Origin of the sequence: Actinomadura syzygii (genome assembly GCF_008085905.1) — a bacterium.
Taxonomy (GTDB): domain Bacteria; phylum Actinomycetota; class Actinomycetes; order Streptosporangiales; family Streptosporangiaceae; genus Spirillospora; species Spirillospora syzygii.
The window spans coordinates 172,176-229,846 of the sequence record NZ_VSFF01000006.1; the positions used below are offsets into that span (position 1 = coordinate 172,176).

Genomic DNA, 57,671 nt, shown 5'->3' on the forward strand with positions numbered 1-57,671 from the left:
CCGAACACGCCGGTCGGCGACGACCGTGAATTGTCGGTATTGGTTGCGCTACTCGCCGGCCCAGTGCGAGCGGCAGCGCTCGTGCAGAATCGCGCGGTATTTCCTGGTGGTTTCGGGAAGGAGCTCTCCTGAGCCCCAGTCGACGATCACGCCGTACTGCCGGACGAGGTCATAGGCCGTGAGCTCCCCGTCCTTGTACCGCTGGGCGACGTGCTCGGGGTCGGTCTCCAGGAGGCCGGCACGGGTCGCGCGCAGTCTCCGGCGTTCGGCGGCGGTCGCGACGTCGTCGACCATGTAGAGGTCCGGGTCGCCCGCGTCGCGGACCACCACCACGCCGTAGTCCTTGCGGGCCCGGTCGATCGAGACGTAGCCGTCGACGACGTCCTCGCGGACCGAGCGCGGGGCCCGGCGGAGCGGATCGCCGTATCCGCCGCCGCCCGCCGACGGCCGCTCCAGCGAGTCGCCGGGGACGACCGGCACCCGGGACGCCAGGGCCCCGAGGTAGCGCTCGTCGGTGGAGGCCGGGTTGATCCACAGGCCGTGCGGGCAGCTGGACGATCCGCCGAGGCTGCCGACGATCACCGATTTGGCGCGGTCGGAGCAGTACGACAGGACCGCCCCCTCGCAGTCGGTGAGCATCACCTCCTTCACCATTCCGAGCCCGCCCCGGAATTCGCCCGGCCCGCCCGAGTCGGTCTTCAGTTCGCAGACGCGGGTCATGATGGGAGAGGTGAGTTCCTGCATCTCGGTCGACTGGAGGGCGTGCCCGACTCCGAATATCGAGGCCGTGGCGTTCGAGCCGTCCTTTCCGTTGCGCCCGCCCCAGCCCCCGGCCATCCAGTCGTAGTACATGAACTGCTCCTGGCCGTGCGGGCGCGCGTCCCGTCCGCCCAGCAGGACGTATTCGAGGTTGAACGACGTGGCGATCGCCCGCTCGGGCATGATCTGCGACCAGATCTGGAAGATGGCGTTCACGATCTTCTCGTACGGTCCCGCGTAGAACCCGGTGACGGCCCTGGGCCAGGACGCGTTCACCACCGTCCCGCGCGGGCCGAAGTCCACGGTGAGGGCCCGGTAGAAACCGGAGTTGAGCGGCACGTCGGGAAAGAACGTCTTGGTTCCGGCGATCACGGCCGAGTAGCTGCCGCCGAACGCCGAGTTGAGGAAGCTCCCGATGGCGGGATGCGACCCGCTGAGGTCGTAGTGAACGCCGTTCCCCGAAATGCGCATCCGCACTTTGATCGGGACGAGGCCCTCGCCGCCGCTCGGGTCGTTGTCGATGTAGTCCTCGGCCTCCCACGAGCCGTCGGGCAGCGCCGACACACGGCGGCGCACGACCCTTTCGACATAAGCCTGGGATTCGCCGAAGGCCGCGATGACCGTCCCCTGGCCGTAGCGTTCGATGAGCCGGTGGACTTCGCGTTCGCAGACCCGGGTCGCCTCGGCCTGGGCGCGCAGGTCCCCTTCCGCGTCCTCGGGCGAGCGCGTGTTCGACGCGATGAGCCGTCCGACGTCCGCCAGGTAGCGGCCGCGCGACCAGATACGCACCGGGGTGATGCGGAGGCCCTCGCCGAAATGTTCCGTTGCGCTGGGATCGAAGGAACCGGTCGCGGCTCCGCCGACATCGGCCCAGTGGCCGTTGCTTTGGGCGACGGCTATCAGCGCGCCGTCGCTGAATATCGGCCTCAGGACCCTGACGTCGTTGAAGTGCGTGCCGCCGGAGTACGGGTCGTTGAGGATGAACACGTCGCCCTCGCAGATGTCGCCGCGGAAGGCGTCCAGCACCGCCTTGGCCGAGAAGTGCAGCGTTCCCACCTGCACGGCGACGTCCGAGCTGCCCTGGGCGACGGTGTCGCCGTTGGCGTCGCACAGCCCGCCGGAGAAGTCCCGCGCGTGGATCACGAAGGAATGGCAGGTGCGCAGCAGCTGCTCGGCCATCAGGTCGACGGCCGTCATGAAGGCGTTCCGGAGGACTTCGGCGGTCACCGGGTCGAGGGCGTCCGCCTGCTCGTCCTCGATCATCCGGAGCGGTACACGCTGGGTGGTCATCGCGCCTGCCTCTCCACGTCCATGGAAATGCGGAGGTTGCCCATCTGGTCGACGGTCGCCGTCCAATCCGGCGGGATCAGCGTCGTCGAATCGGGTTGGGCGATGACCGCCGGACCCGTGACCTTCGCGTCTGGGCAGAGGTCCGACCGGCTGTACACCGGCGTCTCCAGCCAGCCCTTCGGCTCGATGAACCTGACCATTCGCCGCCCCACGGGTTCGATCGGCTTTCCGGTCCCGGAACTCAGCGCGCCGAACCGCGGCTTCTCGATGATTCCGAGAGCCGAGACCGACAGCTGGTAAAGGTCGACGTCGCCGTGCTCGTGGTTGAACCCGAATTCCTCGCGGTGCTGGACGTGGAACTTCTCGACCAAGCCGCCGATCGCCCGGACCGGCTGGTCCACGGCGATGGGCATCGAGCGCGACTGCCCGTGGTACCGCATCTCGATGAATCGCTGCATGCTGATGCGTTCGGGCTCGACTCCGTCCTCAAGGAGGCTCTTGCGTGCGTGCGACTCCAGCCGTAGGAAGGTCGACTCGATCTCGTACGGATCGGCCGCCTGCGCGTTCCGGATGAACATGGCGCTGAAGTCGTGCCTGATGTCGACGAGCAGGCAGCCGAATGCCGAAGTGACACCCGGATGCGGTGGAACGACAACGGCCGAGAGAGACAACTCGCGAGCCAAATGAACCGCGTGCATCGGACCGGCGCCGCCGAAGGCGACGAGCGCGAAATCGCGCGGATCCTGGCCGCGGCGAATCGACAGGATCTTCAAAGCGTCGGCCAGGTTCGCCGACGCGACGCGCAGTATGCCGACGGCGGCGTCCTCAAGGGAGCAGTTCAGCTCCCTGGCGATCTTGCTCACCGCCCGCTTGGCGAGCGCGACGTCGAGAAGCTGCGATCCCGCCGCCAATGACGTGTCGATCTGCCCCAGGACGAGTTGCGCGTCGGTGGTCGTCGCGGCCGTCCCGCCGAGCCCATAGCAGGCGGGGCCGGGCGCCGCGCCCGCCGACTGCGGGCCGACGCGCAGCGCGCCGCCGTCGTCCACCCACGCGATCGAGCCGCCACCGGCTCCGATCGTCAGGACCTCAAGGTTCGGGAAGCAGATCGGATGTCCGAAGTCCACCGACCAATTCCGCACGACCTTCAATTCCCCGCCGCACACGATGGAGATGTCGGCGCTCGTCCCGCCCACGTCCAGGGCGAGTGAGTTCTCATAGCCGCAGGCCAGCGCGATGTGCTTGCTCGCCACCGCGCCCGCCGCGAGGCCGGAGGACGCGAGCCGCGCGGCATGCTTCTGCGCGGCCTGCGTCGTCATCACGCCCCCGCCGCCGTGCATCAGATGAAGCCGGCCGTTGTATCCGGATTCCGCGAGCCGCTTTTCGAGGCTGCCGGCGTAATGGCCGATCAGCGGCGACAGAAGGGCGTTCGCGACGGTGGTCGAGAAGCGTTCGTGTTCGAGGATCTCGTCCAGGACGGCGCTGGAGATCGAGACCGCGACGTCGGGCAGTTCGGCGCGCAGGAACTCCAGCATCGCGATCTCATGCACGGGGTTCACGTAGGAGTTGACGAAGCAGACGGCGACCGTCCGCACCTGCCTGCGCCGGAGCGTGTCGACCAGTTCCTTGGCCTCGGCCATGTCCAGCGGCTCGATCACCCGGCCGGTCGCGTCGACCCGTTCGGTGACGACCAGCCGGTCGCGGCGCGCGATGTAGGGAGGGGCGACGTCCTTGTAGGCGTCCCAAAGGTCTTCCTTCGTCCCCCGCCTGATCTCGATCACGTCGCGGAACCCGCGGGTCGTGACGAGGGCCGCCCGCGGAAAGGCCCGGTTGAGCAGCGCGTTCGTGGCGACGGTGGTGCCGTGGCAGAAGAACCGGGTGTCGGCCAGGTCCGCACCCGCCTGGGCGATGCCGCGCATCACCCCGTCGATCGGGGACTCGGCCGTCGTCGGCACCTTGGCCACGCGGGGCGCCTCGCCGTTCTCCCCCAGCACGCAGACGTCGGTGAAGGTACCGCCGACATCGACCGCGACACGCAATGCCATCCGATCCCTCCTCGGCTCGCTGTGGGGGCGTTTGCCCTGGTCGTTGGACTAGATACTCGCCTGGGCTCTCAGGGCAAGCAATAGTGAAGAGTGAGAGAACGGAGCGACCGGATTGTTCAGGTCTCCCACCGACCGGCCGCTGATTCGCGATCGCCCGCTTGCGTAAGGGCTCGGACGCCGCGCGGGGCGGGCCGCCCGCCGGAGAGGCCGCGGCGACGGGAGGCGCCGGTCGGAGACACGCACAATCCGATCACCGCGTTCTCTCAATCCTCACTATTGCCCGCCCCAGGGGCCCGGACGAGTATCTAGTCCAGCGACCAGGGATTACGCCCCGATCGCGACCGTCACTGAGAGGCGTGTTGGCAGGAACCGCGGCCGCGGGAACGTGTCCAGCCGGCGATTCGAGGAACCCATCATGAGCCAATACAACGCCGCGGGCCGGCCCGCCGGGCAGACGTACACGAGCTGTGTCACCGGGGCACGGACCAGTCGACTCGACCTCACCGGGACGAACCGTCCGGTGGCCGCCGCCCGGCGGCACACCCGTGACACCCTGCTCCGCTGGGGCCTCGCCCCCGAACTGATCGACGACGCGCTTCACCTCGCGTCCGAGCTGGTCACCGCCGCCGAGGGGGACGCGGCGGAGGGCGCTCGGGAGTTCCAGCTCACTCTCCAGTCCGGTCACGTGAGCATCGCGGTCGAGGACGGGAACCGCCGGGCTTAACGACGAACACGATCCGCTCCCCGTTGGCGGAAGCCGCGAGGAATGCCTTTCCCATGCCGTCATTCGTGTTTCCGACGGCCTCGCGCCCGTTCCGCCGCCGCTGACTCACCAGTGGTGTGAACGACGAGGCGATCCCGCCTTGTCCCTACCCCCTGATCACATCCCCCCAAGGAGATGGCAATGAGCGAACGCCTGACACCGGGAAACAGACCGCTCCAGATCATCGACCACGACGACCCGGAGGTCGTGCGCAGCGCCGCGACCGAGGACTACGCGCTGCACGTCGCGCCCTTCACCTGGCGTTCCGGCCGGGTGTCGCTGCTGATGGCCTGGTACGCGTTCGCCAGCGCGATGTTCTGGCTCATCGTCGGCGCCACCGTCGCCCTCGTCGTGGGCACCCGGGACACCCTGGTCGGGCTCGGCCTCTCGGTGCTCGCCTACAGCGTCATCGGCGGGCTGATCAGCCGCTACGCGGCGCGGACCGGCGTTTCGAGCGCGCTGTTCTCGCGCTGCCTCTTCGGCTATCTCGGATCGGTGATCGCGCCGCTCGTCATCGGCGCGACCGCGCTCTACTACGGCGTGTTCGAGGGCTCGGTCATCGCGTCCGTCCTGCACCAGTACACCGGGACGGGATCCATCGAGCTGTGGTACTTCATCGTCGCCGCCTACAGCATCCCCCTCGTCGTCGGCGGGGTGCGGAAATGGCTCGACAAGATCAACGGCATTCTGCTGCCGTTCTACTACATCGGGCTCATCGTCGTCATCGTCTGGGCGATCGCCCGGCACGGCTACTCCAATGACTGGCTCACCGCCGGTCCGGTGGCCGACACGAACCTGCACGCGCCCGGCTGGTTCTTCGCCTTCACGACCTACATGGGCGTCTGGATCATGATCCCGTTCACCTGGGACTACGCGCGGCTGGCCAAGACCGGCGACGCCCGCTACCACCGGTGGCTGACCTTCGGACCGCTCTTCTACATCCTCACCCTGGTGGTCAACGCGGTCGTCGGGATCTTCCTGGCCAACACCCTCGTGACGAACGGCCCGCTCAGCGAACTCTCGGCGGTCGACGGCATCGTGAAACTCGCGGGCATTTTCGGGGTCGCGCTGGTGTGGATCAGCCAGACCAGAATCAACACGGCCAATTACTACCTCGCGAGCATCAACGCCGAGAGTTTCTTCGCCCGGCTGCTGAGGATCCACCTTTCGCGGCGCGTCTGGGTCGTCGTGATCGGCGTCGGCGCGTTCGGGCTCATGCTCACCAACCCGATCTCGTATCTGCTCAAGGCGCTGCAATGGCAGGGCGTCTTCGTGGTGGCGTGGATCGCGATCGCGCTGGTGTACCTGGCGTTCGCGCGGCGGGACGGACGCGCCGCCGAGGACTTCGAGTTCAGGCCCGGCCGCATTCCCGCCTTCAACGCCGTCGGGCTCGTGTCCTGGCTGGTCGCGTCGGCGGTGGGCGTCACGCTGGCCCAGGCGGGCGGCTCATTCGGGGCGACCTGGTCCGCGCCGATCACGTTCGTGCTGGCGGCGGCCATGTACGCGGCCGGACGCTTCGCCACCGGGGAGCGCCACGTCGTGCTGCGCCGCCCGTTCGACCCGCGCGCCGAGGTCGAGGACCCCTGGGAGGCCCGCGTCCTGTGCGCCTCGTGCGACCGGCACTACATCGCGCAGGAAATGGACCGGAATCCCGCGACGCACGACCACGCGCCCATCTGCGCCGAATGCGGCAGCGACGACCTCGCCTATCTGCGCGCCTCCTACGCCGAGGCCCGCTCCGGCGCGGTCGGCCGCCCCGACGCGGATCTGGTCGCCACCGACTGACCGGGCGTTCGCGGACGTGCGGAACCGCACGTCCGCGAACGGTCATCGATTTCCACACAGGGCTAGTGAAGGACGTCCGATGCAGCAGAGCACTATCGACACCGTCTATCCGCCGACCGGGACGCTGGTCGGCGGGGAATGGCGGAAGGCCCGCTCCGGCGCGACCTTCCCCGTCCACGACCCCGCGACCGGAGAGGTCATCGCGACCGTCGCCGACGCCGACCCCGAGGACGCGGCGGACGCCATGGACGCGGCGGCGGCGGCATTCCCCCGCTGGTCGGCGACACCGCCGAAACAGCGGGCCGCGCTGCTGCACAACGCCTTTCTGGCCCTCCAGGAAAGGGCCGAGGAATTCGCCCGGCTCATCACCCTGGAGATGGGCAAGCCGCTGGCCGAGTCGCGGGCCGAGGTCGCCTACGCCGCCGACTTCCTGCGGTGGTACGCGGAGGAGGCCGTCCGTATCACCGGGACGTTCCGCACCGCCCCGGACGGCACGGCCCGCCATCTCACCCTGCGGCAGCCGGTCGGGCCGTGCCTGCTGGTGACACCGTGGAACTTCCCCCTCGCGATGATCACCCGGAAGGTCGCACCCGCGCTCGCGGCGGGCTGCACGGTCATCCTCAAACCGGCTGAGGAGACGCCGCTCTCGGCACTCCAGTTCGCGCACATCCTCACCGACGTAGGGGTGCCCGCCGGGGTGGTCAACGTCCTGAACACGAGCCGTCCGGGCCCGCTCGTGGAGACGATTCTGCGTGACGGGCGGATTCGCAAGCTGTCCTTTACGGGTTCCACCGAAGTGGGGCGCAAACTGCTGGAACAGGCCGCGCCCGGCGTGCTCCGGACCTCCATGGAACTGGGCGGCAACGCGCCGTTCATCGTCTTCGACGACGCCGACGTCGACGCCGCCGTCGAGGGCGCGGTCGCGGCGAAACTCCGCAATGGCGGGCAGTCCTGCGTCGCGGCCAACCGCTTCGTCGTCGCCGACCCGGTCGCGTCGCGGTTCGTCGACGGGCTGGCCGAGCGGCTGCGCGGCCAGGTCGTCGGCCCGGGGACCGACCCCCGCTCGACGCTCGGCCCGATGATCAACGAGAAGCAGCGGAATCGCGCGGTCGGGCTGGTGGACGACGCCGTGTCGCATGGGGCCGTCCCCGCCGTCCACTACCGGACGGCGGGCCGCGGAGACGCCTTCCTCAACCCGGTCCTGCTCGACCGGGTCCCGTCCTCCGCGCGGATCGCGCGGGAGGAGATCTTCGGACCCGTCGCCACGGTCTACCGTTTCTCGACCGAGCAGGAGGGTCTCGCGCTGGCCAATGCCACCGAATCCGGATTGGTCGGCTACGTCTATACCCGGGATCTGAACCGCGCCCTCCGAGCCGTCGAGGCGATGGAATGCGGAATGGTCGGGGTGAACCGGGGATACGTCTCCGACGCCTCGGCGCCGTTCGGCGGTGTGAAGCAGTCCGGCCTGGGACGCGAGGGCAGCGAGGTCGGCATCCAGGAATACCTGGAGACCAAGTACGCGTCGATCGACGCCGGGGCTCTCGCATGACCGCGTCCGGGCGTCCGACCGCCGTGATCGTCGGCGCCTCGGTCGGCGGCGTCCGGACCGCCAGGGCGCTGCGCTCGGCCGGGTACGCGGGCGAGATCGTCCTCGTGGGCGCCGAGGACCACCTGCCCTACGACAGGCCGCCGCTGTCCAAGGGCTTCCTCGCCGGGACGGTCGCGCACGGGGACCTGACGCTGCTCGGCGAGGATGCGGCGGCCGCCGCCGGAATCCGTCTGGAGCTCGGAACCCCCGCGACCGGCGTGGACGTGGCGGGCCGCGCGGTCGAACTGGCCGACGGCCGCCGCCTGGGCTTCGACGAACTGGTCATCGCCACCGGCGCCCGGCCGCGTCCATCACCGTGGGGCGCCCCGCGCGGCCTGCACGTCCTGCGGACGCTGGACGACGCCCTCGCGCTGCGCGAAGACCTCGGACGGGGCGGGCCGCTGGTCGTCATCGGCGCCGGTTTCATCGGCGCCGAGGTCGCCGCCACTGCCGCCGGGATCGCGGACGTGACGCTCGTCGACCCGATGCGCGTCCCGCTCAGCCGCGTGCTGAACCCCGCCGTCGCCCAACGCTTCGGCGACCTGCACACCGCACGTGGCGTGACCACCCGGTTCGGAGTCGCCGTCACTGGCGTCGAGACCCGCAACAATGGCCTCGTCGTCCGGCTGGAGGACGAGACCGAACTCCCGGCGGCAACGGTGGTCGTGGGCATCGGAGCGGTGCCGAACGACGACTGGCTTAACGGCTCCGGCTTGACCGTCGCGGACGGCGTCGTCTGCGACCGCTACTGCCGGGCGCGCGGCACATCGAACATCCACGCCGTAGGCGACGTCGCCCGCTGGTGGGATCCCCGCCGCCGCGGACTCGTCCGCGCCGAGCACTGGACCAACGCCGTCGAGCAGGCCGAATGCGTCGCGCACAACATCACACATCCGGACGATCTCCGGGTACACGAACCGACCGAGTACATATGGACCGACCAGTACGACTGGCAGGTCCAACTGGTCGGACGCACCGGGGGGAGCCTCGATCACGTCACCCTTTCCGGCGCCGATCCGGACCACAGTTTCGCGGTCCTGTACGCCCATTCCACGGGTGATTTCGCCGGGGCGGTCACGGTCAACTGGCCCCGCGCCGCCATAGCCTGCAGAAAGGCGCTGCGCGCCCCAGTTCCGCTCGACACCGTCCGAAAGACCATCACGACCGCCCGCCGAAGAACTCGGGAACCGCGCGATCATGGCTGAAAGGCGGGTTTGCGGATAGCGTGGCCGACGCCTGGTGGCGATCAGGCGACCAGGTGTCGGACGAGACTCCGGCGTTCGACCCCACCCCGAAGGGATCGAGACCCCCGCATGACCGCCAAGCTCCCCCCACGCGACGGTCGCGCAACCGCGCCCGTCGGCGCCGCCGCCCGCGGCACCCCGCCATCCCGCCTAGTGCTCGCCGCGACACTCTTCGCCTTCGCCGTGCTGCTCACAGCGTGCGGCGGCTCATCGAAGGCCGGTGATCCGGCGGAGGGAAAGCCGAAGCAGACCGCGTCGGCCGATCACAACGCCGACGACGTCATGTACCTGCAGATGATGATCGCGCATCGTCGGCAGATGCTCGACATGGTCCGGCTGGTCCCCGACCGCGCCAAGCGCGGCGAAGTCAGGAAACTGGCCGCGACCCTCGAAAAGGACAGCACCGGCGAGGTGCAGAAGATGACCTCGTGGCTCACCGCGTGGCAGAAGCCGACCACGATGCAAGGTCCGGCGAACTCCCACGCCGCCCACGGCGGCATGCCCGCCATCGGCCCGGTGGAGATGGAGTCCCTGCAAGAAGGCAAGGGCCGCACTTTCGACAGCACGTTCCTCAACCTGCTCCTCGGCCATCAGGGGAACGCGACCGAGATGTCACAGGTGGAATTGAAGAAGGGAGTCAATCCCACCACGCGAGCGTTCGCCGATGACGTCGTGAAACGCACGAGCGACATGGTCAGTAAGCTGCTCGGCCTCCTGAACAGCTGACGCCTTCCCCGGCGGCCGTGAGCGCGGCGCCCGAAGACGCGCTCACGGCTCGGCGGGACCCTCGCAGGACACCGCGACCGCAGAACGCTTCCCGTTCCTCGCCGCCGGAGGGTTCTCCCCCCGGTAGAGGATCTTGGTCGTGACCTCCTGATATCCGAGGTCGGAGTAGAACCGCTGGGCATGGGTGTTGACGGTGTCGGTCGTCCATTCGACACGGCTGCACCCGTGCTCGGCCGCCTTCTCGAAAACGGCCTGCATGAGAATGACGCCGATGCCGGCCCCCCTGCGCGAGCCGGTCACGTACAGCTCTTTGAGATACAGGCTGCTGGTGAATCCGACGGCGGGCCAATGGAAGGACCAGGACGCGAGCCCCACCGCGTCGTCGCCGTCGAAGGCGAGGAGCACGCGGGCCGCGGGCGTTTCCCCGAACAGCGCCTGCCGCACCTGCTCGGTGCGTTCTTCGAGCGTCCCTTGGAGGGTGGCGCCGTAGAAGAGGTACATCTCCTCCAGCAGCGCGCGGACGGCGGGGACGTGCTCGGGGGTCGCGGCGGCCACGGTCACCGTCACTTGGAATGCCTCCTGATCTCGGGGGGTCGGGTTGGGGCCGGTCTTATCCGGGGACTTCGCTCGTCTCGGCGTCGGGACGGTCGACCTCAAGGGTGTCGGCCAGAAGCCCTCGGGTGTAGGCGTGCTCCGGCGCGCTGAGCACCGACTCGACCTCTCCCGACTCCACGACGCGCCCCTGGCTGAGGACGACGACGCGGTCGCCGATGCTGCGCACGACGGCGAGGTCGTGGGTGATGAACACCATGCTCAGCCCGTCGTTCTGCAGCGAGCGAAGCAGTTCGACGACGGACGCCTGAACGGAGACGTCGAGCCCCGACGTGACCTCGTCGCAGATCAGCAGCTTGGGGTCGCAGGCGAGCGCGCGGGCGATGGCCACCCGCTGGCGCTGGCCGCCGGACAGCTCGGCGGGGTAGCGGTCCGCGAGCCGCCACGGGATCTCCACGCGCTCAAGGGCCTCCTGGGCCTTGGCGCGGGCGGCCTTGCCGCGATCTCCGTAGAAGTGCTTCAGCGGCACCATCACCGAGGTCGCGACCGTCTCGCGGGGGTTCAGCGAGCCGTAGGGGTTCTGGAAGACGTACTGCATCTGCTGCTTGATGGCCTTGGACCGGTCCCGCAGCCGCAGCGGAAGCGGCTTCCCGTCCATCTCCATCACGCCGGTCTGGGATTCGTGCAGGCCGATCAGACAGCGGGACATGGTCGTCTTGCCGCTGCCCGACTCGCCCACGATCCCGACGCACTCGCCCGGAGCCACGTCGAAGGAGAGGTCGAACAGGACCTGCGTCCGGTCGTAGGAGGCGTTCAGGTTCCGCACGCTCAGCACGGACGCCCTGCCCTCCTCGCGGCTCTCGATCCGCCGCAGCGGCTCCTTGACCTGGCACGTCTGGTTCTGCCGGACGTGCTCGACGCGCACGCAGCGCGCCGCGCCGCCGGTGGGCGCGGTGACCAGCGCGGGCACGGCCTCCCGGCAGCGGTCCTCGGCGTACGCGCAGCGGTCCGCGAACACGCACCCCTCGAACTTGGCCCCCGCCGCCGGCGACCGGCCGGGGATCGGGACGAGCGGCAGCCGCTGCCGCGTCGACGGCACCGATTCGAGCAGCGCGATGGAGTAGGGGTGCGCGGCGGTGAGCAGGACCTCGTCGCGCGTCCCGGTCTCCAGCACCTGCCCCGCGTACATCACGGTCACCAGGTCGCCGACCGCGCCGACGACCGCGAGGTCGTGCGAGACGAAGACGGCGGCCATGCCGTTGTCCGAGCAGAGGCGGCCGACCATCTCCAGGACGCGCGCCTGGGTGGAGACGTCCAGCCCGGTCGTGGGCTCGTCGAAGACGATCAGCTTCGGGCCCTTCGACACGGCCATGGCGATCGCCACCCGCTGCTGCTGCCCGCCCGACAGCTCCTGCGGGTGGCGGCGCAGGAACGCGTCGTCCGAGGGCAGGCCGACGGCCTTGAGGACCTCGCGGATCCGCGGCAGGTTCTCCTTCCTGCCGCCGAGCATCCCCTCGGTGAGCTGGGTCCCGATCCGCATCGCCGGGTTGAGCGCCGTCGCGGGGTCCTGCGGGACGAAGCCGATGAGCTTCTTGCGCGCCTCGCGCAGCTCGTTCCGGCCGAGCGCGAGGAGGTCGACGCCGCCGACCACGACCTTGCCGCCGACGATGTTCGCGCCGCGCTTGGCGAAGCCGAGCAGGGCGAGCGCGACCGTGCTCTTCCCCGAGCCCGACTCGCCGACGAGGCCCATGACCTGCCCGCTCTCCAGGGCGAACGACACGTCGTCGACGATCACGCTGCCGTCGTCGAGCGCGACGGTGAGCCCGGTGACTTCGACCGCGTTCATGAACGAGTCCCTTCGGTGCGGCCGATCACCCGCGCGGCGCCTTCGGCGAAGAGGTTGCCGCCGATCGTGAACAGGGCGACGCAGACGGCGGGGATGAAGACGGCGAGCGGCTGGATCGCGAGGCCGTCCTTGTTCTCGCTGACCATGAGCCCCCAGTCGGAGGCGGGCGGCTGGACGCCGAAGCCGAGGAAGCTCAGCGAGGCGAGGCCGACGACCGACCACATGAGCCGCAGCCCGATCTCCACCATGAGCGGGGAGGTCACGCTCGGCAGCACCTCCCGCATGAGGATGTGCCGGGACGAGAGCCCGACCGTCCGCGCCCACATGACGTGCTCGCGCCGCATCACCGGACGCGCCGAGCCGCGCATCACGCGCGCCATCCCGGGTGTGAGGCCGATCGCCACGAGGACCACCAGGATCCACCGGCTCGGCCCGACCATCGAGATGAACAGGATCGCCATGATGATCGTCGGGAACGTCAGCAGCACGTCGACGACCCGCATGAGGAGCATGTCGACGATCCCGCCCGCGAAGGCCGCGACCAGCCCGATCGTGGTGCCGAGCGCGACGCCGAGGGCCGTGGCGGCGATGGCCATCCAGGTCAGGTTGGCTCCGCCGCTGAGGATGCGCGAGACGATGTCCCGGCCCAGCGAGTCCGCGCCGAGCAGCAGCCCGTCGCCGGGCGGCGCGTACGGCTTCGCCATCACGGCGGTCGGCGAGTGCGGCGCGAGGAAGGGGCCGACGATCGCGAAGACGATCATCGTCAGCAGCATGATCAGGCCGAGCCTGGTCTGCCGGGAGGTCAGGACGCGGCGGGTGAGGTTCTTCGGCGGAGCCTGCACCTCCTGCTCCCCTTGCTCCCTGGGTCGCGTTCGGATCATGGCCGACGCTCCTTCGTCTGTCATCGGGACTTGTTCAGGGTTCCGAGCACGTCGGCGAGCTGGTTGAAGCAGAAGAACGCGGCCGCCATGAGCATGATGATCGCCTGGACCATCGGCAGGTCGTGGCCGGCGACGGCGTCCACGAGCGCCGAGCCGATGCCGGGATAGCCGAACAGGTACTCGATCACGACCGAGCCCGCGATCGTGTAGGCGGCCATGATGCTCGCCGCCGGGATGCTCGGCGCGAGCGCGTTCGGCAGCGCGTGCCGGAACAGGATCCGCCGCGTCGACAGGCCCTTGATGGTCGCGAGCTGGACGTACTCGCTCTCCAGCACGTCGATGAAGGAGACCCGCACGAGGCGCGAGAGGTAGGTGACCCCGACGAGCGTCATGACCGCGAGGGGCATGATGAGCTGCTTCGGATGCTGCCAGGGCGCGTCCCCCGGCGGGATCAGCGAGACCGGCGGCAGGACCTTGAAGACGACGGTGCCGAACACGGCGATCACGAGGCTGCCGAGGACGAAGTCCGGCGTCGCCGTCACGACGAGCGAGGTGCCGAGGTAGGACCGGTCGAAGAACCTGTCCCGGAAGACGGCCGCGAGCAGGCCGACCAGGAGGGACAGCGGCAGGATGAGGATCATCGCGATGACGGTCAGCGTCGCGGAGTTGAAGATCCGCTCGGACAGGAGCTCGGACACGGGCTGCCCGCTGACCAGCGAGTTGCCCATGTTCCCGGTGAGGACGTTGCCCAGCCAGTCCCAGTACTGGGTGAGCAGCGGCTCGTCGAGCCCCATGTTCTTGTTGAGCTGGGCGATCTGGTCGGCGGTCGCCCCGGCGCCGAGGATGATGTGCGCGACGTCGCCGGGCATCGCCTGCGTCGCCACGAAGACGATCACGGAGATGCACCACAGGGTCACCACGCCCATCAGCCCGCGCTGGACGATGAGCCACGCGATGGTGGCCCGCCGGTTTCGGCGGCGGCTCGGGGCCTTGACAGGCTCGACCGCGTCGATCGCCTGTTTGGTCGTCATCTCAGTGGCCATTGGCAACAATCCCGTTCAACGTGTCCGGTCGCCGTTTGGTTGGAGGGTGTCCGCTTGTGACTGCCGCTTGTGACCGTCCGGTCCGAGCGACGCCCGGGGGCGGCCGCCGCCGGAACCGGAGACCGCTCCTGGCCCGTCCAGGCCAGGGAGGGCGATCTCCGGTTCGCGGACACGGCCTACCTGATCAGTCGATGGTGACCTTGGTGAAGTCGTACAGGTTCCCCGAGGGGAACTCGGGGACGAGGCCCTTCACCTTGGACGAGTACACGCTCACCGTGGGGTTCGTGGCGGCGAGGATACTCGCGCCCCGCTCGTACTCGATCTTCTTCATCTGCTTCTCGATGTCGCACTGCTCCGTCGCGTCGGAGGTCGCGTAGAGCTTCTTCGCCAGCGACTCGAACTCGGGGTCGTGCCAGTGCGTGTGGTTGAGCGCGTTGTCCTTGCTGATGATCTCCGGCACGCCCTCAAGGTAGGGGCGGGTGTCGTAGCCGGTGTAGAAGGTCCGCTCACCCCACTTCTCGAGGTAGGCGCCCAGCTCCATCTTCTGGACCTTGATGTTCACGCCGATCTTCTTGGCGTCCTCGGCCAGGATCTGGACGAGCTGGAGCATGCCCGGCTTGTTCGCCGCGGTCTCCAGGCTGATGCTGAGGTTCGACTTGCCCGCGTCCGCGAGCAGCTTCTTGGCCTGCGGAAGGTCCTGCTGCCGCTGCGGGACGTCCGGAACGCACTGGTCGAAGCCGGAGTGGTCGTTCGCCAGCTCCCCGAGGCCGTCGAAGGCGTTGGACAGCGCGAGCTTGCGGTCGAGGATCAGCCGCATCGCCTGCCGGACGCGCACGTCGTTGAACGGCGCCACGTCGGCCCGCATGCCGATGCTGACCTTCAGGTTGACGTCGCTCTTCATGACCTTCAGACCCGGCGTCTTCTCGATCGTCGGAAGCGAGGTCTGCAGGATGTTCGAGCTGGCGTCGATCTGGCCGCCGATGATCGCGTTGGTCGACGCCTCCGCGGTCTTGAAGCTGATGACCTTGACCTTGTCGACCTTCGGCTTCGTCCCCCAGTAGCCGTCGAACCGCTTGACGGTCGTCTCGCGGCCGGGTGAGAACGCGACGAGGCTGAACGGGCCCGTCCCCATCGCCTGCTCGGGCGTGGACCCCTTCTTGTAGAAGATGATGTTGCTGTTGGTGACGGCGAACTCGAACGGCCCGTACGGCTTGTCCAGCTTGAACTTCACCGTCAGGTCGTCGACCTTCTCGATGCCCTTGGGGTCCATGAAGTCGACGTAGTTGCGCTCGATGAGCGCGTTCTTCTTGTCGAGGATCCGGTTGAACACCGCGATGACGTCGTCCGCGCTGAACGGGCTCCCGTCATGGAACTTGACGTTCGGACGGAGCTTGACCGTCCACTCGGTGTTGTCCTTGTTGTGGGTGATGCCCGTGGCGAGCGCCCACTGGTAGCCGCCGTCCTTGGTGCGGTGGGCGAGCGGCTCGAACAATGCGGCGTTGCGGACGTAGAAGTCCTGCGACCGCACGTTGGAGTAGGCGTCGATGGTGGAGATCGTGCTGGCGACCACGCCTACGCGGAGCATGCCCCCGGACGCACCCCCCGATCCCTCCGACGAACTCGACGAGGAACATCCTGCCGCGGCGAGGCTGACGGCCATGGCGAAGGCCACGGGCGCGAGCACCCGGGGACGTCTCCCGTGCTCCTTGCCGACCAATCGACTCAACATCCTTCCTCCTTGAAAAGACGCTGGTGGGGGTGGATGGGAGCTCTTGCCCGGAACAAGGTCGGTGGGTGTCCTTGGGGTGCCGTGCTCCGTGAACGTAGCGCGAACAGGAGATCTCCCTGTCCGATCGATTCCGGCTGTTTGTATGACGTACCAAATCAGACGTACTAAGCCGCGTCAACCATGAAAAGCGGACAAAATCAGCTGAGATCGCCACGTTGTCGCTGTTGACAGGCGGTCGCGGTGCACGGCTACCGTGCCCGTACGCCCGCTGTGGGGGTGGTTGACCCCATCCTGAGCGTATGACTATATTACGTCATACAAAGTGTGAGGAGACGGCATGCCTGAGACCGGACCGGACCTGCGGATCGAACGCCCCGCGGAGACCGTTCCGCAGCTCGTCGTGCGCAGGGTCCGGCAGGCCATCCTCGAAGGCACGCTGTCGCCGGGACGGCGGCTCACCGAGCGCGAGCTGATGGAGCTCACCGGCGTGAGCCGCACCTCCATCCGCGAGGCGGTCCTCCACCTCCAGACCCTCGGGCTCGTCGAGACGTCGGGCCGGCGGGGCGTGCGGGTCGCGGTACTGGGCAGCGACGACGTCCGGCAGCTCTACGAGGTGCGGGCGGCGCTGGAGTCCGAGGCCGCGTCCCTGTTCGTCAAGCGCGCCACCGACACCGAGGTCCTGGAGCTGGTCAAGCTCATGCGACCGGCCGAGACCGACAACGACCAGCTCGCCTCGATCTACCACTTCGACGAGCTGCTGCTGGCCGGGGCGCGAAACGCCCTGCTGGCGTCCACCCTCGCGCCGCTGCACGCGCGCATCCACGCGCTGCGCCGGCTGTCGCTCAGCATCCCCGGCCGCCGGGAGAGATCCGCGCAGGAGTACCGCGACCTCGTCGCGGCGATCACCGACCGCGACGCCGACCGCGCCGCGCAGCTCGCCCGGCTGCACGTGGGCGCCGCCAAGGAGGCCGCGCTCGCGGCCATCGCGAAGCTCGAAGAGGAACGGGCCTCGGGATCCTGACCTCCCCGGCCGGGCGCCGCTGCGCCGCGCGCCCGGCCCGACCGCGCGGCACCCCCGCGGCGGCACACCCCCGAGAGCCGCTCCCGACTCGGGCGGGCAAGCAACGCCAACCGACCGGAGAGACGCATGCAGCACGAGCCAACCGATATCGCGATCGTCGGCGTAGGGCAGTCGGACTTCCGCTCGCTCTACGCCGCCTCGGACCGGCCCCGCGACGCCTTCGCCCTGGCGGCGGGCGCGCTCCGCGAGGCGATCGAGGACTGCGGGATCGACAAGGACGAGATCGACGGCCTGCTCACCTGCCGCATCCCCTACGACCGGCTCGCCACCGTCGCCGGGCTGCCGCACCCGCGCTTCGTCCACGACCTTGAGGGGACGGGGCGGATGAGCGGCATCGCGCTCCAGGAGGCCGTCGCGCTGATCTCCAGCGGCATGGCCGACGTGGTCGCGTGCGTCTACGGCAACAACGGGCGGTCGGCGAAGGTCAAGTACGGCGGCGACGGCGGCGGCCCGACCGCCGCCTACGACGAGATGTACGGCATGACCTCGCCGGGCGCCTACGTCGCCCTGATGTACCAGCGGTACCGGGGCATGTACGGGGCGGGCGAGGACGCGCTGGCGCCGCTGGCGATCAACAACCGGCGGCACGCCGCGCTGAACCCGGTCGCCGTCCTGCAGAAGGAGTTCACCCGCGAGGAGTACCTGAACTCCCGGTACATCGCCGAGCCGCTGCGGCTGCTCGACTACTGCCTCATCAACGACGGCGCCGTCGCGTTCATCGTCACCTCGATGGAGCGCGCCAGGTCGCTGCGCAAGCCGCCGGTGCGCGTCGCCGCGACGGCGGGGATGGGGCACGTCACCAACTACTACACGGCGGAGGACTTCTTCTACTCCGCCAGCCAGGACGTGGCCAGCCGGCTCTACGAGCAGTCCGGGATCACGCCGGAGGAGGTCGACTGCTTGCAGATCTACGACAACTTCACGCCCACCATCCTCTTCACCCTCGAAGGCTTCAACCACGCGCCGCGCGGCGAGGCGTGGCAGTGGGTGGACGAGGAGAAGATCCGCCACGACGGGCCGCGTCCGCTGAACACGGCGGGCGGGCACACCAGCGAGAGCTACATGCAGGGCTGGGCGCACCACGTCGAGTCGGTGCGCCAGCTGCGCGGCGAGGCGGGCGCCAGGCAGGTGCCGGGATGCTCGACGGTGCAGTACATGTGCGCGTCGCCGATCGTCACCTCGCACATCCTCACCAACGACGGGGCGGTCGCGCGATGAGCACCCAGAGCACCCAGAGCAGGGCCGAGAGCTACGAGGCGCTGCTGCCGGAGATCACGCCGGAGAACCAGCCGTACTGGGACGGCCTCGCCGAGAGCGAGCTGCGGTTGCAGAACTGCGACGCGTGCGGCGAGTACCGCTTCCCCGACAGCGAGGTGTGCCCGCGCTGCCTTTCGGGCTCCTTCACCTGGCGCGCGGTCAGCGGCAGGGGACGGCTGTGGTCCTGGATCCGGATGCACCAGCGGTACCTCAGCGCGTTCGACGACGTCAGGCCGTACCTGGTGGCCTACATCAAGCTCGACGAGGGCCCGCCCATCATCAGCACCCTGGTGGAGGCGCCGGACGATCTCGCCTTCGACCTGCCCGTCCGGGCCGTGTTCGAGCCCGGTTTCAGCGAGCGGACGATCCTGAAGTTCGCCGTCGAGCGTCCGGAGGACTCCGAATGAGCGCGGGACCGGACGAGCGGCTCGTCCTGCACGAGGACCTCGGCGGCGGCGTCGCCCGGATCACCCTCAACCGGCCGGAGAAGCGCAACGCGATGAGCCGCGCCGCGCGGTCGGCGCTGCTGGACGCCCTGGACGCCTGCCACGGGACGGCCCGGGTCATCGTCCTGACCGGCGCGGGCACCGCCTTCTGCTCCGGCGTCGACCTCAAGGAGTCGGGCGAGGAGGGTCCCGGAGCCGACGACACCGTCGAGGGGCGGCGGACGAGCTGGCACACCGTCCAGGAGAAGATCCGGCGGCATCCGGCGGTCGTCATCGCGGCGGTCAACGGGTTCGCGCTCGGCGGGGGCGTCACGCTGGTCAACTCGTCCGACCTGGCGATCGCGGCGCACGAGGCCCAGCTCGGCATGCCGGAACTCGGGTTCGGCCTGTATCCGGGGCTCGCCGGGCCGTCGACGCAGCTGCGGCTCTCGCCGAAGCGCGCGGCCTGGATGGTGCTGACCACCAAGCGCATCAGCGGCACCAGGGCCGCCGAGTGGGGGCTCGTCAACGAGGCGGTCCCGCTGGCCGAGCTCGCCGACGCCGCCGTCGCGCTCGCCCGCGAGATCGCGGAGTTCGACCCGGTCAGCCTCGACTGGTCGAAGCGGGCGCTGCACGAGATCCCGCAGCACATCACGGACTGGACCACGGCGCTGCGCTACGGCGAGGACGTCCGCGCGCAGATCCTGACCCGCAGCGACGTCCTGTCCGACGGCGCGACGACCTACCGCCGCGCGGTCGGCAAGAACGAGGCGGGCAAGAACGAGGCGAGCGAGAACGGGGCGGGCAAGGACGGCGGGCGATGACCGCGACGCCCTTCTCCAGCGACTTCCTGTACTGGATCGCCCTCGACTTCGACAGCTCGGACCCGGCTGACATCGCGCGCTTCAACCGCTTCTACGACGGGACCCACGTCCCGGAGGTCTTTGCTAGGCATCCGGGCTTCACGTCCTCGCACCGGTACGAACTCCAGGTGCAGGACGCGCGAGGCGACTACGGCGCGAAGTACCTCGCCGCCTACGAGGTGGCGAGCGCGGAGGGCGCCGACGCCTACCTCGCCTCGACGACCGCGCCCGCCGGTACCCATCCCAGCTACAGCGACGACCCGCCGCTCTGGCCGGACCTGCTCACCCACCGCTGGCGGGTGATCTACGAGAAGGCCATGGAGACGTCGCCCGCGACGGGCACGCCGGACGCGATCTACATCATCGGGATCGACCCGCCCGACGACATCGGCGACGGGCTGGCCGAGTTCGACGAGTTCTACACCGGCGTCCACGTGCCCGAGGCGACGGACAAGGGCGGCTTCAGCCGCGGGAGCGTCTACAAGCTCCGGCACGCGCTGGAGCACCCGGACCCCGGCTGCCCGCGCTACCTGGCCGTCTACGAACTGGCGAGCGCCACCAGGGAGCAGGTCCTGGAGACGCTGCGCACTTTGAGAGCGGAGGAGGTCTGGTCCCCGGGCCCCGCCTCCTGGTCCAGGCACAAGACGCCGTGGCGGCTGTGGTACCGCAGCATCGCGTTCACTCCACGGCCGACGACACCGGCTCAGGCGTCCGTTCCGCAACCTCGGTGAGGGAGAAGCGTGTTCATTCTCGACACCCAGATCCACATGTTCCTGCCCAACACCCCCGAGCGGCCCTGGCCGGACATCGGGGAGTCCTACAACGGGAAACCGGAGTCCACTCCTGAGCAGATCCTGCCCCGGATGGACGAACTCGGGATCGACGCCGTGGCGATCGTCCCGGCGATCTGGGCGGGTGACGACAACGGGCCCGCGCTCGGCTGGGCCGCGCAGCACCCGGGCCGGTTCGGCGTGATGGGCCGGTTCAACCTCTGGGACCCGGACCGCGAGCGCATCGAGCGCTGGTTCGACGACCCGTTCATGCGCGGCATCCGGATGAGCTACCCGGACTTCCGCGGACGCGACTGGATCGACGTCGACACGTTCCCGTGGTTCTGGGAGGCGGCGGAGCGGCTCGGCATCCCGCTGATGCTGCTGATCTACGGGCCGGAGGTCCGCAAGGTCGCGGCGATCGCGGAGCGGCACCCCGACCTGCGGCTGATCGTCGACCACATGGGCCTGATCATCGGCGACCCGGACACCCAAGACCTGTGGGCGCACATCGACGACATCTTCCCGCTCGTGAAGTACCCGAACGTCTACATGAAGTACTCCGCGATCCCCGACTACACGAACGAGCCGTACCCCTACCCGTCGCTGACCCCGACCCTGCGCCGCGTCTACGAGGCGTACGGGCCGCAGCGGCTCATGTGGGCCTCGGACACGACGCGGGTCCGCGGCGCGACGTGGCGGGAGAACCTCGACCACGTCCGGTACACGCTCGACTTCCTCAGCGAGGAGGACAAGGTCTGGATGCTCGGCCGGACGGCCGCCACGGTGCTGAACTGGCCCCGTCCCGAGGGCGGCTGGGAGTGGGAGCGCACCGGGCCGGGCGCCGCCGAGACTGCGCGCTAGCCGATGACTCCATCCGACGAGCAGCGGGACGGCGATACCGGGACGGCGCTCCGGGTCGTCGAGTTGGCGGGCGGCGTGGCCACGCGGGTCTGCGGCCGGATCCTGGCCGGGCTCGGGCACGACGTGGTCCTGTGCGAGCCGCCCGGCGGGGACCCGCTGCGCACGCGGCCCCCGCTGGACGAGCAGGGCGTCGGCTTCGCGTTCGCCAGCCTCGACGCCGACAAGCGCAGCGTCGTCGTCGACCTGGACACGCCGGACGGCCGGACGACGCTGGGCCGCCTGCTGGACCGTGCCGACCTCCTGCTCACCGACCTCGGCCCGGCGCGGGCGCGGGCGGCCGGCCTGACCGCGCCGGAGATCCGCGCCGCCTGGCCGGGCCTCGTCGCCGTGAGCATCACGGCGGCGGGCCTCGCCGACCCGCGCTCCGACCACCCCGCCGACAGCCTGCTCGCCGAGTGCTACGGCGGCCTCGCCTCGATGATCGGCGAGCCGGACCGCTCCCCGCTGAGCCTCGGCGGCGAGCAGGCGGCGCACGCCGCCGCCTTCGCGGGCCTTCTCGGCGGCATGCTCGCGCTCCGCCGCCGTTCGGGCGACGTCATCGGTTCGGGCGACGTCATCGGTTCAGGCGACGTCGTCGATGTGGCCTTGTGCGACGTCGCGGCGTACATCGACTGGAAGAGCGACATCGAGGCGGCTTTCGCCGGTACCTCGCCGACGCGCACCGGGGCCGCGTCGGGGCAGTGGCGCATCGTCCGCGCGGCGGACGGCTGGGTCGGCGTCATCTTCCAGCCCGAGCAGTGGGATCTGCTGATGGACCTTGTCGGAGGGTCGGCGCCGGGGCCGTCCCCCGAAGGGTGGTGGGAGATCGAGCGGTGGGCGGCGGGCCTGCCCAAGCGGACGGTCTACGAGCGTGCCCAGGCGCTCGGACTCGCCATCGGTTTCAGCGCCGGCCTGGGCGACCTGCTCGAAGACCGGCAGTACGGCTCGCGCGACTTCTTCCGTACGCGGCCGGGAGACCGGACGTCCGCCCAGGTCGGACCCCCAGTGCGTGCCACGGGCCTGCCGTGGCGCTCGGGTCCGCCGCCCAAGCTCGGTGACGGCGCCGTAACAGCCGAGGCGCCGTCACCGTCCCACCCCTGCGGGGGGACGTCCCGGAACGGGCGGGAGGCGCCGCTCGCGGGCGTGACCGTGCTGGACCTCGGGACGATCACGGCGGGCGCGGCCACCGGCCGGCTCCTCGCCGACTACGGCGCCACCGTGATCAAGGTCGAGTCGGCGGGCCGCCCGGACCCGTTCCGGCAGTGGCCGGTGGCGGGCCGCGCCCCGGACGCGGACGGCCGGGGCGTCTCCCCCATGTTCGAGTCCAACAACGCGGGCAAGCTGGCCGTGGTGCTGGAGCTCAAGACCGAGGCCGGGCGCGCGGCGCTGCACCGGCTGGCCGCCCGCGCGGACGTCGTGATCGAGAACTTCACGGTGGGCGTGACCGAGCGGCTCGGCGCCGACTTCGAGACGCTGCGCGCGGTCAACCCGCGGCTCGTCTACCTCTCCCTGTCGAGCCAGGGGCAGGACGGTCCCGAGGCGGGCCGCAGGTCGTACGGGTCGACGCTCGACCTGCTGTCGGGGCTGGCCTCGGTGACGGGATACCTGGACGGCGGGCCGATGTGGTCGTCCGCCGAGGTCAACTACCCCGACCAGGCGGCGTCCCTGTTCGGCGCGGCGATCGTCGCGTACTGCCTGGAACGTGACGTCCGCGGCGTCCACCTGGACGTCGCGCAGCGCGAGCTCATCACCTGGACGCTCGCCGACCGGATCGCCGAGCACACGGCGACGGGCGCGCTCCCCGGGCCCACCGGCAACCGGCGTCCCGGCGCCACCCCGCACGACGTCTACCCCTGCGCGGGCGACGGCGAATGGGTCGCGATCGCGTGCCACCACCAGGCCGGACGCGACGCACTCGCGGAACTCGTCGCACCCGGCGAGCTGGCGGGGAGATCCGAAGAGTGGTGGTGGCAGCACGAGAGTCTCGTGGACGAGCTGGTCACGGCATGGACTCGCGCCCGTTCCCGGACGGAGTGCGTCGACGCCCTGACCGAGGCGGGCGTGGCCAACGCGCCGGTGCTCTCGGCGACCGAACGCGGCCGCGAACCGCGGTTCCGTGACCGGCGGGTCTTCTTGGGCGACGGCGAGTCGCGCCGCAAGGGATTCCCGTTCACGATGCGCGACCACACTCCCCCGGACCCGGCTCCGGCCCCGACCCTCGGCCAGGACCAGGACGCGGTGCTCGCGGACTCGAGTCTCACCGGCCGGGCGGAGACCTCGGCCTGACCGCGAACCTCGCCGGCGCCCGCATGATCACTCATGCGGGCGCCGACGGGGTTTCACCGGACGTCGATCGCGAGGGTCTTGACCTGGCTGAACTCGTCGATGACCCAGCGTCCGCCGAGTCGGCCCCGGCCGGAGTGCCGTCCGGCCGCTCCGCCGAACGGAAGGCTGTACTCCCAGTAGTTGGTGGTGTCGTTGACCACCACCAACCCGCAGTCGATGCGCTCGCCGAGCTGGAATCCCTTGGACAGGTCGGTCGTGAACAGCGAGCCGACGAGCCCGAAATCACCGGCGTTCGCTGCGACGATCATGTCTTCCTCGTCGTCGAAGACCGTCAGCGAGGCGACCGGGCCGAAGGTCTCCTCTGAGAAGACGGCGGCGTCACGGCCGACCGAGGTGAGGACGGTGGGCCGGAAGAAGAAGCCGCCCTTCTCCGCGATCCGCTCGCCACCGGTGACGACGGTCGCGCCGCGTTCCCGGGCGTCCGCGATCAGCCGTTCGTATCGGACGATGCCCGACTCCAGGTGGACCGGTCCCATCGTGACGTCGGGGTCGAGGGGGGACCCGACGACTGTGTCGTCGGCGCGCTTCGCGAGCAGTTGCGCGAGTTCGTCCGCGCACGACGCCGCCACGAGCACTTTTCCGGCGGCGCTGCACACTTGCCCGGCATTCCAGAACGCCGCGTTGGAGATCGCCGCCGCCGCTGTTTCGAGGTCGGCGTCGCCGAGAACGACGACGGGCGAATTTCCCCCCAACTCCAGGAGGAGTTTCTTGTCCCAGGCCGATTTGGCGATGGACTGGCCGGTGCCGCTGCCGCCGGTGAATCCGACCGCGACGATTTCCGGGTGCGTCACCAGATGGCTGGCGACCTCGACCTCATTCGTGATCACCAACTGCAGCAGTTCCTGCGGGAAATCCGCCGTGAGGAGGATCTCCCGGAACTTCGCCGCGACGACGGCCGTGGTGGGAGCGGGCTTCCACACGACGGCGTTGCCGGACGCGAGGGCCGGGCCGATGTACTCGACCGGGATGTTCACCGGGAAGTTCCACGGGGTGACGACCGCCCACACGCCGAGCCCTTCGCGGCGCACGATCACCCGCTTGTTCGGGTCGTCCACCTGCGGCAACTCGCCGCCCAGGGCGAGCACCGACTCCGCGGCCATCTCCAGCCCGCGGACCGCGAACAGGATCTCGCCGCGCGCCTCGGCGACCGGCTTCCCGTGTTCGGTGGACAGGACCTCGGCGAGTTCCTCGTGCGAGGCGAGTAGCGCCTGCGCGGCCGAACGGCACCATCCCGCGCGGGTGGCGGGCCGTGCGCCGCGGGTTTTGCGGAAGGCCGCCCCGGCACTCGCGACGGCGATATCGACGTCCTGTGTCGACGCCGCCGCCAAATTGGTGAACGGCTGCCCCGTGGCCGGATTCAGCGCCGGGTACCGCGTGTCGCTTTCGCGCCATGATCCGTCGATCCAGGACGCGAAGGACTCGGCAGCCGAAGACGCGGTAAATGACATGAGCATCCTTTCCTAGACGCCAATATCATATCAATTTCCACACCAAGCGAATAGGCCCCGGAGAGGATGAACGTGCCAGGCCGGGGCTCCCGCGGGCACCGCGCGTCGCGCGTGCCGGACATCACGCGCGGCTCGAACCGGCCATCGCCGGGTGGAGACAGCGTCCGTGCAGCGTGGTTCTCTACGATCACGGCCGCGCCAGCGGGCCGCCCCAAGCCTTGGGAGCCGCGCGGACACGACCGAATCCCGGACGCCGGAAGCCGCTCAGCGGACCGCCAGAATTGCCGGAATCTGCTTTATCCTCACCTTCGTATTCTCAATTCTAGCCGTGCTGCCGTACGACCCTGTCCTCAATAATACGAACTACATCCTGGGCGCCTACGAGCAGGAATCCGCGCTGAATTTCCTGTTCACGACACCAGAAATCATCTGGGAAGCGTCCCTGGCGATCTGGCTCACGACCAAGGGTTTCCGCCCCGCTCCGCTCATTACCGCCGTGCCCCCTGAACAGCCGTGAACGCGGCGCGATCGGTGGCCGGGAGCCATTTGTGTCTTGGGTCGAACGGGCGGTAATTGCGGGTGATGTGATGGGCGAGCAGGGCGAGGGCGGGGTGGTGGTTGCGGCGGTGGTAGAGCATCGACCACGGGTAGAGGGGGACGGGGTCGACCAAGGGAATTCGGACGGTGTCCGGATGCCAGGGAATCCGGACGTCCTCCCCGACGATGCTTGTCGCGCGTTCGCCGGATGCGACCTCGGCCACGAAATGCTCATAGCCGAAGTTCGGCCCGGTGGTGTCGATCCGGAAGCCGAATTCGGCGCTGAGAAGCTCGTGGTATTCGGCCCATTCGCTTCCGGCGGCGTTGCCGGGCATCCACACGGTGAAACCCGCCAGCCGCGCGATCTCCACCTGCCGCAGACCGGCGAAGGGATGGTCGCGGCCGACCAGCAGATGCGCCGGTTCGAGGTGCGCGGGTAGGCACACCAGGTCCTCCCCCGGCGTCCCGCCGACCCTGCAGAAGGCGGCGTCCACGGAGCCGCGGGCCAGCGCGTCGCGGGCGGACCGGAGGCCGTCCGAGGTGATGATCTCGATGTCCACGTCCGGGACGGTCCCGTGGAAGGCCCGGACCAGGTCGATCGGCGCCACCCGGGTGTCCAGCACGTCCACCCGCAGGGCGCGGCGCCGGTTGCGCAGCAGCTCCAGGGCCTGGTCGGCGGTGCCGACGAGCACACGCGCGTGGGGCAGGAACGCGGCGCCGTCGTCGGTGAGGTCGGCGCCGCCTCGTGAGCGGGCGAAAAGGGGCACGCCGAGGACGGATTCGAGTTTGGCGATGCGCTTCGAAATGGCCTGCTGACTGATTCCCAGCCTGGCCGCGGCTTCGCTGAAATAGCGGTCCTCGGTGATGGCGACGAAGGCGCGCACCGCCGCCAGATCCAGGTCCGCTTCACCTTTGCTCACAACCGATGGTTGTGGTTCATCGGCGTGTTGGTTGTTGGACAATGCTGCTGTTCCCCGGTTCGAATGCTCTTCGTCGCGGACGAGCCTACAACCGGGAGGCGTGGTTGCCGACGCGGTCCTTTGTGCACCTCCATGTGCATACGGAGTACAGCATGCTCGACGGCGCCGCCAAGGTCGGCCCGCTGATGGACGAGGTGGCCCGGCTGCGGATGCCCGCCGTGGCGATGAGCGACCACGGCAACGTGCACGGCGCGTACGAGTTCTACCGGGCGGCGGGCAAGGCGGCGATCAAGCCGATAATCGGCATCGAGAGCTATCTGGCCCCGGCTTCACGACATCATCGCAAGCCGGTGTTCTACAGCGACGACCCCGCGCTGCGCCGGTCGGACGAGGTCACCGGCGCGGGCGGCGACGTCTCCGGTCGTGGCCTGTACACGCACATGACGATGTGGGCGGCCGACGCGGACGGCCTGCGCAACCTGTTCCGGCTCCAGTCGCGGGCCTGGCTCGAAGGCCACGTCCAGAAGTACCCGCGAATGGACGACGAACTGCTCGCCGAGCACGGCATGGGCATCATCGCCACGACCGGCTGCCCGTCCGGCGCGGTGCAGACCCGCCTCCGCCTGGGCCAATACAACGAGGCCGTGGAAACCGCCGCCAAGTACCAGGACATCTTCGGGAAGGAGAACTACTACCTGGAACTGATGGACCACGGATTGGCCATCGAACGCCGCGTCCGTGACGACCTGATGAGATTGGGAAAGGAGTTGGGGCTGCCACCGCTGGCCACCAACGACTCTCATTACGTGACCGAGAACCAGGCGGACGCGCACGACGCGCTCCTCTGCATCGGCACGGGAAAGCAACTCGCCGACGCCAAGCGGTTCAGGTTCTCGGGGAGCGGCTACTACGTCAAGTCCGCCGAGGAAATGCGGGCGTTGTGGGACGCCGAAGTCCCCGGCGCGTGCGACAACACCCTCCTGATCGCGGAGCGCGTGGGCGACTACAGCGAGGTGTTCGCGCACCGGGACCTGATGCCGATGTTCCCCGTGCCGGAGGGCGAGACCGAGTCGTCCTGGCTCCGGAAGGAGACCCTGGCGGGGGCGCGGAACCGCTACGGCGGCGACCCGCCGCGAGACGTCCTCGACCGGGTGGACTACGAGCTGTCGGTGATCGACGACATGGGCTTCCCCGGCTATTTCCTCGTCGTCGCCGACATCTGCCGGTACGCCCGCGCGCAGGGCATCGGGCTCGGCCCGGGACGCGGGTCGGCGACCGGGTCGCTGGTCGCCTACTGCACCGGCATCACCGAACTCGACCCGATCGAGCACAAGCTGATCTTCGAGCGGTTCCTCAACCCCGAGCGCGTCACGATGCCGGACGTCGACCTGGACTTCGACGACCGCCGCCGGGACGAGATGATCGACTACGTCACCGCCACGTACGGCGCCGACCGGGTGTGCCAGATCGTCACCTTCGGCACGATCAAGGCGAAGGCCGCCGTGAAGGACGCCTGCCGCGTGCTCGGCCACCCCTACGCGCTCGGGGACCGGATCACCAAGGCGTTCCCGGCCGCGGCGGGCGGCAAGGAGATCCCGCTGTCGGCCGTCCACGACGAACGGCACCCCCGCCACGGCGAGGCCGCCGAGCTGCGGAGGCTGTACGAGGACGAGCCCGACGTCAAGCGCGTCCTCGACACCGCCAGGGGCGTCGAGGGGCTGGCCCGCGGCACCGGGATCCACGCGGCGGGCGTGATCCTCTCCGCCGAGCCGCTGATCGACGTGCTCCCCCTCGTGAAGCCGAAGCAGGACGGCCCCGTCCTCACCGGGTTCCCGTTCACCCAGGCCGAGGACATGGGCCTGCTCAAGATGGACTTCCTCGGGCTGCGGAACCTCACCGTCGTCAACGACGCGATCGCCAACATCAAGGCGAACCGGGGCGTCGAGATCGACATCCGCGACGTCCCCCTCGACGACCCGGTGACCTACGAGCTGCTGGCGCGCGGCGACACGCTCGGGGTGTTCCAGCTCGACAGCGCCGGAATGCGGGTCCTGCTGCGGTTGATGCAGCCGACGGTGTTCACCGACATCGCCGCCGTCAGCGCCCTTTACCGGCCGGGGCCGATGGAGATGAACGCCCACACCAACTATGCGCTTCGCAAGACCGGAAAGCAGAAGGTCGAGCCGATCCACCCGGAGCTTGAGGACGCGCTCGAACCGATCCTCGGCGACACCTATCACCTGGTCGTCTTCCAGGAACAGGTGATGGCGATCGCCCAGCGGCTCGCCGGGTACTCCCTCGGCGGCGCCGACATGCTGCGCCGCGCGATGGGCAAGAAGAAGAAGGACGTCCTGGACTCCGAGTGGGGCAGATTCTCCGCCGGAATGAAAGAGCGGGGCTTCTCCGACGAAGCCGTCAAGGCCGTGTGGGACGTTCTCGTCCCCTTCTCCGGCTACGGATTCAACAAATCCCACACCGCCGGATACGGCGTCGTCTCCTACTGGACGGCCTACCTCAAGGCGAACCATCCGGCCGAATACCTCGCGGCGCTGCTCACCTCCGTCGGCGACGACAAGGACAAGATGGCCGTCTACCTGTCGGACTGCCGCCGACTCGGCATCAAGGTGCTGCCGCCCGACGTCAACGAAAGCGAGCTGAACTTCACCGCCGTCGGAAAGGACATCCGGTTCGGTCTCGGCGCGATCCGCAACGTCGGCGCGTCGGTCGTCGACGCGATCGTGAGCACCCGCCGCGAAAAGGGCGCCTACACCGATTTCAACGATTTCCTGGCCAAGGTCCCTCCGATCGTCTGCAACAAGCGCGTCATCGAGTCGCTGGCCAAGGCGGGCGCGTACGACGGCGTCGGCCACCGGCGCAAGGCGCTCGTCATGGTCCACGAGCAGGCGGTAGACGCGGTCATCGACGTCAAACGCAATCAGGCGCGGGGCCAGGACTCCCTTTTCGGCGCACTCGCCGAAACAGACTCAGGTGACACGTTCTCGGTCGCGATCCCCGCAACGGAATGGGACAAGGGCACGCTGCTGGCCTTCGAGCGGGAGATGCTCGGCCTGTACGTCTCGTCCCACCCGCTGGACGGCGCCGAGCCGGTCCTGGAGGCCAACCGCGACACCGCGATCGCCGACCTGCTCGCCTCCGGCCGCGCCGACGGACCCGTCCGGATCGCCGGGATCATTTCCGGTCTGCAGCGCAAGGTCACCAAGCAGGGCAGCCCGTGGGCGATCGTCACCGTCGAGGATCACGACGGCGCCGTCGAATGCCTGATCTTCCCCAAGACCTACACGCTCTACGGAGAGTCACTCGCGCAGGACCGGGTGATCTCCCTGCGGGGGCGGATCAACGTCCGGGACGAGACCGTGAGCGTCTACGGCGAGGAGATCGCTCCCCTCGACCTCACCCAGGCCGGTACCGCGCCGCCCGTGGTGATCTCGGTCCGGGAGTCGCGGCTGAACCCGCGGCTCGTCCGGGAGTTCAAGCACGTCCTGACCGCCCACCCCGGCCCGGCGCCCGTCCACCTGCTGGTCCACCGTCCGGCCGCCAAGAGCGTGCTGTTCGACCTCCGCCCCTTCCGGGTCTCGCCGGGCCCGGCCTTCTACGGCGACGTCAAAGCCCTGCTCGGCGCCGACGCCCTCGGAGGAGCCTGACGGAGCCTCACCGTCACCGTCTGTATCAAGACTGTTCCAAGTGCCCAAAGAGTCGTGGCCAAGACTGGCAGACAGCGCAAAGCGGATGCGGACCCCAGCACGGCAGAATTAGCTTGATACCGAGATATCAGACGCCGGCCGCTGTGAGGTGATTGCCATGATCATTGGTGTGCGCAAGGAGGATCCGCCTGGCGAGCGGAGGGTGGCGGCGACGCCGGACACCGTTACCCAGCTGCAGAAACTCGGATACGAGGTGGTCGTTGAGTCCGATGCGGGAGCCGGGTCGGGCTTCACCGACGACCGGTACGAGGCCGCGGGCGCCGCCATCGGCGACGCGGACGCCGCGGACGTGGTGCTGTGCGTCGGCCCGCCGGAGCGGCTGGACGCGCTGCGGCCGGGCGCCACGTTGATCGGCCTGCTGAGCCCCCGGTTCAAGCCGGAACTGGTGGAGGAGCTCGCGAAGCGTCCCATCACGGCGCTGTCCCTGGACGCGGTGCCGCGGATCTCCCGGGCGCAGTCGATGGACGTCCTGTCCTCGATGGCGAACATCGCCGGATACCGGGCGGTGATCGAGGCCGCGCACGAGTTCGGACGGTTCTTCACCGGCCAGGTGACCGCGGCGGGCAAGGTGCCGCCGGCGAAGGTGCTGGTCGCGGGCGCCGGTGTCGCGGGGCTCGCGGCGATCGGCGCGGCGAGCAGCCTGGGCGCGATCGTCCGCGCCACCGACCCGCGGCCGGAGGTCGCCGACCAGGTGCGCTCGCTCGGCGGCGACTACCTCGCCGTCGCCGAGCCCGAGGCGGACGACGCCCCGGACACCGGCTACGCCAAGGAGATGTCGGACGACTACAACGTCCGCGCCGCCGCGCTCTACGCCGACCAGTGCCGCGACGTCGACATCATCGTCACCACCGCGCTCATCCCGGGCCGGCCCGCGCCGACGCTGATCACCGCCGAGATGGTCGCGACGATGCGGCCGGGCTCGGTGATCGTCGACATGGCCGCCGCCAACGGCGGCAACGTCGAGGGCACGGTCCCCGGCGAGCGGGTCGTCACCCCGAACGGCGTGGTCATCCTCGGCTACACCGACCTGGCCGGACGGCTGCCCGCGCAGGCGTCGCAGCTGTACGGCACCAACCTCGTCAACCTGATCCGGCTGATGACCCCGGAGCGGAACGGCGTGCTCGTCCTCGACTTCGACGACGTCGTGCAGCGCTCGATGACCGTCGTCCGCGAGGGCGAGCTGGCCTGGCCGCCGCCCCCGGTGGCGGTGTCGGCGGCGCCGGCCGCCGTCCAGCCCGCGCCGGAAGTCGTGGCGGACACCCCGTCCCGCACGGCGAACCCGGTGGTGCGCCGGGTCGGCGTCGCCGTCGCGGCCGCCGCGATGTTCGGCCTGATCGCGCTCTCGCCCGCCGCGCTCCAGGTGCACCTGACCGTGTTCGCGCTGGCCATCGTGATCGGCTACTACGTCATCGGGAACGTCCACCACGCGCTGCACACCCCGCTGATGTCGGTGACGAACGCGATCTCCGGGATCATCGTCGTCGGCGCGCTCGTGCAGATCAGCTCGGGGAACGCGGCGATCACCGTCCTGTCACTCGCGGCGATCCTGCTCGCGAGCATCAACGTCTTCGGCGGATTCGCGGTCACCCGCCGCATGCTCGCCATGTTCATCAGGAGCTAGGCAATGACGATCGCAACCGCGGCCACCGCCGCGTACATCGTCGCGGCACTGTTCTTCATCCGCGCGCTGGCCGGGCTCTCCCGGCACGAATCCGCCCGCCTGGGCAACACCTACGGCATGCTCGGCATGGCCGTGGCGCTGGTCGCCACCATCGCCCTCACCATCGACGACGGCATCGACGTGCCCGCGTTCGCGCTGCTCGTGGCCGCGATCGCGGTCGGCGCGCTGATCGGCCTGAACCGGGCGCGGGCGGTCGAGATGACCGCGATGCCGGAGCTCATCGCGCTGCTGCACAGCTTCGTCGGGCTGGCCGCCGTCCTCGTCGGCTGGAGCGGCTACCTGCACGTCGAGCGCCACCCCGGCGGGACGGAGGCGGCGGCGCTCGCCCGCGAGGACATGCTCGGCATCCACAGCGCCGAGGTCTTCATCGGCGTCTTCATCGGCGCCGTCACCCTCACCGGCTCGGTCGTGGCGTTCGGCAAGCTGTCGGGCAAGATGAAGTCCGCGCCGCTGATGCTGCCGGGCAAGAACCTCCTCAACGTCGGCGCGCTCGTCGTGTTCGCCGCGCTCACGGTCGTCTTCGTCGTCGAGCCCCAGGCGTGGGCGCTCGTCGCGGTCACCGCGGTCGCGCTGCTGCTCGGCTGGCACCTGGTCGCCTCCATCGGCGGCGGCGACATGCCGGTGGTCGTCTCCATGCTGAACAGCTACTCCGGCTGGGCGGCGGCCGCGTCCGGGTTCCTGCTCGGCAACGACCTGCTGATCATCGTCGGGGCGCTGGTCGGCTCCTCGGGCGCCTACCTGTCGGCCATCATGTGCAAGGCGATGAACCGGTCGTTCCTGTCGGTCATCGCGGGCGGCTTCGGCCTCGAAGCGCCCGCCGCGTCCGGCGGCGAGCAGGGCCGGCACCGGGAGATCACCGCCGAGGAGACCGCCGAGGCGCTCGCCGGAGCCTCCTCGGTGATCATCACGCCCGGCTACGGCATGGCCGTCGCCCAGGCGCAGGGCCCGGTCGCGGACCTGACCGCGCGGCTGCGCGACCACGGCGTCCAGGTCAGGTTCGGCATCCACCCGGTCGCCGGACGCCTCCCCGGCCACATGAACGTCCTGCTCGCCGAGGCCAAGGTGCCCTACGACCTCGTCCTCGAAATGGACGAGATCAACGACGACTTCGGCACCGCCGACGTGGTCCTGGTCATCGGCGCCAACGACATCGTCAACCCCGCCGCCGAAGAGGACCCGACGAGCCCGATCGCCGGAATGCCCGTCCTTGAGGTCTGGAACGCCCAGCAGGTCGTCGTCTTCAAACGCTCGATGGCCACCGGCTACGCGGGCGTCCAGAACCCGCTCTTCTTCCGCGACAACACCCAAATGCTCTTCGGCGACGCCAAGGAACGAGTAACCGACATCCTCCAGGCCCTGAAACACCTGACCCCAACCCGCGAAAAGGCAGGCACCCGCTCCTGACCGCCCATCGGCGCGGACGTCATTGCCGGACGGGTTCGAGCGCTTCCTTAGGCGGGCACCAGTCGCTTTGGCGGAGTTCTCCCATACGGCCGCAGTAGCCCACTTGCGCTGGCCGTTCGGCTCCGTGAACGCGCTGGACGGAGATGAGCTTGTCGAGCGGAGTCTGCTGGTCCACGACACCGCCGAAGTCGACGCGGCCGCTTTCCCCGTCGAGTGCGGAGCTGCCGTGGATCCGGCTAAGCGCCTGCCACACGGCAAGCGCGCTGGGCTGCAACCGAGGCGCCGTGTCCTGGAGGCGGCCGACCGCCTTGAGGTACAGGTTCACCGCGTCGAAGGCGAGGGCGGCGTGCCCGTCGAGCGAGGTGGTCTCGACCTGCTTGCATTCTTCCGGGAAGAGTTTCTTCATCGTGCTGTAGAGGTCACTTGAACTGTTGCATGACGCCGAGCCGAGCGTGAAGTCCAAGAAGTCGTAGGGAATCCTGGGAAAGGCGCCGCGGCGGGACGGGTCGGCGGCGAGTCGGGCCACGTCGTCGCCACCGAGAAGAGTCGGCGGGCTGGATCCGCAGGCGCCGTTGGCACCGCTGAGGATCCTCTCGAAGTCCTCGGGACGTCCGGTGAAGAAGACCAGGCCGCGGTAGCCGCAGACCCGCTCGCCGACCGTCTGCGCGCCGGGCCGGCTCGGCGTGCCCGTCGAAGCCGTAGAAGGCGCGTACGCCCGTTTCTCAACGTCGAACCCCACGCCCGTGAAGGCCCCGGCGGCGTCATCGCGCAGGTTGTTGCTGTATTCGTCGGTCGGGTCGGCGGAGTACACGATCTGGACTTTCCGCTCTCGCAGATCGCCCTTGTCGGCGAGGCGCTTCGCGTACGCGGCGGCGACGGCGGCCTCGCGCCGGTTCTGCGGGGAGACCTGGTAGTAGAGGGGCGAGTGGTCGTCGAGCGTGTCGGCCGACATGGTCGTGGCCACCATGGGAAGCCCGACCCGGGTCAGTTCGTTGATCGTGTCGATCGTCGCCTTCCGGCTCTGGTCGAGGCCGGTGACGCCGACGATCGTGGGATCGTCGCGCCTCATCGCCTCGATCCCGCGCGCGACCACCTCCCCGAAACGCATGCCGGAACCGGCGCTGGCCGGGAAGATGCGCAGCACCGGATCGTTCTCTCCGCGCCGGTCGAGCTGCCGCCGCTGGGCGCTGGCCGCGCCCTGGAACTGCTCCCCCACATAGGACAGCGCGTTGGACGCGCCGCCCGCCGGTGTGCTGAGCAGTGCCGATAAATGCACCAGGGTGATGACGCGCCGGCTCGGAGTCTCGCGGTGGATCCGGTCGGCCTCGGCGTTCTGCTCGGCGATGGTGCTGATCGCCGTCTTGATCCGCTTGTCGGCTGAGCCGAAGGCGTACCCGTGCGGCGCGACGCCTATGCACTCCCCGGTCGGTTCCCGCTCCAACGTCGCCGCGTCGGGATCGGACCGGCTCAGGCCGCAGTGCCGTTCCTCCCAGTTCTGCCGGGTGTCGAACGCGAAGCCGACGCCCGCGACGAGCAGCAGGGCCGCGAGGGCGACGAGGACCGCCGTGGCGGAGCGGGCGGCCAGAACCGGGGCGGGCTCGTTCGTGAAGCGTCCGGCGACCGCGTTGCGCATCTCCTGGATCTCGTGATCCGGGTGCGCCGCGGGAAGCGGCGCGTCCACCCGCAGCGGTACGTACCAGAAGCCGGGGTCCCGGCTGTGGCCCGCGCTGCGCAGCCGCTCGCTCCACGCGGCGTAGTGGTCGAGGTCATCGTTCAGACTCCGCACCCGCCCGTGTTCGGGCTCGGCCTCCGTGCTGCTCGTCACGACCAACAGCGGGTCGAAGGCGCCGGTCTCGTTGCGCACTTCGACGAAGGCGCGGACCAGCGCCCGTCCGTTGTTGTCGGCGCTCACGCCTTTCAGGAACGCCGCACAGTAGGCGGTGCGCCGGTAGGCGCGGCGACGCCAGGGACGGCGCCGGTAGGCGGTCCGCAGGTCCTCCAAAAAGGCGTTGATCATCAATTTGCTGACCTGCGCCGGGTCTTCACGTCCCCAACGGGGTTGGGTGAGCCTCAGCGCGAAGCCCTCGAAGGTGCCCGGATCCGCGGGAGCCATGTAGGGCTGGCGTAACAGCCATCTGTACTCGCTCCCGAGCACGCGCCACGCCCGGAACAACATGAGCGGAAGCACGTACAAGCCGAGCAGGTAGGCCCACCAGGGCACCTGCTGCTGCAGAGTCACCTCGGTGTTCGGGCTCCGCAGGAATCCGAACAATGGCCTGCGTTGGATCTCGCGGTTCCGCACCCACCGCAGCATGTCGCGGGCGTGCTGGGAATTGGGGGCCTCGTCCGTGCGGGTCATTTCCAGCAGCCAGTTGACCAGGCCGAAGCGCCGGAAACGGACCGGCTGTTCGCGGCCGTATCGGGCGGAGGAGAACTCCTCGGCCAGGGCGACGAGGACGCGGCGGCACATCTCGGCCCGCCGCCAGTCCGGGGAGAGGTCGGCGCGCTCGGCCGCGACCTGCGCCCATGTCTCGTCCATATCGATGATCCGGTGCGGGACGTGCCGCGGTTGCGCATTACCCAGGGCGCGGCCGATCTGCTCGGCCAGTTCGCCCTGTGCGTCGCCGATCAGGCTCAGAATCGGAATGCCGTCCCGGCCAGGTAACTCGCCCGGCAACTCGCGTTTTCTCGGACGGCGCACGAGCGCGCCCAACAGGACGAAAAGCCGGTCGGCATGCGCGAAGACAGGTTCCACGGTGCCCCCGATTCCTGTCGCTCAGCGGGATTCAGCCCGCACTCTAGTGACGACGGAACGAAACTAGGGACACTTCGCCAATATTCGCAGTAAATGGTGGGCATTCGCCCCGGTAAGGGGAGATTCTCGGCAACCCCATACCGGTCGGTGCACCGAGAATCGGAGGCCCGTAAATCCGGTTTCTATGCACGGGAAATGGAGCTGGTGGTTCATGGGGGCGGGTCGTAGTGGGTGGTCAGGGTCTTGGCGCGGGTGTGGAGGGTGGTGCGTAGCCACTCTGGGGTTAGGGCTTCGGCGTTTGTGGCTAGGTGCCATAGGGCCCATTCGGCGTGTCTCGCGTCTTGGAAGGTCACTTGGAGGCGTATCCAGCCGTCGGGGTCGGTTTCTTCGGCGTGGACGGACAGGGCGGTGTCCAGCAGGTCTTGCCGGCGGGCCGGGTTCAGGCGCAGGAGGACGGCTACCTGGTCGCCGCCGGCGCGGAAGCGGGTGCTGCGTTCCTGCCAGGCCCTGTCCAGGTCGACCTGGTCTGGGCGTTGGGCCGGTTCGTCCAGTTCCTCGGCGGCCGATATGCGGGACAGCCGGTAGGTGCGGTCCTCGCCGGATCTCGTGGCCAGTAGGTAGCCCTGGCCTCGTACCGTGACCAGGCCGATCGGGTCGATTGTGCGCCACTTCGGGGTCTGGCCGAAGGCCGCGTAGTGGATACGCAGTTTGTGGCCGTCGAACACCGCGCGCCGGACTTCGGACACGACGGCGTCGAGTACCTCCTCGGTGGGCTCGCGGCGGGAGAGGAGGTCGATGTCCGGGTCGATGAGCAGGCGTTGGGCCGCGTCGGCCGCTGTGTCGCGGTGGGTTTCGGGGAGCGCGTCCACGACCTTGAGCATGGCGGAGGCGAGCGCCGAGCCGAGTCCGAACGCCTGCGCGCCGCGCCGTGATCCGGCGATCAGCAGGGCGAGCGCCTCGTCGTGGTTCAAGCCGGTGAGCTCCGTCCGGAATCCGGGGAGCAGCGCGAAGCCGCCGTGCCGTCCGCGTTCGGCGTAGACGGGGACGCCCGCCGCCGACAGCGCCTCGATGTCGCGCAGCACCGTGCGGGTGGACACCTCCAGCTCGCGGGCGAGCGCGGCCGCGGACAGCCGACCGTGCCGGCGCAGCAGCAGCACGAGTGAGACCAGCCGGTCAGCGCGCATACGAAGACTCTACGAAATACACGACAGAGGGTGTCGTGATTCTTCGGGAGGGTGGAGCCGCGGACGGTCAGGGACCGGCGGCTACCTCACCGACCTGGCGTTTCGCACTTCGACGATACGAATCGAATGGGGATGGTGTGGTCATGGAGCGGACGGCGGTCAACCCGTGGGCGTGGTCGGTGGAGATGGGATACAACCAGGGCGAGATCGTCTCCGGGCAGGCCCGGACGCTGTACTGCTCCGGGCAGACCGCGATGAGCGGTGACGGCAAGCCCGAGCACGCCGGTGACATGGCGGCGCAGTTGGCGCTGAGCCTCGACAACCTGGAGGCCGTACTCGGCGAGGCGGGCATGTCGCTCGCGAACCTCGTCCGGCTCAACGTCTACACGACGGACGTCGACCGGCTCTTCGAGCACTACGGCGTGCTCGCGGGGCGGTTGGGCGCGGTGGGCGTGACGCCGACCACCACGATGCTCGGGGTGACGCGGCTCGCCATCCCCGATCTGATGGTGGAGTTGGAGGGCACCGCCGTCGCCTGACCGTGTCCCTGCGGCTCGTGCCGACCCGATCGGCACGAGCCGCAGGCGGGACTCGTCAGGACGTGTACTGATATGCGGGGTAGGTCAGGTAGCCCTCGTCGCCGCCTTGGTAGAAGGTCGCCTCGTCCACGGGAGCTATCGGGAGGGCGTTGCGCAGGCGTTCGACCAGGTCGGGGTTGGCCAGGAAGGCTCGGCCGAAGCTGATGAGGTCGGCGCCCAGGTCGAGCCAATGGTCGGCTTCGGTCCGTCCGGCCTGCTTGGCGCCCATGGGCAGCGACGGGTTCATGATGAGGGTGCCGGGCCACGCTCGGCGCAGTTCGACCACTACGTCTTCGTCGACGGTGGCTTCGAGGTGGACGTAGGCCACCTGGAGGCGGGCCAGTTCGGTCAGCAGCGCGGTGTAGAGCTCAAGGGTGTCGGTCTCCCGCACGCCCCAGAACGTCGCGCCGGGAGACAGGCGGATGCCGGTCCGCGCGGCCCCGACCGCCTCGACGGTCGCGGCCGTCGCCTCGACGGCGAAGCGGATCCGGCCCGCCACCGAGCCTCCGTATCGGTCCGTACGCAGGTTGGCGTTGGACGAGAGGAACTGCGAGATCAGGTAGCCGTTGGCGCCGTGCAGCTCGACGCCGTCGAAGCCCGCGCCGATCGCGCGGCGGGCGGCCTCGGCGTAGGACGCGGAGTGCTCCGGGACCTCGGCGGTGTCCAGGGCGCGCGGCATCGGTGCGGGCTGCGGCCCGGTCGGGGTGAAGACGTCGCCGACGGCGGGGACGGCCGAGGGCCCGACGGGCTGGAAGCCGGTGGTGTCGGGGTGGGAGACCCGTCCGCCGTGCATGAGCTGGGCGAAGATCCGGCCGCCGTTGGCGTGGACGGCGGAGGTCACCGGACGCCAGGCGGCGACCTGCTCGTCGGTGTGGAGCCCCGGGGTTCCCGGGTTGGACTGTCCGATGAGGCTCGGCTGCACGCCCTCGGACACGATCAGCCCGGCCGTCGCGCGCTGGGCGTAGTAGGTCGCCATGGCGGACGTCGCGAGCCCGCTCGCGGCGGCGCGGACCCGGGTCATCGGGGCCATCACCACCCGGTTGGGCAGCGTCAGGTCACCGAGCTGGTAGCGAGTGAAAAGGGACATCGGGTCGGCACCCCCGGTTCGCGTGGCGCCCGGATCTCGGGCACGGGGTTACGCTAAAACCTCACATCAATGTCAGAGGCAAGCGGTGTGCCGCGGATCACATGCCGGGAGGACGACGTGCGCATCGGGGAACTCGCGTCCCGGACCGGAGCCAGCGTCCGGTCCCTGCGCTACTACGAAGAGCAGGGGTTGCTGGCCAGCACCCGGAGTCCGAGCGGGCAGCGCCACTACGGAGAGGACGACGTCGAGCGGGTCCGGTTCGTCCAGCGGTTGTTCACGGCGGGCCTGTCCAGCCGGACGATCGCCGAACTACTGCCCTGCGTCGAGGCTCCCAGCCGGGAGAACTCCGACAGCGCGCTGGAGCGGATGGCGCAGGAGCGCGACCGGCTCTCCGAGCACATCGAAGACCTGATCCGCACCCGTGACGCGCTCGACGAGCTGGTGGCCGTCGCGCTGGCGCACCGCGAGACGCTGCGGACGACCGCGGCCACCTGAGCGGCCAGGCAGAATCTTGCTCCGGCTCCGGTGATGATAACGACAACACGTCGCGATGACGCATCTCCCGCCGCGCAAGCGAAGTCGTCCGCGAACAGGATCACGGGAAGCATTTCAGCAGGTTAGAGCGATCATTTCAGCACGGTCGCGAGAACTGATCTTCGGCCGGTCGTCCGGCTGTCGCGAAATGCAACTGTTGACTTCGTCAACACCGCGTTCGAGACTACTCCCACCCGCCACGGGCGTCCGTTGAGGAAGGTCCCGAACAATGCCGCCTCCCCCGTCCGAACCCGCCTCCCCCCGGAGGGTCGCCGCGCCGCCGGACCCCGATCCGAAAATCCCCGATCTGCGGCTTCCGCCGCGCAGTTGCGACGCGCACTGCCACATCTTCGGCCCCGGCGACGTCTTCCCCTTTCCGGACGACCGCGCCTACGACCCGCCCGACGTCTCCAAGGAGGATCTGCGGCGACGGCACGACCTGCTGGGTTTGGAGCGTGCCATCGTCGTCCAGTCCGCCGCGCACGGCACCGATCACTCGGCCCTGCTCGACGCACTGAGCGCCTTCCCCGACCGGTACCGGGGCGTGGCGCTGCTGACGCCCCGGACAAAGCCCGGCGAGGTCGCGGCGCTGCATCAGGCGGGTGTGCGCGGCGTGCGCGTGCAGTTCATGCCGCAGCTCGGGCCTCCGCCGACGCCCGACGAGCTGCGGACGATCCTTGACCTCGTCCGCCCGTACGGCTGGCACGTGGCGTTCCACATCGCGGGCGACGCGGTGGTCGAGATGTCCGACACGCTCCGGTCCACCGGCCTGCCCACGGTGATCGACCACATGGCGCGGGTCGATCTCGCGACGGGCCTGGACGGCGAGCAGGTGCGCGCCCTCCGCGGCCTGCTCGACGCCGGGGTGTGGGTGAAGCTCAGCGCGGTCGACCGGCTGTCCGGGGAGGGCCCGCCCTATGCCGACGCGGTGGAGCTGGCCCGGCTGCTCGCCGCGCAGGCGCCCGAGCGCTGCCTGTGGGGCACCGACTTCCCGCATCCGAACGTCCGCGAGATGCCCGACGACGGTGTGCTGGTCGACCTGATCGAGCGGATCGTCCCGGACGAGAAGGCGCGGCACCGCATCCTCGTCACCAACCCGGCGGAACTGGCCGATTTCGGTGGGGCGCCATGACCGCGGCGAAGCGAGGATCACGGCGCCACCACTGCGGGGGCCTGGGGGCCGCCCTCCAGAAAGGTACGACGCGATGAGCAGGCTGCCGCCGCGCGGGACGGTCTTCACCCGCGCCCCGCGCCCGTCGGACGAGGTGCTGCGCGCGTACGACGGGCTGGCGGCGGCGTCCGTCCACGAGGCGATGGGGCAGCGGAACCTGCTGCGCGGCGTCCGGCCGCTGGCGCCCGGCACGCGCGCGGTCGGCCGGGCCGTCACGGCGCTCGACCTGTCCGGCAGCAACCTCACCCTGCACGCGATGCTCGAAGTGGCGGGCCCCGGCGACTTCCTCGTGTGGACGTCGCAGCACGGGCCGGTCGACTCGGCCGTGTGGGGCGCGAACGTCAGCGAGTCGGCCGCCGCGCGCGGGCTGGCGGGCGCGGTGATCGAGGGCCATGCCCGCGACATCGCGGACGTCGAGCGAGTCGGGTTCCCGCTGTGGGCGCTGGGCGTGACCCCGGCGGCGACCGGCAAGACCCGTGCCGGGTGGGGCAACGTCCCCGTCGTCTGCTGCGGCGCGTACGTGCGGCCGGGCGATCTCATCGTCGCGGACGGGGACGGCGTGGCGGTCGTCCCGCTGGAGGACGCCGCGCGGGTCGCGGGCACCGCGGCGGCCCGTGACCTGCGGGAGACGACGACGCTGACGCCCCGCGTGCGCGCGGGCGAGTCGCTGTTCGCGGTGCGCGACTGGGCCGGGAACTTCCCGGCGGACGGCGGCCGCTTCGTCGACGCCGAATGGGACCACGACGCCGATCAAGACCGAACGAACGGAGAGTGATGAAGGCCGTCGTCGCCGAGAGAACCGGTCCGCCAAGTGTCATGAAGTGGACGGACGCCGAGCCCCCGTCCCCCGCCCCCGACGAATGCGTGGTGAAGGTCGAGGCGTGCGGGGCCTGCATGCACGAAGTGCTCGTGAGGCGGGGCGACCGGATCCAGGGCACCGGATTCCCGATCATTCCCGGGCACGAGGTCGTCGGCGAGGTGGTCGAGATCGGCGCCGCCGTCGTGGACTTCGCGGTCGGCGACCGGGTGGTCTCCAACCAGCGGCAGCGAGTCTGCGGGAAATGCCGTGAATGCCGGTCGGGCCGGGAGACGCGGTGCCCGCGCAAGGTTTTCCTCGGCGACATCGGGATGAACGGCGGTTACGCCGAGCTGGTCGCGGTGTCGGACGGGAGCCTGGTGAAGGTGCCGCCGGGCGTCACGTCGCCGGACGTCGCGGTCGCGTCCTGCGCCATCGGCACCCAGCTCAACGCGCTGCGCGACGTCGCGCACCTTGAGCTGGGCGAGACGGTGCTGGTCACCGGGGCGGGCGGCGGCGTGGGGCTGCACGCGATCCAGCTCGCGAAGGCGTCCGGCGCGCGGGTGGTCGCGCAGACGACGTCGCCCGGCAAGGTCGAGGCGGTCCGGGAGGCGGGCGCGGACGAGATCGTCCTCGTCGAGCGCGGCGCCGACTACAGCAAGGAGGTCCTGGACGTCACGGACGGCCGGGGCTGCGACATCGTCCTGGAGAACGTGGGCGCCGTGTCCTTCCTGTCGAGCGTCAAGACCCTCGCCCTGCACGGGCGCCTCGTGCTGGTCGGCGAGGTGCAGCAGTCGCCGCCGCCGGTGGAGGCGAACCTCGTGGGCTGGCGCAACCGCGACATCTCGATCAGGTCGGCGGCGAGCACCACCAAGCGGCAGCTTGAGGACGTCCTGACGCTGCTGGAAAGGGGCCTCGTGACCCCGGTGGTGACGGAGACGCTGCCGATGTCGGAGGCGCCGAGAGCCCACGAGATCCTCGAAAGCGGCTCGGCGACCGGCCGCATTCTCCTCATTCCCGACAGCGCCGGATGAACAAGTGCCGGATGAACAAGTGCTGGATGAACTAGGGCCCGGATTGAACTGGGAAGGAAACGGAGATGGGACCTCGTAGACCGGTCTCTCTGGCATTCCGCGTAATACTGATGTGCGTCTTGATGACGGCGGCCGGGTGCGGCGGCGGCAGCGGCAATTCAAAAGAGAACGGCAAGAACCTGCGGACGGTGAAGGTTGCCCTGGCCATCAAGGCGATGAACTCCAGCTTCGCCGCCATCCCGGTGGCCCGCTACCTCGGCTACTTCAAGGACGAGGGCCTCAAGGTCGAGACCACGTTCACGCCCGGCTCGACCCAGGCGATCCAGGCGGTGGCGGCCGGGCAGATGGACATGGCCGCGCCGGTGCCGCAGTCGCTCATCCCCGACGCGGTGAACAACAGGTCCGACCAGCGGATGTTCTTCAACTGGGCGCGGTCGCAGGTGGCGAGCTTCGCCGTCCAGTCCGACAGCCCCATCCAGAGCTGGGCCGACTTCAAGGGCAAGAAGATCGGCGCGCAGAGCCTGGGCAGCGGGACGATCCCGCTGGCCAAGGCCCTCCTGCGCGAGCAGGGGCTGAACCCGGACACCGACGTCCAGTTCGTTTCGGTCGGGTTGGAGGCCGGGGCCTACCACGCGCTGACGAGCAAGCAGGTGGACGCCCTGATGCTGTTCGACTCGCAGTACGCGGCGATGGAGAACCTCGGCGCCAAGCTCCGTTATTTCAATTCTTCGCTCTCCGAGCAGCTCTTCTCTACCGGGTTCTCCGCCAAGCAGTCGTTCATGAAGGCCAACCCGAAGGTGATCGAGGGCTTCGGAAGGGCGATGGCGAAGGCCGACGTCTTCGCCACCGCCAATCCGGAGGCGGCCATCAAGATGATGTACGCGATCTATCCGAAGACGAACGTCCCGGGCGTGTCCGACGACAAGAAGATGAAGGACAACAAGCGGATCCTCGCGCTGCGCACCACGCACCTCACGAGCGGCGACCCGGACGGCCACAAGAACTGGGGCTCCTTCCCCGAGTCGGGCGTGAAGGCGTGGAGCGACTTCTCCGTCGCGACGAAACTGACGCCCACGCCGTTCAAGCCCGAGCAGTTCGTGACCAACGAGTTCGTCCAGGCGTTCAACAACTTCGACAGTCAGCAGATCAAGAGCTCGGCGAAGAACTACAAGTTCGAGGGATGACATGACGACGACGGAGCACGCGGTCGAACTCGCCGGACTGCGGCACGTGTTCGCCGGGCGGGGCCGCGGACGCCGGGCCGTGCGGGACGTCGAGGCGGTCGCGAACGTGGACCTGACCGTCCGGCCCGGGGAGTTCGTGAGCATCGTCGGCCCGAGCGGCTGCGGCAAGAGCACCGTCCTGAAGGCGATCGCGGGCCTGCTGCGTCCCACCGCCGGGACCGTGCGGGTCTGGGGCGAGCCGGTGACCGGGCCGCGCCGCGACATCGGCATCGCGCTCCAGGACGCGACGCTGCTCCCCTGGCGGGACGTGATGTTCAACTGCCTGTTCCCGGTCGAGCTGCACGGCAAGGTCGCCGACGAGGACCGCGAGCGGGTGTCCGGGCTGCTGGAGCGGGCCGGGCTCGCGGGCTTCGAGTCGCGGCGGCCGAAGGAGCTGTCCGGCGGGATGCGGCAGCGGGTGGCGATCTGCCGGGCGCTCGCCGACGACCCCCGGCTGCTGCTGCTCGACGAGCCGTTCGGCGCCCTGGACGCGCTGACCAGGGAGCAGATGAACATCGACCTGAACCGCGTCTGGCGGGAGACGGGGAAGACCGCCGTCCTCATCACGCACGGGATCGAGGAGGCGGTGCTGCTGTCCACCCGCGTGGTGATCCTGTCCGAGCGTCCGGGGACGGTGGTGGAGGTCGTCACGCCGCCGTTCCCCAGGGAGCGGACGAAGGAGCTGATGGCGACGCCCGAGTTCGCCGAGGTGTGCGGCCGGGTCCGGGACCGGCTGTTCGCCGCGGACGTGGGGGTCGGCGGATGACCGTCCCGCCCGCCCGCGCGAGGGCCGGGACGGCGGCGGGCTGGGGCGGCCTCGTCGTGGTCACCGCCGTGCTGCTCGCGGCCTGGCAGATCGTCCCGTCCGGCGTGCAGGGCGACGGCTCCTCGGTGCCGAAGCTGGACGCGACGCTGAAGGCCCTCGGGCCGTCCGGCGAATGGGGCGAATACCTGAAGGCGCTGCGCGTCACGCTCGGGGAGGCGTTCCTCGGGCTGCTCATCGGGCTCGTGGCCGGGGTGGTGCTCGGCGTGCTGCTCGGCGAGTCCAAGATCCTGCGGCAGGGCGTCTACCCGTACGCGGTGGCGCTGCAGGCGCTGCCGCCGATCGCGCTGGCCCCGATCTTCGTGATCTGGTTCGGGTTCGGCATGACGTCCAAGATCGGGCTGGTCGGCGCGGCGACCCTGTTCCCGATCCTGGTCAGCACGATGGCGGGGGTGGCCGAGACCGACCGGAACCGGATCGAGATGGCCACGGCGTTCGGCGCGTCCAGGGCCCAGATCCGGATGAGGGTCGTGTTCCCGGGGCTGGTGGCGCCGATCTTCTCCGGGCTGGAGATCTCGGTGGTGCTGTCCTTCCTCGCCGCCATCGCCGGCGAGCTGATCAGCGCGAACGCCGGGGTCGGCGTGATCTTGCAGGTGTACCAGCGGGACTTCCGGCTGGCCGAGGAGTTCGCCGTCCTGCTGATCCTGGTCGCGGTCGGGCTGGCGCTCGCGTCGCTGGTGCGCGTCGCCCGGCACTTCGTGATGGAGCGCATGCCCGATGAATAGAGCGACTGCGGAGCGCGTCGAGCCGCGAGGGCCCGCCCTGAGCCGCGGGACGTGGCGTGCCGGGCTTCCGGCGCGGGCGGCGTTCCTCCTGCTGCCCCCGGTGGCGGTCGGGCTGGCCGGGGTGCTGCTGATCCAGCTCGTGATCTCCCGCTTCGAGATCAGCGGCGTGGTGATCCCGAAGCCGACCGACGTGTTCGCGGTGATGCGCTCGGACATCTTCCTGGAGCAGGTCGGGCAGAGCACCTGGGAGACGTGGAAGGCGACGCTGATCGGGTTCGCGCTGGGCGCCGGGACGGGCGTGCTGCTCGGGCTGCTGATGGCGGAGTCGCGGATCGTGCGGTTCGTCCTCTACCCGTACGTCGTCGCGTTCCAGTCGCTGCCCAAGATCGCGCTCGCGCCGGTGTGCGCGCTGTGGCTCGGGTTCGGGCTGACGATGAAGTTCAGCTTCGCGGCCATGCTCGCGTTCTTCCCGGCCGTGGTCGCGACGCTGGCCGCGCTCGCGGCGGTGCCGGAGACGCGGCTGGAGATGGCGGCGGCGTTCCACGCGAGCCGCCGCCAGCGGCTGCTGCGGATCTCGCTGCCGTCGGCGGTGCCGGGCATCGTGTCCGGGCTGGAGATCAGCATGGCGTTCGCGCTGATCGGCGCGATCGTCGGCGAGTTCGTCGCGCCGTCGGCGGGCGGCCTCGGCCAGCTCCTGCTCAGCTACAGCGAGTCGATCAACGTGGCCGCCGAGTTCTCGGTGCTGGTCGTGCTGATGCTGCTCGGCGTCGCGCAGAACAAGATCCTCTTCGGGGTGCTGCGGGCGGGCACGGAGCGGTTCTTCGAGTCGTCCCGATGACGGCGGACTACGACCTGCTGGTCAAGGGCGGCAGGGCCCTGTCGCCGGGGGACGGCTTGGACGGACGCTTCGACGTCGGCGTCCGGAACGGGACCATCGTCGCCGTGGCACCCGGCCTCGACCCGGCGCGGGCGGCGACCGTGCTCGACGCCTCGGGCGCGCTGGTGTGCCCCGGCCTGGTCGACGTCCACGCGCACGTCTACTGGGGCGCGACGTCGATCGGCGCCTGGCCGGACGACGTGTGCGCGGACGGCGGCGTCACCACCGTCGCGGACGGCGGCAGCAGCGGAACCGACGCGTTCGCCGGGTTCCACCGCTGGATCGTCGGCGGCTCCCGCACCCGCGTGCTGTGCCACCTCAACCTGGCCCGCGTCGGGCTGACCGGGCTGGTGGGCGAGCTTCGTCCCGCCTTCGTCGACCCGGACGGCGTCGCCCGCCTCATCCGCGACCACCCGGACGTCATCGTCGGGATCAAGCTCCGCCTCTCCAAGCGGATCACCGGCGGGCCGTGCCGTCCGATGCTGAAGCTCGGGCGGCGCGTCTCGGCCGAGACGGGGAAGCCGCTGCACGTCCACATCGGCGGGACGGTCGAGAGCCTGGCGGAGCTTCTCCCGCTGCTGTCGTCCGGGGACATGGTGACGCACTACCAGACACCGCACCCCAACGGCCTCCTGGACGAGGACGGGGTCCTCCTGCGCGCGGCGAGGGAGGCGCGGGAACGCGGCGTGCTCTTCGACTGCGGCCACGGGATGAGCCATTTCAGCTTCGCCATCGCGGAGGCCCTGCTCGTCCAGGGCTTCCCGCCGGACACGATCGGCAGCGACCTCAGCCGCCGCTCCTTCCCCGATCTGAAACCCGGCCTTCTCACGGTCATGAACAAGTGGCTGGCCCTCGGCATGCCGCTGGCCGACGTCATCCGGGCGGCCACCGCGTCCCCGGCGGCCGCGCTCGGTCTGGCCGGTCGCGTCGGCGCGCTGCGGCCGGGCGCGGAGGCCGACCTGGCGGTGCTGGCCTGGGACGAGGGCCGCTTCGACTACGGCGACGCGGTCGGCGACCGGCGGACCGCCCGCCGCAGGCTCACTCCGGTGGCCACCGTCCGCGCGGGCGATGTCCGCCGGACGTCCTCGATAGGGTGAGCTGAGGAACTCCGAAATCCCCCGGAAAAAAAATCGTGGTGGGATGTCGAGAACCGGTGCCCGGCTCCGTCCCCGCAGCGAACACGGCCCCGAGGGGCCGTCCGCACAGAGGAGGAACTGATGGCCAAGTACCTGCTGCTCAAGCACTACCGGGGCGCCCCGGAGGCGGTCAACGACGTGCCGATGGAGCGGTGGACGCCGGAGGAGATCTCGGCCCACATCCAGTACATGAACGACTTCGCGGCCCGGCTCGAAACGACCGGCGAGTTCGTCGACGGCCAGGCGCTCTCCCCGGACGGCATGTTCGTCCGCTACGACGGCGAGGGGCGGCCGCCGCTCACCGACGGCCCGTTCCCGGAGACCAAGGACCTGATCGCGGGTTGGATGATCATCGACGTCGAGTCGCAGGAGCGGGCGGTCGAGCTGGCCGGGGAGCTGTCCGCGGCGCCCGGCGCGGGCGGCAAGCCGATCCACGAGTGGCTCGAAGTGCGCCCGTTCCTCGGCGCCCACCCCGAGACCACGGAGTAGCGAGCGTGGACGAGACACGGCTGCGGGCTCTCACCCCGACCGTGATCGGTGTCCTCGGCCGCCGCGGAGCGGACTTCGCGGCGGCCGAGGACGCCGTGCAGGAGGCCCTGGTCGAGGCCGTGCGCGTGTGGCCGGACGACCCGCCGCAGGACCCCAAGGGCTGGCTGATCACCGTGGCCTGGCGCAAGTTCCTCGACGCCGCCCGCGCCGACGCGGCGCGGCGGCGGCGCGAGGAGCGCGCCGACGCCGAGCCCCCGCCCGGCCCGAGCGACCCCGCCGACGACACGCTCCAGCTGTACTTCCTGTGCGCGCACCCGTCGCTGACGCCGTCCTCGGCGGTCGCGCTGACGCTGCGCGCGGTCGGCGGGCTGACCACGCGGCAGATCGCGCAGGCGTACCTCGTCCCGGAAGCGACCATGGCCCAGCGGATCAGCCGGGCGAAGCGGTCGATCTCCGGCGTTCGGCTCAACCGTCCCGGGGACATCGCGACCGTCCTGCGCGTGCTCTACCTGATCTTCAACGAGGGCTACTCGGGGGACGTCGACCTCGCCGCCGAGGCGATCCGGCTGACCCGCCGGCTGGCGACCCGGATCGACCACGAGGAGGTCGCGGGCCTGCTCGCGCTCATGCTGCTCCACCACGCCCGGCGCGCGGCGCGCACGGGGCCGGACGGCAGGCTCGTCCCGCTCGCCGAGCAGGACCGCTGCCGGTGGGACACCCGCCTGATCGCCGAGGGCGTCGGCATCCTCCAGGCGGCCCTGGCCCGCGACCGCCTGGGCGAGTTCCAGGCCCAGGCCGCCGTCGCCGCGCTCCACGCCGACGCCCGGACGGCCGAGGAGACGGACTGGGTGCAGATCGTCGAGTGGTACGACGAGCTGCTGCGCCTCACCGACAACCCGGTGGCCCGCCTCAACCGGGCCGTCGCGGTCGGCGAGGCGGACGGCCCGCGCGCGGGCCTCGCCGCCCTGGCGGAGCTGGACCCCGCGCTCCCCCGCCACACCGCCGCCTCGGCCTACCTGCACGAACGCGACGGCGACCCGGCGACGGCGGCACGCCTGTACGCCGAGGCCGCCCGCGCGGCGCCCAACCTCCCCGAACGCGACCACCTGACCCGGCAGGCGGCCCGCCTCAACGCCCGGCCACGCACCTGAACGGACGCTCTAGTTCTCGACGGTCATGTCGCCCGTCTCGGGGGTGCCTTCGGCGAGCCCGTAGCGCAGGTGCACGATGCCGTTCGGGCTGGCCTCCGGCGGCTGGACGAGCGTGAGGCTGGTCGGCACCTCGCCGCCGTCGAACACCTTCTTGCCGACGCCGAGCACGATGGGGTGCAGCCAGAGGTCGAGAACGTCGAAGAGCTTCTCGTGGAGGAGCGTCTGCACCAGGTTGAGGCTGCCGACGACCTTCACCCGCTCGTGCCGGTCGCGGATCTCCCGGACGGCGGCGGGCAGGTCAGGGCCGAGCTGGCTGGACCCGGCCCACGAGAGGTCGGGCTTGCCGTGCGAGGCGACGTACTTGGGGACGCGGTTGAACAGCGTCGCGATGGAGTCGGCCGGCCCGCCCTCCTGGTGCGGCCAGTAGGCGGCGAAGATGTCGTACGTCCGCCGTCCCAGCAGGAGGGCGTCGGTGCCCTCGTAGGCGGCGCCGACCTGCGCGCCCGTGACCTCGTCGATCAGGGGCGCCTGCCAGCCGCCGAACGGGAACCCGATCGGGTCCTCGTCGGGCCCGCCGGGCGCCTGCCCGACGAGGTCGAGCGTCGCGAACATCTCGATCTGTATCTGTCCCATATCCACTCCCGATGCATTTCTTCCCTGTCGAGAGATGGACTTCCCGGGGCGGCCGGACTCATCGCCGCGCCGCGGAAAAGCGGGCGGTCACCAGGTCTGGTCGGTGGGGCGGACGAGCATCTGGTTGACGGCGACCCGCCGTTCGCGGGTGACGATGTAGCCGATGGCGTCCGCGACGTCCTCCGCGCGGAGCGCCTCGATGCGGGCGATCCGCCTGCGGGCCGCGTCCCGGGTGACCTCGTTGAGGTGGTTCACCAGCTCGGTGTCGACGCTGCCGGGCTCCACCACGCTGACCCGGACCCGCTCACCGGCCAACTCCTGGCGGAGCGACTCGGTGAACGCGCCCAGTCCGGACTTCGTCAGCCCGTAGACGCTGCCTCCCGGCCGGGCGACCCGTCCGGCCGCCGAGCCGACGTTCACGAGGTCCGCGACCTGCCGGGGCGAGGTCGACGCCGCGTAGATCAGGTGCGGGACGGCGGCGTGCGTGATGTGCAGCAGGGCCGCGACGTTGAGGGACACCATCCGGTCCCACTCCTCGACGGTCGTGTGCAGCGCCGAGCCGAGCAGCATGAGACCCGCGCCGTTGACGAGGACGTCCAGCCGTCCGAGCCGGTCGAGGGTCTCCTGCACGACCTCCTCGGCGCGTTCGGGCTCGGTGATGTCGGCCTCCACCGCGACGGAGTGGCCCCCCGACTCGGTGATGTCGTTCGCGACCCTGTGCAGGCGGTCACGGCGGCGGGCGACCAGGGCCACGGCCGCGCCGTCCCGGGCCAGGCGCCGCGCCGTCGCGGCCCCTATCCCGCTGCTGGCGCCGGTGACGAGGGCGACGGCCCCGTCCAGCGGCTGATCGGCCATGGGCGGTCATCCCCTTCGCCGGGAGGTGCCCGGCGCCGCGACGGCGTGCCTCGATTCCATGACCTGTGCCTCCTGCGCTGGACGAAATGCCGACACAGTAAGAGTGGCCCGGACGGTCACCGGGTCGCACCAGGGAGTCACCCTGGTCGACCCGGGACCAGGGACGCCCCGGGCGGCCCGCCCCGGACGTCAGCCGGGCGCGGCGTCGGACTCGCCGCGCGGCAGGGCGTCCGGGAGCTGCCTGCGCGAGCTGATCCCGAGCTTGACGAAGATCTTCCGGAGGTGCCATTCGACGGTGCGGGGGCTGATGAACAGCCGGGCCCCGACCTCCGGGTTGGACAGGCCGTCCCGCACCAGCAGGGCGATCTGCCGCTCCTGCGCGGTCAGCTCCTCGCTCACCGCGGTCTCGTTCCGGCGCTTGCGGACGGTCTCGCCGGTGGCGAGCAGCTCCCGCCGGGCGCGCTCGGCGAACGCCTCCATCCCGATCGAGGTGAACGCCTCGTAGGCGGTGCGGAGGTGGGTGCGCGCCTCGACCCGGCGGCCGCTGCGGCGCAGCCACTCGCCGTACAGGAGGTGGGCCCGCGCCAGTTCGGGACGCAGCAGCGTCCGGCCGAGCCGCTCGATCGCCTCGCGGTACAGGGCGTCGGCCGTGTCGTCGTCGCTCAGCAGGGCGCGGCAGCGGGTCAGGATCCCCTGGGCCCAGTCGGTGTCGCAGGGCTCCGCCGCGTCCGTCAGCTCGTCGAGCGCGGCGAGGGCGGCCGCGACGTCCCCGACCCGCGCCGCCGCCTCGACGAGTTCGGGCAGCGCCCACTGGGAGGAGAGGACGTTGGCGCTCTGGAAGTTGGCCTGGGCCGCCGAGAACGCCCGCTCATGGTCGGCGAGGCCGTTGTAGAGGAGCGCCGCCGCCCGCTGCGCGGACGCGACGCCGTTCAGCTGGCCGCTCGCGCTCGCCTCCTCGGTCGTCGCGGCGATCAGCGGCACGGCCTCGGACTGCCTGCCCCGCATCGCCGTCAGCAGCAGCCGCGTGTGCTGCGTCATCGGCACGCCGGTCGCGGCCGTGGCGGCGTCGGCCTGGGCGACGATCGCCTCCGCCGTGGCGAAGTCGCCGGTCAGCACCACCGGGATCCCCCAGGCGTGCAGGTAGATCGGAAGCTCGGACAGCGCGCCCGCCGCGCGCACCTCCTCGACGGCCCGCGCGGGCACCTCGGGCATGATCCGGTCCTCCCAGAGGAGCCCGGTCAGGCCGCACGCCGCCCAGCCCCATTTCAGGACGTCCCGCAGCGGAAGGTCGGTGAGGGCGGCCAGCGCCTCGCGCAGCGTGGGCAGCGCGGCGGCGCGCCCGTCGGTGATGAGCAGCGCGTAGCCGCGGATCACGAGGTCGAGGGTGCTCGGCGCGCCCGCCGGCACGGGGAGGTCCCGCATCGCCCGGGAGATGGCGACGAGGCTGTCCCGGTTCGCGGCGCCGAACGACGCGCTCCCCCAGGCGACGAGGTAGGTCTCCCGCGCCAGGCCGGGATCGAAGGGCTCCAGCCGCCGCGCGGCCGCGAGCAGCATCGGCGGCGCCTCGTTGTTGAAGCCGGACGCGAAGGTCACGTGGCTGCGGACGAGGTGCGCCCGCACCCGCTGGAACTCGGCCTGGGCGTCCCGGTCGGCGATGTCGGCGAGTTCCCTCGCGGCGTCGAGGTCGCCCGCCCAGAGGGCGGCGTCGGCGCCGCCCAGGGCGCGTTCGGCGCGCCGTCCGGCGTCGGCGGTCAGCGCCACGGACCGCTGCAGGAACGCCGCGGCGGTGGCGAGGCCGCCGCGCGCCCGCGCCCGCTCAGCGGACCGTTCCAACTCGGTGGCGACGATCTCGTCGGGCATGGTCACCGCGGACGCCAGGTGCCAGGCCCGGCGGTCCGGGTCGGCCTGCGGGTCGGTCACCTCCGCCAGCGCCAGGTGCACCGCCCTGCGGTCCTTCGGCCGCGCCGCCCCGTACACGGCGGACCGGACGAGCGGGTGCCGGAAGACGACCCGCGCGTCGAACTCGGCGAGGCCGTCCGTCCCGCTGGCCAGCGCCGTCGCCGGGACGATCCCGAGCCGCTCGGCGGCGCCCCACACCAGGGCGGGGTCGCCGGTCGGCTCGGCGGCGGCGATCAGCAGCAGCAGCCGGGTCTCCTCGGGCAGCCCCTCGATCCGGGCGAGGAAGGACTGCTCGATCCGTCCGGGCAGCGTCTCGTCGTGCAGGAGGCCGAACCCGCCCGCCATCTGCGTCACGGTCAGCCCGCGCGGCAGTTCCAGCAGCGCGAGCGGGTTGCCCTGCGCCTCGGAGACGAACCGCTCGCGGACGTGCCGGTCGAGCAGGGCGTGCGTCACGGAGTCGAGGAGGGCGTAGGCGTCCGCGTCGCTCAGCCCGGTGACCTCGAGTTCCGGGAGTCCGAGCAGGTCGCGGGGCCGCTGCCGGGTCCCGAACACGAGCGCGACCGACTCGGCCAGCAGCCGGCGGGCGACGAACCCGAGGACCTGCGCCGAGGCCCGGTCCATCCACTGCGCGTCGTCGACCACGCACAGCAGCGGGCTCTTCTCGGACGCCGCCGACAGCAGGCTCAGCACCGCCAGCCCGACGAGGAACCGTTCCGGCGGGGGCCCGGCCCGCGTGCCGAACACCGTTTCGAGCGCGTCGCGCTGCGGCGCGGGAAGGTCGCCCAGCCGGTCGAGCAGCGGCGCGCACAACTGGTGGAGGGTGGCGAAGGCCAGCTCCACCTCGGACTCGACCCCGACCGCGCGCAGCCCCTGCACGCCCGTCGCGGCGCGCTCCGCGTAGGCCAGCAGCGCCGACTTCCCGACGCCCGGCTCGCCGTGGACGACGAGCACGCGGCTCTGCCCCGTCCGGACGGCCGCGATCATCCGGTCGAAGGCGGCGCACTCCGGCCCTCGTCCGAGCAGCCCGACGTTCTCTCCGTGCCCAGCCCCGCCCGTACGTCGGTCCACCGAAACCCGCCTTACCGCGGACGATTGCCGTTACGGGGGGTAATTATGCCGGGAACGGCTCCGAAGTGCGCGTTCGGCCACCGGTCACCGCGCGGTGAGGGCGTGGTCGCTGGGCGGGAGGGCGTCCCGCAGCTGCTTGCGGGACGTGATCGACAGCTTCGCGAAGACCTTGCGCAGATGCCATTCGACCGTCCGCGGGCTGAGGAAGAGGCGGGTGCCGACCTCCGGGTTCGACAGACCGTCACGGACGAGCAGCGCGATCTGCCGCTCCTGCGGCGTCAGCTCCTCGCCGGACTCGGCCTCGACCGTGCGCTTGCGGATGCTCTCGCCTGTCGCGAGCAGCTCGCGGTGGGCGCGCTCGGCGAACGCCTCCATCCCGATCGACGCGAACATCTCGTAGGCGGTCTTGAGCTGGGTCCGGGCCTCGACCCGCTGGCGGTCGCGGCGCAGCCACTCGCCGTACAGCAGATGGGCCCGCGCGAGCTCCGGGCGCAGTTCCGTGCGGCCGAGCCGCTCGATCGCCTCGCGGTAGAGGTCCTCGGCCTTGGCCTCGTCGCTCAGCAGGGCCCGGGAACGGGCGAGCACGCCGAGCGCCCAGTCGGTGCCGGACGGCAGCGCCGCGTCGGCGAGATCGTCGAGCGCGGAGCGCGCGGCGGCGTCGTCCCCGGCCCGCACCGCCGCCTCGACCAGTTCGGGCAGCGCCCAGACCGACACCCACAGCTCCGCCATCCGGGTGCAGACCTTGGCGGCGGCGAGCGCCTGCTCGTAGCGGCCGAGCCCGTTGTAGAGGACGGCGGCCGCCCACTGCGCGACCGTGACGCCCATGAGCTGGCCGCCCGCGCCCGCCTCCTCGATGGTGGCGGCGATCAGCGCCTCGGCCTCGTCCGTCCGGCCGCGCAGGGCGCTCAGCCGCAGCTCGACGTGCGGGGCGATGGGCACGCCGGTCGCGGCCGACACGTCCTCGATCTCCGCGACGATCGAGTCGGCGGCGGCGAAGTCGCCCGTCCAGGAGACCGCGATGCCGAGCGAGGTCAGGGAGAACGGGAGCTCGGTCAGGGCGCCGGCGGCACGCGCGCCCTCGACGACCCGGCCGACCAGGACGCGCATGGCCTCGTCGTCCCAGACGGCGGCGCTGACGGCGTTGGCCACCCAGCCCCATTTCGAGACCTCGCCCACCGGGAGGCCGGCGAGCGCGGCCAGCGCCCGCCGCAGCACCGGGACGGCGGCGGCGCGGCTCTCGGTGACGAGCAGCGCGTAGCCGTCCAGGACGAGGTCGAGGGCGTGCGGGGTCCGGTCCGGAGGGGGCAGCTCCCGCACCGCGGTGGAGATCGCCATCAGGCTGTCGGAGTGCGCGGCGATCAGCGCGGCCGTCCCCCAGGCGATCAGGTAGGTCTCGCGGGCCAGGTCCATGTCGAAGGGCTCCAGCCGCCGCGCGGCGTCCAGCAGCAGCGGCGGCGCCTCCTGGTTGAGGCCGCCCGCGAACGTGACGCGGCTCCGGACGAGCCGCGCCCGGACGCGCTGGAACTCGTTCCGCGCGGCCCGCGCCGCGATGTCGGCGTACCGGCCGGCGGCTTCGAGGTCACCGGCCTGGAGGGTGGCGTCGGCCGCCGCGACGGCCCGGTCGGCGCGCCGCGACGCGTCGACGGTCAGGGCCACGCAGCGCTGCCGGAACGCCGCCGCCGCGGCCAGCCCGCCGCGCGCCCGCGCCCGGTCGGCGGACTTCTCCAGCTCCGCCGCGACGGACTCGTCCGGGGCGGGTGCCGCGGACGCGAGGTGCCAGGCGCGCCGGTCCGGGTCGACGTCCGGGTCGGTCACCTCCGCGAGCGCCAGGTGAACCGTCCGGCGGTCCTCCTCCGCCGCCGACCGGTACACCGCCGACCGGACGAGGGGATGCCGGAACGTCACGCGGGCGCCGAGCGACAGCCATTCGCGCGTGCCGTCCGCGAGGGCCTCCGCCGGGGTCACGCCGAGCCGCGCGGCGGCGGCCCACACGAGGGCCGGGTCGCCGACGGGTTCGGCGGCGGCGATCAGCAGCAGCGTCCTCGTCTGCTCGGGGAGGGCGGCGATCCGGGCGAGGAAGCTCTGCTCGATGCGTCCCGGGAGCGCGTCCGCGCGCAGGAGCCCGAAGCCGCCCGCCATCTGGGTCACGGTCAGCCCGCGCGGCAGTTCCAGGAGGGCGAGGGGGTTGCCCTTGGTCTCGCTGACGATCCGGTCGCGGACGTGCTGGTCGAGACGGCCGTAGGTGACCGAGTCCAGCAGGGTGTGCGCGTCGGCGTCCCGGAGGCCGGTCAGTTCCAGTTCGGGGAGGCCGAGCAGGTCCCGCGAGCGTTCTCGGGCGCCGAAGATCAGCACGACCGACTCGGCGAGCAGCCGCCGTGCCACGAAGCCGAGGACCTGCAACGACGCCTGGTCCACCCATTGCGCGTCGTCGACGGCGCAGAGCAGCGGACGCCGCTCGGACGCGTCCGACAGGAGGCTGAGCACCGCGAGCCCGACCAGGAACCGCTCCGGGGGCGCTCCCGACCGCAGGCCGAACACCGTCTCCAGCGCGGCGCGCTGCGGGTCGGGGAGCCGTTCGAGGCGGTCCAGCAGCGGCGCGCACAGCTGGTGCAGCGTCGCGAACGGCAGCTCCATCTCCGACTCGACGCCGACCGCGCGGAGCACGTGCATGTTCTCCGCCGCGTTCTCGGCGTATTCGATCAGCGCCGACTTTCCCACTCCCGCGATGCCGTGCACGACGAGGACACGGCTCTCCCCCGTGTCGACCGCCGCGAGCATCCGGTCGATCTCGGCGCACTCCGGTCCCCGCCCGAGCAGCGCGACGTGCTCGCCGTGCCCCGCGCCCTGTCTACGCTCCGCCACCGCAACCGCCTCCGCCGCGCCCGCTCCCGCCGCACGTGCCCATTCTGTCCCGTCGCCCAGCTAGGACAGGGTAGGCGGACATTCTGTGACACGGGCCCTGGGTCCGCCCGGCGGTGCGCACCGCCGGGCGGACCGGTTCAGCGGACGATCACGGCGCGTGCCGGACGGTCATCGGCTCCCCTTCCCGGCGCCCAGGCCGATCTTGAGCGCCATGACGGCCTGCGCGGTCGCGGCCCGGACTGCGCGGGTCTCGCGGAGGGGGTTGAGCATCATGAAGTCGTGCAGGGTGTTGTTGTAGCGGACGCTGGTGGTGGGCACCCCGGCCTCGGTGAGACGGCGGGCGTACTCCTCGCCTTCGTCGCGCAGCACATCGTTCTCGTCGACGATGACGAAGGCGGGCGGGAGGTCGGCCAGATCCTCCAGGCTGGCGCGCAGCGGTGAGGCGGTGATCTCGGCGCGCTGGGCGGGGTCGGTGGTGTAGGCGTCCCAGAACCACGCCATCGCCTTGGCCGTCAGGTACGGGCCGTCGGCGAACTCGCGGTAGCTGGCGGTGTCCTGCCCCGCGTCGGTGACCGGGTAGTACATCGACTGGTGGACGAACCGCACGTCACCGCGCCGCTTGGCCATGATCGCCAGCGCGGCGGTCATGTTCCCGCCTACCGAGTCCCCGGCGACGGCCATGCGGGTGACGTCCAGGCCCCCGGCGGCGCCGTGCTCGGTGATCCACCGGGCGGCGGCGTAGCCCTGCTCGATCGCCACCGGGTAGCGGGCCTCGGGCGAACGGTCGTACTCCACGAACGCCACCGCCGCATGGACGCCCACCGCCAACTCACGCACCAGCCGGTCGTGCGTGCCCGCGTTACCGAGCACCCACCCACCGCCGTGCATGTACAGCACGACCGGCAGCCCGTTCTCCGCGCCGACCGGCTTGACGACGCGGACGCGCACGTCGCCGACCTCGGCGGGCACGGTGATCCACTTCTCGTCGATCTCGGGCAGGTCGACCGGGGCGGCCTGCAGATCGTCCAGGACCTTGCGGGCGCCCTCCGTCCCCAACTCGTACAGGAACGGCGGCTTGGACGTGGCGTCCGCGAGTTCCTGCGCCGCCGTTTCGAGAATGTGGTGACTCATCTGTGTTCCCCTTTCGGAAACTGTCGGTTTCTCATTACGCTCCGGTCTTCTCGAC

At 70.6% G+C, this 57,671-nt stretch carries 46 protein-coding genes (1 of these 46 only partly in view); 28 read left to right on the forward strand and 18 right to left on the reverse strand.

What is annotated here, in order from left to right:
- Window positions 1-48: 48 nt before the first annotated feature.
- Window positions 49-2,049, reverse strand: coding sequence for a hydantoinase B/oxoprolinase family protein (locus tag FXF65_RS16130; RefSeq protein WP_222868588.1), 2,001 nt, complete (start codon window positions 2,047-2,049; stop codon window positions 49-51).
- Window positions 2,046-4,091 carry a hydantoinase/oxoprolinase family protein gene (locus FXF65_RS16135; RefSeq protein WP_148350780.1) on the reverse strand — a complete coding sequence of 682 codons (2,046 nt, stop codon included), beginning with the start codon at window positions 4,089-4,091 and terminating at the stop codon, window positions 2,046-2,048. The genes FXF65_RS16130 and FXF65_RS16135 overlap by 4 nt, the downstream gene beginning before the upstream one ends.
- A gap of 415 nt (window positions 4,092-4,506) precedes the next feature.
- On the opposite strand from FXF65_RS16135, the gene FXF65_RS16140 reads away from it, so the two are divergent.
- The 5 genes from FXF65_RS16140 (at window position 4,507) to FXF65_RS16160 (ending at window position 10,197) form a co-directional block, all read left to right on the forward strand.
- Window positions 4,507-4,815, forward strand: coding sequence for a hypothetical protein (locus FXF65_RS16140; protein ID WP_148350781.1), 309 nt, complete (start codon window positions 4,507-4,509; stop codon window positions 4,813-4,815).
- A gap of 180 nt (window positions 4,816-4,995) precedes the next feature.
- Window positions 4,996-6,639, forward strand: a complete 1,644-nt coding sequence (locus FXF65_RS16145; protein ID WP_148350782.1) for a purine-cytosine permease family protein — start codon at window positions 4,996-4,998, stop codon at window positions 6,637-6,639.
- A gap of 79 nt (window positions 6,640-6,718) precedes the next feature.
- Window positions 6,719-8,188: an NAD-dependent succinate-semialdehyde dehydrogenase gene (locus FXF65_RS16150; protein ID WP_148350783.1), complete on the forward strand. Its 1,470-nt coding sequence runs from the start codon at window positions 6,719-6,721 to the stop codon at window positions 8,186-8,188.
- Window positions 8,185-9,432, forward strand: a complete 1,248-nt coding sequence (locus FXF65_RS16155; RefSeq protein WP_148350784.1) for an NAD(P)/FAD-dependent oxidoreductase — start codon at window positions 8,185-8,187, stop codon at window positions 9,430-9,432. Before FXF65_RS16150 ends, FXF65_RS16155 begins: the two co-directional genes overlap by 4 nt.
- 108 nt (window positions 9,433-9,540) lie before the next feature.
- A complete protein-coding gene (locus FXF65_RS16160) occupies window positions 9,541-10,197 on the forward strand; it encodes a DUF305 domain-containing protein (protein WP_148350785.1) in 657 nt (218 codons plus the stop codon).
- Window positions 10,198-10,239: 42 nt separating this feature from the next.
- Here the strand turns inward: FXF65_RS16160 and FXF65_RS16165 are convergent, their stop codons facing one another.
- From FXF65_RS16165 to FXF65_RS16185, 5 genes are all read right to left on the reverse strand, one after another.
- Window positions 10,240-10,764 (reverse strand): GNAT family N-acetyltransferase, encoded by a 525-nt coding sequence (locus FXF65_RS16165; RefSeq protein ID WP_222868589.1) that lies wholly within the window; start codon window positions 10,762-10,764, stop codon window positions 10,240-10,242.
- A 43-nt stretch (window positions 10,765-10,807) separates the two neighbouring features.
- Complete coding sequence (locus FXF65_RS16170; protein WP_148350786.1) at window positions 10,808-12,595, reverse strand: ABC transporter ATP-binding protein; 1,788 nt, start codon at window positions 12,593-12,595, stop codon at window positions 10,808-10,810.
- Window positions 12,592-13,476, reverse strand: a complete 885-nt coding sequence (locus tag FXF65_RS16175) for an ABC transporter permease (RefSeq protein ID WP_148350787.1) — start codon at window positions 13,474-13,476, stop codon at window positions 12,592-12,594. Before FXF65_RS16175 ends, FXF65_RS16170 begins: the two co-directional genes overlap by 4 nt.
- A gap of 20 nt (window positions 13,477-13,496) precedes the next feature.
- Window positions 13,497-14,519 (reverse strand): ABC transporter permease, encoded by a 1,023-nt coding sequence (locus FXF65_RS16180; protein ID WP_222868590.1) that lies wholly within the window; start codon window positions 14,517-14,519, stop codon window positions 13,497-13,499.
- Between the two features lie 184 nt (window positions 14,520-14,703).
- On the reverse strand, window positions 14,704-16,104 hold the full coding sequence (locus FXF65_RS16185) for an ABC transporter substrate-binding protein (RefSeq protein WP_187412330.1): 1,401 nt from the start codon (window positions 16,102-16,104) through the stop codon (window positions 14,704-14,706).
- A gap of 481 nt (window positions 16,105-16,585) precedes the next feature.
- Between FXF65_RS16185 and FXF65_RS16190 the strand changes: the two genes are divergently transcribed.
- From FXF65_RS16190 to FXF65_RS16220, 7 genes are all read left to right on the forward strand, one after another.
- Window positions 16,586-17,269, forward strand: coding sequence for a GntR family transcriptional regulator (locus tag FXF65_RS16190; RefSeq protein ID WP_148350789.1), 684 nt, complete (start codon window positions 16,586-16,588; stop codon window positions 17,267-17,269).
- Window positions 17,270-17,395: 126 nt separating this feature from the next.
- Window positions 17,396-18,547, forward strand: a complete 1,152-nt coding sequence (locus FXF65_RS16195) for a thiolase family protein (protein ID WP_148350790.1) — start codon at window positions 17,396-17,398, stop codon at window positions 18,545-18,547.
- Window positions 18,544-18,993: a Zn-ribbon domain-containing OB-fold protein gene (locus tag FXF65_RS16200; protein ID WP_187412331.1), complete on the forward strand. Its 450-nt coding sequence runs from the start codon at window positions 18,544-18,546 to the stop codon at window positions 18,991-18,993. The genes FXF65_RS16195 and FXF65_RS16200 overlap by 4 nt, the downstream gene beginning before the upstream one ends.
- Window positions 18,990-19,835 (forward strand): enoyl-CoA hydratase/isomerase family protein, encoded by an 846-nt coding sequence (locus FXF65_RS16205; RefSeq protein ID WP_148350792.1) that lies wholly within the window; start codon window positions 18,990-18,992, stop codon window positions 19,833-19,835. Before FXF65_RS16200 ends, FXF65_RS16205 begins: the two co-directional genes overlap by 4 nt.
- Window positions 19,832-20,605, forward strand: coding sequence for a DUF4286 family protein (locus FXF65_RS16210; RefSeq protein WP_148350793.1), 774 nt, complete (start codon window positions 19,832-19,834; stop codon window positions 20,603-20,605). The genes FXF65_RS16205 and FXF65_RS16210 overlap by 4 nt, the downstream gene beginning before the upstream one ends.
- A gap of 9 nt (window positions 20,606-20,614) precedes the next feature.
- A complete protein-coding gene (locus tag FXF65_RS16215) occupies window positions 20,615-21,508 on the forward strand; it encodes an amidohydrolase family protein (RefSeq protein ID WP_148350794.1) in 894 nt (297 codons plus the stop codon).
- A 3-nt stretch (window positions 21,509-21,511) separates the two neighbouring features.
- Entirely contained in the window at window positions 21,512-23,833 is a 2,322-nt protein-coding gene (locus tag FXF65_RS16220; RefSeq protein WP_148350795.1) for a CoA transferase, read from the forward strand.
- A 53-nt stretch (window positions 23,834-23,886) separates the two neighbouring features.
- On the opposite strand, the gene FXF65_RS16225 is transcribed toward FXF65_RS16220, so the two are convergent.
- On the reverse strand, window positions 23,887-25,341 hold the full coding sequence (locus FXF65_RS16225) for an aldehyde dehydrogenase family protein (RefSeq protein ID WP_187412332.1): 1,455 nt from the start codon (window positions 25,339-25,341) through the stop codon (window positions 23,887-23,889).
- 328 nt (window positions 25,342-25,669) lie between these two features.
- Here FXF65_RS16225 and FXF65_RS16230 point away from each other — a divergent pair, with 328 nt between their 5' ends.
- Window positions 25,670-25,858: a hypothetical protein gene (locus tag FXF65_RS16230; RefSeq protein ID WP_148350797.1), complete on the forward strand. Its 189-nt coding sequence runs from the start codon at window positions 25,670-25,672 to the stop codon at window positions 25,856-25,858.
- On the opposite strand, the gene FXF65_RS16235 is transcribed toward FXF65_RS16230, so the two are convergent.
- Window positions 25,830-26,798, reverse strand: a complete 969-nt coding sequence (locus FXF65_RS16235) for a LysR family transcriptional regulator (protein ID WP_148350798.1) — start codon at window positions 26,796-26,798, stop codon at window positions 25,830-25,832. The genes FXF65_RS16230 and FXF65_RS16235 overlap by 29 nt on opposite strands.
- A gap of 104 nt (window positions 26,799-26,902) precedes the next feature.
- Between FXF65_RS16235 and dnaE the strand changes: the two genes are divergently transcribed.
- The 3 genes from dnaE to pntB all read left to right on the forward strand — a co-directional run bounded on the left by dnaE (window position 26,903) and on the right by pntB (window position 33,605).
- On the forward strand, window positions 26,903-30,460 hold the full coding sequence (dnaE, locus tag FXF65_RS16240) for a DNA polymerase III subunit alpha (RefSeq protein ID WP_281288912.1): 3,558 nt from the start codon (window positions 26,903-26,905) through the stop codon (window positions 30,458-30,460).
- Between the two features lie 157 nt (window positions 30,461-30,617).
- On the forward strand, window positions 30,618-32,141 hold the full coding sequence (locus tag FXF65_RS16245; protein ID WP_148350800.1) for a Re/Si-specific NAD(P)(+) transhydrogenase subunit alpha: 1,524 nt from the start codon (window positions 30,618-30,620) through the stop codon (window positions 32,139-32,141).
- Between the two features lie 3 nt (window positions 32,142-32,144).
- Window positions 32,145-33,605 carry a Re/Si-specific NAD(P)(+) transhydrogenase subunit beta gene (gene pntB / locus FXF65_RS16250; RefSeq protein ID WP_148350801.1) on the forward strand — a complete coding sequence of 487 codons (1,461 nt, stop codon included), beginning with the start codon at window positions 32,145-32,147 and terminating at the stop codon, window positions 33,603-33,605.
- A 19-nt stretch (window positions 33,606-33,624) separates the two neighbouring features.
- On the opposite strand, the gene FXF65_RS16255 is transcribed toward pntB, so the two are convergent.
- Window positions 33,625-36,360: a hypothetical protein gene (locus FXF65_RS16255; RefSeq protein WP_148350802.1), complete on the reverse strand. Its 2,736-nt coding sequence runs from the start codon at window positions 36,358-36,360 to the stop codon at window positions 33,625-33,627.
- Between the two features lie 209 nt (window positions 36,361-36,569).
- Window positions 36,570-37,544, reverse strand: a complete 975-nt coding sequence (locus FXF65_RS16260) for a helix-turn-helix transcriptional regulator (RefSeq protein ID WP_148350803.1) — start codon at window positions 37,542-37,544, stop codon at window positions 36,570-36,572.
- 143 nt (window positions 37,545-37,687) lie between these two features.
- Between FXF65_RS16260 and FXF65_RS16265 the strand changes: the two genes are divergently transcribed.
- Window positions 37,688-38,083, forward strand: coding sequence for a RidA family protein (locus tag FXF65_RS16265; protein ID WP_148350804.1), 396 nt, complete (start codon window positions 37,688-37,690; stop codon window positions 38,081-38,083).
- Window positions 38,084-38,138: 55 nt separating this feature from the next.
- Here FXF65_RS16265 and FXF65_RS16270 read toward each other — a convergent pair whose 3' ends face one another.
- Complete coding sequence (locus tag FXF65_RS16270) at window positions 38,139-39,209, reverse strand: alkene reductase (protein ID WP_148350805.1); 1,071 nt, start codon at window positions 39,207-39,209, stop codon at window positions 38,139-38,141.
- Between the two features lie 117 nt (window positions 39,210-39,326).
- Here FXF65_RS16270 and FXF65_RS16275 point away from each other — a divergent pair, with 117 nt between their 5' ends.
- From FXF65_RS16275 to FXF65_RS16325, 11 genes are all read left to right on the forward strand, one after another.
- Complete coding sequence (locus tag FXF65_RS16275) at window positions 39,327-39,704, forward strand: MerR family transcriptional regulator (protein ID WP_148350806.1); 378 nt, start codon at window positions 39,327-39,329, stop codon at window positions 39,702-39,704.
- A 268-nt stretch (window positions 39,705-39,972) separates the two neighbouring features.
- Entirely contained in the window at window positions 39,973-40,875 is a 903-nt protein-coding gene (locus FXF65_RS16280) for an amidohydrolase family protein (RefSeq protein ID WP_148350807.1), read from the forward strand.
- 73 nt (window positions 40,876-40,948) lie between these two features.
- Window positions 40,949-41,689 (forward strand): RraA family protein, encoded by a 741-nt coding sequence (locus FXF65_RS16285; RefSeq protein ID WP_148350808.1) that lies wholly within the window; start codon window positions 40,949-40,951, stop codon window positions 41,687-41,689.
- A 41-nt stretch (window positions 41,690-41,730) separates the two neighbouring features.
- A complete protein-coding gene (locus tag FXF65_RS16290; RefSeq protein ID WP_187412333.1) occupies window positions 41,731-42,744 on the forward strand; it encodes an alcohol dehydrogenase catalytic domain-containing protein in 1,014 nt (337 codons plus the stop codon).
- 122 nt (window positions 42,745-42,866) lie between these two features.
- Window positions 42,867-43,928, forward strand: a complete 1,062-nt coding sequence (locus FXF65_RS16295) for an ABC transporter substrate-binding protein (RefSeq protein ID WP_187412334.1) — start codon at window positions 42,867-42,869, stop codon at window positions 43,926-43,928.
- 1 nt (window position 43,929) lies between these two features.
- On the forward strand, window positions 43,930-44,733 hold the full coding sequence (locus FXF65_RS16300) for an ABC transporter ATP-binding protein (RefSeq protein WP_148350811.1): 804 nt from the start codon (window positions 43,930-43,932) through the stop codon (window positions 44,731-44,733).
- Window positions 44,730-45,515 carry an ABC transporter permease gene (locus tag FXF65_RS16305; RefSeq protein WP_148350812.1) on the forward strand — a complete coding sequence of 262 codons (786 nt, stop codon included), beginning with the start codon at window positions 44,730-44,732 and terminating at the stop codon, window positions 45,513-45,515. Before FXF65_RS16300 ends, FXF65_RS16305 begins: the two co-directional genes overlap by 4 nt.
- Window positions 45,508-46,353, forward strand: a complete 846-nt coding sequence (locus tag FXF65_RS16310) for an ABC transporter permease (protein WP_148350813.1) — start codon at window positions 45,508-45,510, stop codon at window positions 46,351-46,353. The genes FXF65_RS16305 and FXF65_RS16310 overlap by 8 nt, the downstream gene beginning before the upstream one ends.
- Window positions 46,350-47,489: an amidohydrolase family protein gene (locus FXF65_RS16315; RefSeq protein ID WP_148350814.1), complete on the forward strand. Its 1,140-nt coding sequence runs from the start codon at window positions 46,350-46,352 to the stop codon at window positions 47,487-47,489. Before FXF65_RS16310 ends, FXF65_RS16315 begins: the two co-directional genes overlap by 4 nt.
- 120 nt (window positions 47,490-47,609) lie before the next feature.
- Entirely contained in the window at window positions 47,610-48,017 is a 408-nt protein-coding gene (locus FXF65_RS16320) for a YciI family protein (protein ID WP_148350815.1), read from the forward strand.
- 5 nt (window positions 48,018-48,022) lie between these two features.
- Window positions 48,023-49,168 (forward strand): RNA polymerase sigma factor, encoded by a 1,146-nt coding sequence (locus tag FXF65_RS16325; protein WP_148350816.1) that lies wholly within the window; start codon window positions 48,023-48,025, stop codon window positions 49,166-49,168.
- A 9-nt stretch (window positions 49,169-49,177) separates the two neighbouring features.
- Here FXF65_RS16325 and FXF65_RS16330 read toward each other — a convergent pair whose 3' ends face one another.
- The 6 genes from FXF65_RS16330 to FXF65_RS16355 form a co-directional block, all read right to left on the reverse strand.
- On the reverse strand, window positions 49,178-49,801 hold the full coding sequence (locus FXF65_RS16330) for a dihydrofolate reductase family protein (protein WP_148350817.1): 624 nt from the start codon (window positions 49,799-49,801) through the stop codon (window positions 49,178-49,180).
- An 87-nt stretch (window positions 49,802-49,888) separates the two neighbouring features.
- Complete coding sequence (locus FXF65_RS16335) at window positions 49,889-50,656, reverse strand: SDR family NAD(P)-dependent oxidoreductase (protein WP_148350818.1); 768 nt, start codon at window positions 50,654-50,656, stop codon at window positions 49,889-49,891.
- Window positions 50,657-50,845: 189 nt separating this feature from the next.
- A complete protein-coding gene (locus FXF65_RS16340) occupies window positions 50,846-53,623 on the reverse strand; it encodes a helix-turn-helix transcriptional regulator (RefSeq protein ID WP_246198765.1) in 2,778 nt (925 codons plus the stop codon).
- An 84-nt stretch (window positions 53,624-53,707) separates the two neighbouring features.
- Window positions 53,708-56,485 carry a helix-turn-helix transcriptional regulator gene (locus tag FXF65_RS16345; RefSeq protein WP_246198800.1) on the reverse strand — a complete coding sequence of 926 codons (2,778 nt, stop codon included), beginning with the start codon at window positions 56,483-56,485 and terminating at the stop codon, window positions 53,708-53,710.
- A gap of 168 nt (window positions 56,486-56,653) precedes the next feature.
- Entirely contained in the window at window positions 56,654-57,616 is a 963-nt protein-coding gene (locus FXF65_RS16350) for an alpha/beta hydrolase (protein WP_148350819.1), read from the reverse strand.
- 34 nt (window positions 57,617-57,650) lie between these two features.
- Window positions 57,651-57,671, reverse strand: the 3' end of a protein-coding gene (locus FXF65_RS16355) for an STAS domain-containing protein (protein ID WP_187412335.1). Its footprint extends 450 nt past the window's final position; only the last 21 of its 471 coding nucleotides appear in the window; the start codon falls outside the window, past its right edge — the gene reads right to left on this strand; it ends in the stop codon at window positions 57,651-57,653.

Coding starts and splice junctions, on each gene's coding strand:
- FXF65_RS16130 (WP_222868588.1), bottom strand. CDS start 2,049: ATGACCACCCAGCGTGTACCGCTCCGGATGATCGAGGACGAGCAGGCG.
- FXF65_RS16135 (WP_148350780.1), bottom strand. CDS start 4,091: ATGGCATTGCGTGTCGCGGTCGATGTCGGCGGTACCTTCACCGACGTC.
- FXF65_RS16140 (WP_148350781.1), top strand. CDS start 4,507: ATGAGCCAATACAACGCCGCGGGCCGGCCCGCCGGGCAGACGTACACG.
- FXF65_RS16145 (WP_148350782.1), top strand. CDS start 4,996: ATGAGCGAACGCCTGACACCGGGAAACAGACCGCTCCAGATCATCGAC.
- FXF65_RS16150 (WP_148350783.1), top strand. CDS start 6,719: ATGCAGCAGAGCACTATCGACACCGTCTATCCGCCGACCGGGACGCTG.
- FXF65_RS16155 (WP_148350784.1), top strand. CDS start 8,185: ATGACCGCGTCCGGGCGTCCGACCGCCGTGATCGTCGGCGCCTCGGTC.
- FXF65_RS16160 (WP_148350785.1), top strand. CDS start 9,541: ATGACCGCCAAGCTCCCCCCACGCGACGGTCGCGCAACCGCGCCCGTC.
- FXF65_RS16170 (WP_148350786.1), bottom strand. CDS start 12,595: ATGAACGCGGTCGAAGTCACCGGGCTCACCGTCGCGCTCGACGACGGC.
- FXF65_RS16175 (WP_148350787.1), bottom strand. CDS start 13,476: ATGATCCGAACGCGACCCAGGGAGCAAGGGGAGCAGGAGGTGCAGGCT.
- FXF65_RS16180 (WP_222868590.1), bottom strand. CDS start 14,519: ATGGCCACTGAGATGACGACCAAACAGGCGATCGACGCGGTCGAGCCT.
- FXF65_RS16185 (WP_187412330.1), bottom strand. CDS start 16,104: ATGCTCCGCGTAGGCGTGGTCGCCAGCACGATCTCCACCATCGACGCC.
- FXF65_RS16190 (WP_148350789.1), top strand. CDS start 16,586: ATGCCTGAGACCGGACCGGACCTGCGGATCGAACGCCCCGCGGAGACC.
- FXF65_RS16195 (WP_148350790.1), top strand. CDS start 17,396: ATGCAGCACGAGCCAACCGATATCGCGATCGTCGGCGTAGGGCAGTCG.
- FXF65_RS16200 (WP_187412331.1), top strand. CDS start 18,544: ATGAGCACCCAGAGCACCCAGAGCAGGGCCGAGAGCTACGAGGCGCTG.
- FXF65_RS16205 (WP_148350792.1), top strand. CDS start 18,990: ATGAGCGCGGGACCGGACGAGCGGCTCGTCCTGCACGAGGACCTCGGC.
- FXF65_RS16210 (WP_148350793.1), top strand. CDS start 19,832: ATGACCGCGACGCCCTTCTCCAGCGACTTCCTGTACTGGATCGCCCTC.
- FXF65_RS16220 (WP_148350795.1), top strand. CDS start 21,512: ATGACTCCATCCGACGAGCAGCGGGACGGCGATACCGGGACGGCGCTC.
- FXF65_RS16225 (WP_187412332.1), bottom strand. CDS start 25,341: ATGTCATTTACCGCGTCTTCGGCTGCCGAGTCCTTCGCGTCCTGGATC.
- FXF65_RS16245 (WP_148350800.1), top strand. CDS start 30,618: ATGATCATTGGTGTGCGCAAGGAGGATCCGCCTGGCGAGCGGAGGGTG.
- pntB (WP_148350801.1), top strand. CDS start 32,145: ATGACGATCGCAACCGCGGCCACCGCCGCGTACATCGTCGCGGCACTG.
- FXF65_RS16260 (WP_148350803.1), bottom strand. CDS start 37,544: ATGCGCGCTGACCGGCTGGTCTCACTCGTGCTGCTGCTGCGCCGGCAC.
- FXF65_RS16265 (WP_148350804.1), top strand. CDS start 37,688: ATGGAGCGGACGGCGGTCAACCCGTGGGCGTGGTCGGTGGAGATGGGA.
- FXF65_RS16270 (WP_148350805.1), bottom strand. CDS start 39,209: ATGTCCCTTTTCACTCGCTACCAGCTCGGTGACCTGACGCTGCCCAAC.
- FXF65_RS16280 (WP_148350807.1), top strand. CDS start 39,973: ATGCCGCCTCCCCCGTCCGAACCCGCCTCCCCCCGGAGGGTCGCCGCG.
- FXF65_RS16285 (WP_148350808.1), top strand. CDS start 40,949: ATGAGCAGGCTGCCGCCGCGCGGGACGGTCTTCACCCGCGCCCCGCGC.
- FXF65_RS16290 (WP_187412333.1), top strand. CDS start 41,731: ATGAAGTGGACGGACGCCGAGCCCCCGTCCCCCGCCCCCGACGAATGC.
- FXF65_RS16295 (WP_187412334.1), top strand. CDS start 42,867: ATGACGGCGGCCGGGTGCGGCGGCGGCAGCGGCAATTCAAAAGAGAAC.
- FXF65_RS16300 (WP_148350811.1), top strand. CDS start 43,930: ATGACGACGACGGAGCACGCGGTCGAACTCGCCGGACTGCGGCACGTG.
- FXF65_RS16305 (WP_148350812.1), top strand. CDS start 44,730: ATGACCGTCCCGCCCGCCCGCGCGAGGGCCGGGACGGCGGCGGGCTGG.
- FXF65_RS16310 (WP_148350813.1), top strand. CDS start 45,508: ATGAATAGAGCGACTGCGGAGCGCGTCGAGCCGCGAGGGCCCGCCCTG.
- FXF65_RS16315 (WP_148350814.1), top strand. CDS start 46,350: ATGACGGCGGACTACGACCTGCTGGTCAAGGGCGGCAGGGCCCTGTCG.
- FXF65_RS16320 (WP_148350815.1), top strand. CDS start 47,610: ATGGCCAAGTACCTGCTGCTCAAGCACTACCGGGGCGCCCCGGAGGCG.
- FXF65_RS16330 (WP_148350817.1), bottom strand. CDS start 49,801: ATGGGACAGATACAGATCGAGATGTTCGCGACGCTCGACCTCGTCGGG.
- FXF65_RS16335 (WP_148350818.1), bottom strand. CDS start 50,656: ATGGCCGATCAGCCGCTGGACGGGGCCGTCGCCCTCGTCACCGGCGCC.
- FXF65_RS16350 (WP_148350819.1), bottom strand. CDS start 57,616: ATGAGTCACCACATTCTCGAAACGGCGGCGCAGGAACTCGCGGACGCC.